The organism is Martelella alba, from assembly GCF_006516955.1.
GTDB classification, from domain to species: domain Bacteria; phylum Pseudomonadota; class Alphaproteobacteria; order Rhizobiales; family Rhizobiaceae; genus Martelella; species Martelella alba.
Window position 1 is genome coordinate 113899 of the sequence record NZ_VHLG01000010.1, and the last position, 57671, is coordinate 171569.

Annotated in this window: 55 protein-coding genes (2 of these 55 only partly in view); 26 read left to right on the forward strand and 29 right to left on the reverse strand. The window is 59.5% G+C overall.

Annotated elements, in window-relative coordinates; genetic code table 11:
- From FJU08_RS14915 to FJU08_RS14940, 6 genes are all read left to right on the forward strand, one after another.
- On the forward strand, window positions 1–381 hold the 3' portion of the coding sequence (locus FJU08_RS14915) for a fumarylacetoacetate hydrolase family protein (RefSeq protein ID WP_141149815.1). Its footprint begins 321 nt before the window's first position; the window shows 381 of its 702 coding nt (coding positions 322–702); its start codon lies off the left edge, out of view; it ends in the stop codon at window positions 379–381.
- The gene (gene maiA / locus FJU08_RS14920) at window positions 378–1028 is read left to right on the forward strand and encodes a maleylacetoacetate isomerase (protein WP_407943713.1); all 651 of its coding nucleotides are present in this window, start codon (window positions 378–380) and stop codon (window positions 1026–1028) included. The genes FJU08_RS14915 and maiA overlap by 4 nt, the downstream gene beginning before the upstream one ends.
- A gap of 70 nt (window positions 1029–1098) precedes the next feature.
- Window positions 1099–2085 (forward strand): TRAP transporter substrate-binding protein, encoded by a 987-nt coding sequence (locus tag FJU08_RS14925; protein WP_141149816.1) that lies wholly within the window; start codon window positions 1099–1101, stop codon window positions 2083–2085.
- Window positions 2082–2576: a TRAP transporter small permease gene (locus tag FJU08_RS14930; protein ID WP_141149817.1), complete on the forward strand. Its 495-nt coding sequence runs from the start codon at window positions 2082–2084 to the stop codon at window positions 2574–2576. Before FJU08_RS14925 ends, FJU08_RS14930 begins: the two co-directional genes overlap by 4 nt.
- Complete coding sequence (locus FJU08_RS14935; RefSeq protein WP_141149818.1) at window positions 2573–3835, forward strand: TRAP transporter large permease; 1263 nt, start codon at window positions 2573–2575, stop codon at window positions 3833–3835. The genes FJU08_RS14930 and FJU08_RS14935 overlap by 4 nt, the downstream gene beginning before the upstream one ends.
- A gap of 158 nt (window positions 3836–3993) precedes the next feature.
- Window positions 3994–5205 (forward strand): 3-hydroxybenzoate 6-monooxygenase, encoded by a 1212-nt coding sequence (locus FJU08_RS14940; protein WP_141149819.1) that lies wholly within the window; start codon window positions 3994–3996, stop codon window positions 5203–5205.
- Between the two features lie 51 nt (window positions 5206–5256).
- Here FJU08_RS14940 and FJU08_RS14945 read toward each other — a convergent pair whose 3' ends face one another.
- From FJU08_RS14945 to FJU08_RS22785, 5 genes are all read right to left on the reverse strand, one after another.
- Window positions 5257–6621 (reverse strand): hypothetical protein, encoded by a 1365-nt coding sequence (locus FJU08_RS14945; protein ID WP_141149820.1) that lies wholly within the window; start codon window positions 6619–6621, stop codon window positions 5257–5259.
- A complete protein-coding gene (locus FJU08_RS14950) occupies window positions 6611–7822 on the reverse strand; it encodes an efflux RND transporter periplasmic adaptor subunit (RefSeq protein ID WP_181409859.1) in 1212 nt (403 codons plus the stop codon). The genes FJU08_RS14945 and FJU08_RS14950 overlap by 11 nt, the downstream gene beginning before the upstream one ends.
- 10 nt (window positions 7823–7832) lie before the next feature.
- Window positions 7833–9029, reverse strand: a complete 1197-nt coding sequence (locus FJU08_RS14955; protein ID WP_141149822.1) for an ABC transporter permease — start codon at window positions 9027–9029, stop codon at window positions 7833–7835.
- Window positions 9013–9696: an ABC transporter ATP-binding protein gene (locus tag FJU08_RS14960; protein WP_141149823.1), complete on the reverse strand. Its 684-nt coding sequence runs from the start codon at window positions 9694–9696 to the stop codon at window positions 9013–9015. Before FJU08_RS14960 ends, FJU08_RS14955 begins: the two co-directional genes overlap by 17 nt.
- A gap of 62 nt (window positions 9697–9758) precedes the next feature.
- Window positions 9759–9932: a hypothetical protein gene (locus FJU08_RS22785; RefSeq protein WP_181409860.1), complete on the reverse strand. Its 174-nt coding sequence runs from the start codon at window positions 9930–9932 to the stop codon at window positions 9759–9761.
- Between the two features lie 13 nt (window positions 9933–9945).
- Here FJU08_RS22785 and FJU08_RS14965 point away from each other — a divergent pair, with 13 nt between their 5' ends.
- Window positions 9946–10290 carry a hypothetical protein gene (locus FJU08_RS14965; RefSeq protein ID WP_141149824.1) on the forward strand — a complete coding sequence of 115 codons (345 nt, stop codon included), beginning with the start codon at window positions 9946–9948 and terminating at the stop codon, window positions 10288–10290.
- Window positions 10291–10360: 70 nt separating this feature from the next.
- Here the strand turns inward: FJU08_RS14965 and FJU08_RS14970 are convergent, their stop codons facing one another.
- The 7 genes from FJU08_RS14970 to FJU08_RS15000 all read right to left on the reverse strand — a co-directional run bounded on the left by FJU08_RS14970 (window position 10361) and on the right by FJU08_RS15000 (window position 18767).
- Window positions 10361–11569 carry an MFS transporter gene (locus FJU08_RS14970; protein WP_141149825.1) on the reverse strand — a complete coding sequence of 403 codons (1209 nt, stop codon included), beginning with the start codon at window positions 11567–11569 and terminating at the stop codon, window positions 10361–10363.
- 117 nt (window positions 11570–11686) lie between these two features.
- Window positions 11687–12493, reverse strand: coding sequence for a nucleotidyltransferase domain-containing protein (locus tag FJU08_RS14975; protein WP_141149826.1), 807 nt, complete (start codon window positions 12491–12493; stop codon window positions 11687–11689).
- Between the two features lie 61 nt (window positions 12494–12554).
- Window positions 12555–14492 (reverse strand): beta-galactosidase, encoded by a 1938-nt coding sequence (locus FJU08_RS14980; RefSeq protein ID WP_141149827.1) that lies wholly within the window; start codon window positions 14490–14492, stop codon window positions 12555–12557.
- 37 nt (window positions 14493–14529) lie between these two features.
- Window positions 14530–15636: an ABC transporter ATP-binding protein gene (locus tag FJU08_RS14985; RefSeq protein WP_141149828.1), complete on the reverse strand. Its 1107-nt coding sequence runs from the start codon at window positions 15634–15636 to the stop codon at window positions 14530–14532.
- Window positions 15637–15654: 18 nt separating this feature from the next.
- Window positions 15655–16509, reverse strand: a complete 855-nt coding sequence (locus FJU08_RS14990; RefSeq protein ID WP_141149829.1) for a carbohydrate ABC transporter permease — start codon at window positions 16507–16509, stop codon at window positions 15655–15657.
- A gap of 1 nt (window position 16510) precedes the next feature.
- Entirely contained in the window at window positions 16511–17431 is a 921-nt protein-coding gene (locus tag FJU08_RS14995; protein ID WP_328592419.1) for a carbohydrate ABC transporter permease, read from the reverse strand.
- A gap of 100 nt (window positions 17432–17531) precedes the next feature.
- Complete coding sequence (locus FJU08_RS15000; protein ID WP_181409861.1) at window positions 17532–18767, reverse strand: ABC transporter substrate-binding protein; 1236 nt, start codon at window positions 18765–18767, stop codon at window positions 17532–17534.
- Window positions 18768–18881: 114 nt separating this feature from the next.
- Here FJU08_RS15000 and FJU08_RS15005 point away from each other — a divergent pair, with 114 nt between their 5' ends.
- The 7 genes from FJU08_RS15005 (at window position 18882) to FJU08_RS15035 (ending at window position 26349) form a co-directional block, all read left to right on the forward strand.
- The gene (locus tag FJU08_RS15005) at window positions 18882–19757 is read left to right on the forward strand and encodes a helix-turn-helix domain-containing protein (RefSeq protein WP_141149831.1); all 876 of its coding nucleotides are present in this window, start codon (window positions 18882–18884) and stop codon (window positions 19755–19757) included.
- Between the two features lie 259 nt (window positions 19758–20016).
- Window positions 20017–21081 carry a dipeptidase gene (locus tag FJU08_RS15010; RefSeq protein WP_141149832.1) on the forward strand — a complete coding sequence of 355 codons (1065 nt, stop codon included), beginning with the start codon at window positions 20017–20019 and terminating at the stop codon, window positions 21079–21081.
- A 76-nt stretch (window positions 21082–21157) separates the two neighbouring features.
- Window positions 21158–22759 (forward strand): ABC transporter substrate-binding protein, encoded by a 1602-nt coding sequence (locus tag FJU08_RS15015; protein ID WP_141149833.1) that lies wholly within the window; start codon window positions 21158–21160, stop codon window positions 22757–22759.
- A gap of 44 nt (window positions 22760–22803) precedes the next feature.
- Window positions 22804–23820 (forward strand): ABC transporter permease, encoded by a 1017-nt coding sequence (locus tag FJU08_RS15020; RefSeq protein WP_407943715.1) that lies wholly within the window; start codon window positions 22804–22806, stop codon window positions 23818–23820.
- Window positions 23817–24743: an ABC transporter permease gene (locus FJU08_RS15025; protein ID WP_141149835.1), complete on the forward strand. Its 927-nt coding sequence runs from the start codon at window positions 23817–23819 to the stop codon at window positions 24741–24743. The genes FJU08_RS15020 and FJU08_RS15025 overlap by 4 nt, the downstream gene beginning before the upstream one ends.
- Window positions 24740–25597, forward strand: coding sequence for an ABC transporter ATP-binding protein (locus tag FJU08_RS15030; RefSeq protein ID WP_141149836.1), 858 nt, complete (start codon window positions 24740–24742; stop codon window positions 25595–25597). The genes FJU08_RS15025 and FJU08_RS15030 overlap by 4 nt, the downstream gene beginning before the upstream one ends.
- On the forward strand, window positions 25594–26349 hold the full coding sequence (locus FJU08_RS15035; protein WP_141149837.1) for an ABC transporter ATP-binding protein: 756 nt from the start codon (window positions 25594–25596) through the stop codon (window positions 26347–26349). The genes FJU08_RS15030 and FJU08_RS15035 overlap by 4 nt, the downstream gene beginning before the upstream one ends.
- 44 nt (window positions 26350–26393) lie before the next feature.
- Here the strand turns inward: FJU08_RS15035 and FJU08_RS15040 are convergent, their stop codons facing one another.
- Both FJU08_RS15040 and FJU08_RS15045 read right to left on the reverse strand, forming a co-directional pair.
- Window positions 26394–27593, reverse strand: coding sequence for a M20/M25/M40 family metallo-hydrolase (locus FJU08_RS15040; RefSeq protein WP_210245243.1), 1200 nt, complete (start codon window positions 27591–27593; stop codon window positions 26394–26396).
- Window positions 27594–27669: 76 nt separating this feature from the next.
- Window positions 27670–28587: a MurR/RpiR family transcriptional regulator gene (locus FJU08_RS15045; RefSeq protein WP_141149839.1), complete on the reverse strand. Its 918-nt coding sequence runs from the start codon at window positions 28585–28587 to the stop codon at window positions 27670–27672.
- 117 nt (window positions 28588–28704) lie between these two features.
- Between FJU08_RS15045 and FJU08_RS15050 the strand changes: the two genes are divergently transcribed.
- The 6 genes from FJU08_RS15050 (at window position 28705) to FJU08_RS15075 (ending at window position 33294) form a co-directional block, all read left to right on the forward strand.
- Window positions 28705–29730 carry an ABC transporter substrate-binding protein gene (locus tag FJU08_RS15050; RefSeq protein WP_141149840.1) on the forward strand — a complete coding sequence of 342 codons (1026 nt, stop codon included), beginning with the start codon at window positions 28705–28707 and terminating at the stop codon, window positions 29728–29730.
- A gap of 96 nt (window positions 29731–29826) precedes the next feature.
- The gene (locus tag FJU08_RS15055) at window positions 29827–30606 is read left to right on the forward strand and encodes an ABC transporter ATP-binding protein (protein WP_141149841.1); all 780 of its coding nucleotides are present in this window, start codon (window positions 29827–29829) and stop codon (window positions 30604–30606) included.
- Entirely contained in the window at window positions 30603–31358 is a 756-nt protein-coding gene (locus tag FJU08_RS15060) for an ABC transporter permease (protein ID WP_141149842.1), read from the forward strand. The genes FJU08_RS15055 and FJU08_RS15060 overlap by 4 nt, the downstream gene beginning before the upstream one ends.
- Window positions 31355–32101 carry an ABC transporter permease gene (locus FJU08_RS15065; protein ID WP_141149843.1) on the forward strand — a complete coding sequence of 249 codons (747 nt, stop codon included), beginning with the start codon at window positions 31355–31357 and terminating at the stop codon, window positions 32099–32101. Before FJU08_RS15060 ends, FJU08_RS15065 begins: the two co-directional genes overlap by 4 nt.
- A gap of 24 nt (window positions 32102–32125) precedes the next feature.
- Window positions 32126–32707, forward strand: a complete 582-nt coding sequence (locus FJU08_RS15070) for an AAA family ATPase (protein ID WP_235890739.1) — start codon at window positions 32126–32128, stop codon at window positions 32705–32707.
- Entirely contained in the window at window positions 32704–33294 is a 591-nt protein-coding gene (locus FJU08_RS15075; protein WP_141149844.1) for a nucleoside 2-deoxyribosyltransferase, read from the forward strand. Before FJU08_RS15070 ends, FJU08_RS15075 begins: the two co-directional genes overlap by 4 nt.
- Before the next feature lie 39 nt (window positions 33295–33333).
- Here the strand turns inward: FJU08_RS15075 and FJU08_RS15080 are convergent, their stop codons facing one another.
- From FJU08_RS15080 to FJU08_RS15110, 7 genes are all read right to left on the reverse strand, one after another.
- The gene (locus FJU08_RS15080; protein ID WP_141149845.1) at window positions 33334–34431 is read right to left on the reverse strand and encodes a diguanylate cyclase; all 1098 of its coding nucleotides are present in this window, start codon (window positions 34429–34431) and stop codon (window positions 33334–33336) included.
- Between the two features lie 197 nt (window positions 34432–34628).
- Entirely contained in the window at window positions 34629–35354 is a 726-nt protein-coding gene (locus FJU08_RS15085) for a GntR family transcriptional regulator (protein WP_141149846.1), read from the reverse strand.
- Entirely contained in the window at window positions 35351–36640 is a 1290-nt protein-coding gene (locus FJU08_RS15090; RefSeq protein WP_407943714.1) for a TRAP transporter large permease, read from the reverse strand. Before FJU08_RS15090 ends, FJU08_RS15085 begins: the two co-directional genes overlap by 4 nt.
- Entirely contained in the window at window positions 36633–37157 is a 525-nt protein-coding gene (locus FJU08_RS15095) for a TRAP transporter small permease subunit (RefSeq protein WP_181409862.1), read from the reverse strand. The genes FJU08_RS15090 and FJU08_RS15095 overlap by 8 nt, the downstream gene beginning before the upstream one ends.
- A gap of 148 nt (window positions 37158–37305) precedes the next feature.
- A complete protein-coding gene (locus FJU08_RS15100; RefSeq protein WP_181409863.1) occupies window positions 37306–38286 on the reverse strand; it encodes a TRAP transporter substrate-binding protein in 981 nt (326 codons plus the stop codon).
- Between the two features lie 13 nt (window positions 38287–38299).
- Complete coding sequence (locus tag FJU08_RS15105; RefSeq protein ID WP_141149850.1) at window positions 38300–39994, reverse strand: hydantoinase B/oxoprolinase family protein; 1695 nt, start codon at window positions 39992–39994, stop codon at window positions 38300–38302.
- The gene (locus FJU08_RS15110; RefSeq protein WP_210245244.1) at window positions 39991–42063 is read right to left on the reverse strand and encodes a hydantoinase/oxoprolinase family protein; all 2073 of its coding nucleotides are present in this window, start codon (window positions 42061–42063) and stop codon (window positions 39991–39993) included. Before FJU08_RS15110 ends, FJU08_RS15105 begins: the two co-directional genes overlap by 4 nt.
- 387 nt (window positions 42064–42450) lie before the next feature.
- Here FJU08_RS15110 and FJU08_RS15115 point away from each other — a divergent pair, with 387 nt between their 5' ends.
- The 3 genes from FJU08_RS15115 to FJU08_RS15125 all read left to right on the forward strand — a co-directional run bounded on the left by FJU08_RS15115 (window position 42451) and on the right by FJU08_RS15125 (window position 44903).
- Window positions 42451–43689, forward strand: a complete 1239-nt coding sequence (locus FJU08_RS15115) for an OmpP1/FadL family transporter (RefSeq protein ID WP_141149940.1) — start codon at window positions 42451–42453, stop codon at window positions 43687–43689.
- 92 nt (window positions 43690–43781) lie between these two features.
- Window positions 43782–44195, forward strand: coding sequence for a DUF2147 domain-containing protein (locus FJU08_RS15120; RefSeq protein WP_141149852.1), 414 nt, complete (start codon window positions 43782–43784; stop codon window positions 44193–44195).
- Between the two features lie 69 nt (window positions 44196–44264).
- A complete protein-coding gene (locus FJU08_RS15125) occupies window positions 44265–44903 on the forward strand; it encodes a DUF1176 domain-containing protein (RefSeq protein ID WP_141149853.1) in 639 nt (212 codons plus the stop codon).
- A gap of 29 nt (window positions 44904–44932) precedes the next feature.
- Here FJU08_RS15125 and FJU08_RS15130 read toward each other — a convergent pair whose 3' ends face one another.
- From FJU08_RS15130 to FJU08_RS15160, 7 genes are all read right to left on the reverse strand, one after another.
- Window positions 44933–46111, reverse strand: coding sequence for a hypothetical protein (locus FJU08_RS15130; protein ID WP_141149854.1), 1179 nt, complete (start codon window positions 46109–46111; stop codon window positions 44933–44935).
- A 322-nt stretch (window positions 46112–46433) separates the two neighbouring features.
- On the reverse strand, window positions 46434–47855 hold the full coding sequence (locus tag FJU08_RS15135; protein WP_141149855.1) for an FGGY-family carbohydrate kinase: 1422 nt from the start codon (window positions 47853–47855) through the stop codon (window positions 46434–46436).
- Window positions 47852–48859 (reverse strand): ABC transporter permease, encoded by a 1008-nt coding sequence (locus FJU08_RS15140; protein WP_141149856.1) that lies wholly within the window; start codon window positions 48857–48859, stop codon window positions 47852–47854. Before FJU08_RS15140 ends, FJU08_RS15135 begins: the two co-directional genes overlap by 4 nt.
- Window positions 48856–49839 carry an ABC transporter permease gene (locus FJU08_RS15145; RefSeq protein ID WP_141149857.1) on the reverse strand — a complete coding sequence of 328 codons (984 nt, stop codon included), beginning with the start codon at window positions 49837–49839 and terminating at the stop codon, window positions 48856–48858. Before FJU08_RS15145 ends, FJU08_RS15140 begins: the two co-directional genes overlap by 4 nt.
- Window positions 49839–51374 (reverse strand): sugar ABC transporter ATP-binding protein, encoded by a 1536-nt coding sequence (locus tag FJU08_RS15150; RefSeq protein WP_141149858.1) that lies wholly within the window; start codon window positions 51372–51374, stop codon window positions 49839–49841. The genes FJU08_RS15145 and FJU08_RS15150 overlap by 1 nt, the downstream gene beginning before the upstream one ends.
- A 90-nt stretch (window positions 51375–51464) precedes the next feature.
- Window positions 51465–52460, reverse strand: coding sequence for a rhamnose ABC transporter substrate-binding protein (rhaS, locus tag FJU08_RS15155; protein WP_141149859.1), 996 nt, complete (start codon window positions 52458–52460; stop codon window positions 51465–51467).
- A gap of 164 nt (window positions 52461–52624) precedes the next feature.
- Complete coding sequence (locus FJU08_RS15160; protein WP_141149860.1) at window positions 52625–53428, reverse strand: DeoR/GlpR family DNA-binding transcription regulator; 804 nt, start codon at window positions 53426–53428, stop codon at window positions 52625–52627.
- A 201-nt stretch (window positions 53429–53629) separates the two neighbouring features.
- On the opposite strand from FJU08_RS15160, the gene FJU08_RS15165 reads away from it, so the two are divergent.
- Genes FJU08_RS15165 through rhaM form a run of 3 tightly spaced genes read left to right on the forward strand, consistent with a single transcriptional unit; the run spans window position 53630 to window position 57357 of the window.
- A complete protein-coding gene (locus FJU08_RS15165; protein ID WP_141149861.1) occupies window positions 53630–55729 on the forward strand; it encodes a bifunctional rhamnulose-1-phosphate aldolase/short-chain dehydrogenase in 2100 nt (699 codons plus the stop codon).
- A 12-nt stretch (window positions 55730–55741) separates the two neighbouring features.
- On the forward strand, window positions 55742–57034 hold the full coding sequence (rhaI, locus tag FJU08_RS15170; RefSeq protein WP_141149862.1) for an L-rhamnose catabolism isomerase: 1293 nt from the start codon (window positions 55742–55744) through the stop codon (window positions 57032–57034).
- A gap of 8 nt (window positions 57035–57042) precedes the next feature.
- Window positions 57043–57357: an L-rhamnose mutarotase gene (gene rhaM, locus FJU08_RS15175; protein ID WP_141149863.1), complete on the forward strand. Its 315-nt coding sequence runs from the start codon at window positions 57043–57045 to the stop codon at window positions 57355–57357.
- Between the two features lie 296 nt (window positions 57358–57653).
- On the opposite strand, the gene FJU08_RS15180 is transcribed toward rhaM, so the two are convergent.
- On the reverse strand, window positions 57654–57671 hold the 3' portion of the coding sequence (locus tag FJU08_RS15180) for a glutathione S-transferase family protein (protein WP_141149864.1). It continues 948 nt past the right edge of the window; the window shows 18 of its 966 coding nt (coding positions 949–966); the start codon falls outside the window, past its right edge; the stop codon is at window positions 57654–57656.

Here is a 57671-nt window from a genome sequence, read left to right on the forward strand (position 1 = left end):
GCCTGCGGCCTCGACATGACCCGGCGCGACCTGCAGCTTGCCGCACGCGCCAAGCAGCGTCCCTGGGATCTTGGCAAGGATGTCGAACAGTCCGCCGTCTTCGCCGCGATTACGAAAGCTGATGCCTTCGGCGCAATCGGCCCACAGCGGATCCACCTCGAAGTCAATGGCGCGGTCAAGCAGGATGCCCACCTTTCCGATCTCATCTGGAAGGTTGACGAGATCGTATCCGACCTTTCGAAATTCTATCACCTCGCCCCCGGCGACGTGATCATGACCGGCACGCCGGCCGGTGTCGGCGCGGTTGTTCCCGGGGACGTGATTACCGGCGGTATTGACGGTCTTCAGCCGGTTAAGCTGACGATCGGGGCAGCGGAATGATCCGCTTCTACGGCTATTTCCGCTCGTCATCGGCCTATCGTTGCCGGATCGCCTTCAATCTCAAGGGGATCGACTACGACTTCGTCTCGGTGCATCTGCGCAAGGATGGCGGCCAGCAGAAGACGGCCGATTACCGCGCGAAAAACCCGCAGGCGCTGGTGCCGGCGCTTGAGGATGGCGACCTGACCCTGACTCAGTCGCTCGCCATCATCGAATGGCTGGACGAAACATTCCCGGAAAAGGCGCGTCTGATCCCTGGAGACAAGGATCTGCGCGCGAAGGTCCGCGCCTTCTCGCAGGCGATTGCCTGCGACATCCACCCACTTCAGAACCTGCGCGTGCTTGACTATCTCAAAGCAGAATTTGGTGCCGATCAGGCCGGTCTTGACCGTTGGTGCGGTCGCTGGATCGGCGATGGTCTCGCCGCCTGCGAGGCGCTGCTGGAGAAGGAGCCGTCATCAACATTCTGTTTCGGAGAAAATCCGACCCTTGCCGATATTTGCCTCATTCCGCAGGTCTTTTCGGCTCACCGATTCGGTGTGGATCTTTCCGCCATGCCCCGCTTGACGAGAATTGCCGCGGCAGCTGATGCGCTGCCCGCCTTTGCCAATGCCCATCCGCGAAACCAGCCAGACGCGGAAGGATAAATAGACGGCAGATGCAGGGCCGAGGAGGGCCCTGTTTCTGCCGGTGTCATGAACATCAGGAGGAGAAACCATGACCATTTCGAATTTCGGCCTGAAGGCCCTTCTTGCCACCGCCACCATTCTTGCCCTTCCCTTCTCGGTAGAAGCGCGCGAATTGCGTATGGGGCTGATCACGCCGCCCAGCCATGTCTGGACCAAGGTCGCAGAGCGTATGGCCGAGAAGCTGCCCGAGGCCACCAATGGCGATCTGACGCTGGCCATCTTCCCCGCCGGTCAGCTCGGCACGGAACAGGAAATGTTCCAGCAGATGTCGACCGGCCTGCTTGATGCAGGCCTGATGACGGCGGCGATCACATCACTGCGCGCGCCCTCGCTTCAGGGCTGGTTCACGCCCTATCTGTTCCCCGATGTCTCCGCAGCGATCAAGGCCGCCGATACGCCCGCCGCCCAGCAGATGCTCGGTGAGCTTGACAATGCCGGGCTTCACGGCATGGGCTACACCTTTGCCGGCATGCGCCACATCCTCATGCGCGACGAACCGGCAACCGATGTTGCAGCGCTTCAGAACAAGAAGATCCGCATCGTTCCCTTCCCGGCGATGAAAGTCTGGTGGCAGGCCGTCGGCGCCGTGCCGACACCGGTGAACCTGACCGAGGTTTATCAGGCGCTCCAGACCGGTCTTCTTGATGGCGTTGATATCGACCTTGATGCGCTGGTGGGCCTCAAGTTTCAGGAAGTCGCGCATGATCTGACGCTGACCAGCCACATGACCTTCCCGGCGGTGATGATGGTCTCCGACATGACCTGGTCCGGCCTGACCCAGGACGAACAGGACGCCTTCCAGAAAGTGGCTTCCGAAGCGCTGGCCTGGGGATCCGAGCAGCAGATCGCCGCTGAGGCGGCCAATCTGGCAACGCTGGAACAGGAAATGAGCGTCACGAAGCTTTCCGATGGCAAGCAGGCCTTCGCCAAGGCCAATGAAGCGGTTGACGCAAGCTTTGCCGCCTATCCGCTGATCGGCGAATTCCAGACCCAGGTCGCGGAGCAGGCCAAGTGAACCCTCTGGGCAAAATCTCGGCCGGCCTGGCCCAGCTTGAACGCTGGGCCAGCAGGATCCTGGTGGTGGGGTTTGTCGGATTGATCGTCGCCAATGTCGGCATGCGCTATATTGTCGGCCGGCCGATTATCTATGCCGAGGAGCTGGCAGCCATCCTGCTCGTCTGGCTCGCCTTCATCGCCACTTCGATCTCGATCCATACGAGCGCGCAGATCGGTGTGACGCTGCTGGTTGACAGCTTCTCCGCCCCCTATCGCAAGCTTGTCGATCTTGTGGTCTGGGTCCTGATCGCAGCCATGCTGGCCATCCTGCTGAAGGCGGGTATTGCCTGGGTCCGCTCACCCGTTGTCGCCTTTGAACAGGTCATCACCACCGGCTGGCCCAAGGCACCGTTTTTCACCATCTTCCCGATCTTCTGTGCCTCTGCGCTGATCCATGCGAGTGCTCATGTGGTCCGTGCGGCTGGCGCATTGAGGGAGAAAACCGCATGACCGGCCTTTCCTTTCTCGTTCTGCTTCTGACCGGAATGCCGGTGGCCTTCGTGCTGATCGGTGCGACGCTGGTCTTCATCTTCATGTCCGGCCGCGAGCAGCTGATCGCCGCGATCCCGCAGATTTCCTTCGGCTCGGTCGAAAATTTCGATCTTCTCGCCATCCCGCTCTTCATCCTGCTCGGCGAGATCATGAATGAGAGCGGGCTGACGCGGCGCATCATCACCTCGGTCAGAGTGTGGATCGCGCGGCTGCCGCATAATCTCGTCATCGTCAATCTGATCTCCAATCTGGCGCTGGCAGCCATCATGGGGTCTGCCACGGCGCAGATGGCGGTGATGAGCCGGGTCGTCGTGCCGGAAATGGAACGCGACGGCTATGATCGCGGCTATGCCGCCAGTCTCACGGCATCGGCCGGCCTGCTCGGTCCGATCATTCCGCCCTCCATGCTGTTCATCATTTTCGGCGTGATCGCCCAGGTCTCGATCGCTGACATGTTCATGGCCGGTATCGTGCCGGGCATGACATTGTTCGTGCTGATCCTGTTGCTCGCCTTCTGGCAGGCGATGCGCAATCACAAACAGCAGGGCGCGACCGATCGTCTGAACCTTAAACAGAAGGTCGCCGCAACCATTCCGGGCCTCGCCGCCATGTCGATCCCGGTCGTCATCGTCGGCGGTATTTCCTTTGGTGTTTTCACACCGACGGAATCGGCTGCGGCGGCTATCGTCGTGGCGCTTTTCTTCGCCGTACTGGAATTTCGCGGCCAGACCTTCAAACGGCTGATGGCGATTATCGACCGTACCGTTGCCAATTCGGCGATCGTATTGTTTCTCGTCGTTGCCGCGAAAATTTTCGGCTGGGTCCTGACCTTCAATCAGGTGCCGCAGCATGTCGCTGATTTCATCGTCTCGCTGACGGATAATCCGACCGTCTTCCTGCTGCTGATTGTCGTCTTCCTGTTCATCGTCGGCATGTTTCTTGACGGCATCGCCGCGCTGATCATCCTGACGCCGATCCTTCTGCCAGTGGCGATCAGCCAGTATGGCATTGATCCGATCCAGTTCGGCGTAATCCTCGCCATGACACTGGTGCTGGGCCTTCTGACCCCCCCGGTGGGAACCGGTCTCTATATTGCCGCGGCCCTTTCAAAAGTGCCTGTGATGCGGCTGTCCAAACTTGTACTGCCCTATGTATTGGCGACGCTCGCCGTCATTCTCGCAGTGGTATTCATACCCTGGATGGTCCACCCGTTCTGAACGGACGGGTGAACCGGCACTCTGTCTGTTGAGCGCCAGACTTTTAAAACCGCCGGAAAACGGAAACGACCCGATCGGGATCGCCAGCCCCGGCAACCAAAACAAAAACATCTTGAATGTCTAAAGCCATTGCTTTGGGCAAACGGAGGAGATTTGCCATGTCGAAACTTGCAAATGAAGCACATCCTATTCTGATCGCCGGTGGCGGGATCGGCGGTCTGGCCGCAGCCATCGGCCTCGCCAATAAGGGGCTGAAATCGCTGGTGCTGGAACGCGCGCCGAAGCTCGGCGAAATCGGCGCCGGCATCCAGCTCGGCCCCAACGCCTTCCACGCCTTCGATTATCTGGGCGTTGGTGATGCAGCACGGGCAATCGCCGTCTATATCGACAATCTCAGGCTGATGGATGCCATCGATGGCACCGAGATTACCCGCATTCCGCTGGATGACGCCTTTCGCACCCGGTTCAAAAACCCCTATGCGGTGATCCATCGCGGCGACCTGCATGGCGTGTTCCTGAGGGCCTGCGAGGACCATCCGCTGGTCACATTGCGCACCAATGCCGAAGTGGTCGACTACGAACAGGATGGCACCTCAGTCACCGCGGTCCTCAAGGATGGTGAGCGCCTGACCGGCTCACTGCTGATCGGTGCGGACGGGTTGTGGTCGAACGTCCGCAAGAAAGTCGTCGGTGATGGAAGTCCGCGTGTTTCCGGCCATACGACCTATCGCTCGGTGATCCCGACCGAGGACATGCCGGAAGATCTGCGCTGGAATGCCGCCACGCTCTGGGCCGGGCCGAAATGTCATATCGTCCACTATCCACTCCGCGGCTGGAAGCTGTTCAACCTGGTGGTCACCTATCACAATCACGCGCCCTCACCCGAGGCCGGCGTGCCGGTCAGTCATGAAGAGGTGCGCAAGGGTTTTGAACATGTGGCGCCGGTGGCCCGCCAGATCATCGAGCGCGGCCAGGACTGGAAACGTTGGGTCCTGTGCGACCGCGATCCGGTTGACAACTGGATCGATGGCCGCGTCGTCCTGCTCGGTGACGCCGCCCATCCGATGATGCAGTATTTCGCCCAAGGCGCCTGCATGGCCATGGAAGACGCCGTTGCCATGGCGCATGTGCTGGGCGAGGAAGGCGGAGAACTGGATCAGGCGCTGGCGCGCTATCAGGCGCTGCGCGCTCTGCGCACCGCCCGGGTTCAGCTGCAATCGCGCGAGATCGGCCAGCATGTCTACCATCCGGCGGGCGCCCATGCGAGCTTGCGCAATGCCGTCATGCGATCGAAATCCCCCACCGACTGGTACGATATTATTGCCTGGCTCTATGGCTCCACCGGGCTCGAAGGCACCGTTTCCTCCTGACGGCGTCCCCGATGCCGGTCGCGCACCTCCGAGAAAAGCGCGGCCGGCACGTCAGGACTGATCCGACGTGAGCGGTGCGCATAAAAGCTTGGCCGCCGCTCTGGCCATGCTCATTTCAAACACCGCCTTCGCACGCTCAAGCCTGGCTTCGGCCAGCGCCACATCGCCACTGCATCGTTCAGCCGCCGGAAGGCTCTCAAGCGCGAGAGCAGCGGCGCGCACCTTTGGTTCAGCCGCAGCGATATCGCGTTGAAGTGCCGCGATCTTGAGGCTGATATCCTGGTAATCACCGAGAAATGTCTGACGGTTTTCCTTGGCGGTCAGGATGGTGCTCAAGAGATCCAGCCGGGCCTGTTCCGTCAGCCTGATGCTGTCACCCTGATCGATAATGGGCAGGACATAGCCGACCAGAAACTGGAAACTCAACCCGCCCGTCTGGCTCATAAAGCTTGGCAGCGCCGCTGTCAGCTTGGTGTAACGCGATTTCTTGGCGAGATCGAGCTGCGCACCGGCGGCTTCCACCAGCAGGTCCTCCAACTGGCTGTTGCCCGATGCCGCAAAACACATCTTGCCATCATCGGCAGCAGGATCAGGCAGAAAGTCGAGCGCCGGATAGACCGGTTTTCCGGCATAGACTTTGTCGCCACGCCCTTCGAGACCGGCAAGCGCCAGAACCTTGTCCTGCTGGATCGCCATCGCTGCCTTGATGGCGGTCACTTCGCTTCTGGCCGCTGACAGCTGGAGGCCGAGACTGTTCTGTTCAGCAACCGAGACATTGCCCAAAGCGCTTTCCGCCTTCAGCCCGTCGGCCTTGCAGGCAAGCGCGTCAGCCTCAAGACCGGCCTTTTGCCGGGAAAACTCCATCTCGCTCAGCGCGGCATAAGCCTGTAACAGCGCGAGCAGCGCCTTACGCCGGGTCAATTCATATTGCACCGGAATCAGCTCTTCGGCGATCTCGACCGCATGCTTGTCGAGCCCGAGCAATGTATAGGCAATATCCCAGTCGATCCCGAGGATCACATTGTTGCTTGCCGTCAGTCCACCGCTGCGATCATAGGTCACAAAACTGCGCGCATCGGCCGAGATACGCGGATAGCGACGGGATTTGCGCTCATCCAGCGCCAGTTCCGCCCCAGCTCTGGCGATACGCGCCTTGAGGATGTCCTGTCCGCGCACCCGCGCTGTTTCGACCAGCTGAACCGGATCGAGCTCTGTACCCGGTTCAGCCGACGGTGCTTCAGAGATCGTCTGCTGCAGCACCTGAATATCCGCACGCGTGCTTTTCAGCGCCGGAGAGGCACAGGCGACAAGCGATGCTGTGGCAAATAATGCTGCCCAGGACCCAACCCGTCGCCGCCCCCGGCCTTGCTGCCGGTTGCCGGAGCCCCCCCATTGATGGTCGCGATTATTGTTCAAGAACGCGCTCACCCGGTTTCAGGCCAGACATGATGCGAACCAACCGGCCGTCAACCTCGCCGGGCACGACCTGAACAAGGGTCTGACCGCCCGCATCCTGCCGCTTGACATAGGCTTTGCCCGCCTGGAACAGAATAGCGTCCACCGGTATGGCCGGTGCAGGTCCGCCCAATGGTTTGGAGAAACGGCAGACAGCCTGACTGTGGAGAAAATCCGCCCCATTTTCAGCAGAAAACACGATATCAACATCATAGGCGTAACGGCCGCGTGCCTGCTCCAGCGCGTCCTTGACAAGGCGCGTGGCCGCAATCCGGGCCTTGAGCGCCGGCTGGCCTGCGGGAAACAGCACTTCAACGCTGGAATTTTCAACAACGGCCATGTCCGCATCATCAATCCGCAGGGTTGCACCAAGCTGATCGGGCTGCACGAGATCGGCAAGTTTCGCACCAGTGCGTACCGACGATGCCTCGCTCACGGCAAAATTCGGGTCGGCAAACACCACCCGGCCAGCTTCAGGCGCGCGCAGCACCATCGCCTCCAGTTGCGTTTCGAGATCGGCGAGTGCCTGTTCGGAACGGGTAATATTGTCTTTCAGCGCATCGATATCGAGCTTTTCCTGCGCCCGATCGAGACTGAATTGATGACTGAGCCGCGTCAGAGTCTTCGCAGCGGCATCGCGCTTCAGCTGCGCCTCTTCGACCCTGCTGGGTGCTATCTTGCCCTTTTTTTCAAGTTCTGCCGTTTCCGAAAGCAGGGCTTCCTGCCGCGCGAGCGTGTCTTTTGCATCTTTTTCATCAAGCTGCCGGATGGCTTCATTCTCCAACCGGGCCGGACCCGTCTTGAACGCCAGTTGTGCCTTCAGACCGGTCAGATCGAGCCGCGCAAGTTTCTCATCGCTTTGAAGCTTGGCGCGGTCATAGCTGGCAATCACCGCGCCTGCCGCAACGATTGCACCATCTGCAACCTCAGCCGAAAGCCTGCCATCGGTGGGCGCAACAACCGCAAGCGGGGCGCCATAATCGATATGACAGCGCCTAACGATCGCCTCGGAAAACAGATGCGTGGTCACATTGAAAACCTGTTGCGGCGGGGTGCTCGCCGCTGCCTTTTCGCGCAACAGCGGCGCAGACCCGGCAAACGCAAACCAGGCACCGCCCCCCAGGACAATCAGGCAAGCCACGAAAAGAAAAGTCCTGCGCAAGGGGGCCTCCTCAGCTTTCACGCAATACGGTTGCCGGGTCCGTGCGCGCCGCATTCAGCGCCGGGACGATGCCTGCAGCAAGCGAGACCAGCAAAAAGCCCAATACGGCCTTGGCAATGACGATGACATTCTGCACCGGTTCGCCGTCACCGGCGACCAGAAAGAACCGGCTGAGCGGCTGTTCCAGCACATGCGCCAGCATGACCCCGCCGGCAATGCCGACGACAAGCGCAAGCGAGGCGATCAGCAGGGTTTCCTCGACGATTTCAATGACGATGCGCAGACGCGTGGCGCCGAGTGTACGCCGGATTGCGATCTCGCGCCGTCGCTCGGTCACGGAAAAGGACATCAATGAAGCAATCGATACGGCACCAATCATCAGGATGATGGCGCTCAGGCCAACAGAAATGGAGGACGCCACGAATTTCAGCTCGCGCGCCTGATCAACAATCGGTTTCGCCGACCATATCGTCAAGCGCGAAACATCGAAGACCAGCGACAGCAACGCTTTCAGCCTCGTCTCTTCATGGCTTGCTGCCGGACCCGATATGAGGAAGCTGAAGCCGTTGGTATAGGCCTGTTCATAGGAGGTTTCCTGAAACGGAACCACCACCGAATCGGCGATGTCGGCAAAGGGTGGCCGGACCGGCGCGTCAAACTCGCCGACGATCCGGCAATAGCGGCCGTCAATCCAGAGGCCGGTCATGGTCTGGTCAAGGCCAATCCGCTGCGCCAGCCGCACGCCGACAAGGCAATGATCCTGCAATATCCGCCAGCCCCCGGTCTGCGCCACGCCCTTCAGCGTCAGTCCCGCCCGTGCGGCAAAGCCCTGACCAACGGCATAGACCTTGGCAAGCTGAGCTGCCCCGCCATCCCCAATGGAAACTGCAAAGGCGCGAAAGGGAATGACAGTGAAACCCGGCCGCAACAGCGGCTGGACGAGCGCCGGGCCGAGGGCAGCCAGAGCCGGAGCATCAAAGCGGCCGCCTGTCAGAGCAACAACATCGTCGGCGGCACCATTGATGACAAAGGTTTCGGCATCATTGAGTTCAAGCAGCAGATCGAAATGCCGCAATGCGTTACCGGACAGCGTGTAATTGGCAATTGTACCGCTCAGCGCCATAGACAGCGTGACAACGGCAAAGGCCAGCCGCGGCAGGCCAAAGGCGCGCAGGCGCCCGATAATCGCATCAAAGCGAGACAGCATGGCACTGCCCCCGCGCAAGCTTCACGACACTATCGAAGTGCCGGGCATGATCGAGATTATGGGTGACCATGACAAGGCCGCAGCCCTCTCCGACGTTTTCCATCAGGAGATCAAGGATCTGGCGCCCCGTCACTTCATCAAGATTGCCGGTCGGCTCGTCCGACAGGATAAGGCGTGGCTTCGTCACCAGCGCCCTGGCGATGGCAACACGCTGTTTTTCACCGCCTGAAAGCCGGCTGGCCTGCAGCCGAAGGCGATCCGCCAGACCGACCTGTTCAAGCGCATCACCAGCTCTGAGAAGCGCGTCTTTCCGGCTGACCCCGATATAGCGTAACGGCAATGCGACATTCTCGGCAGCGCTGATATGGTCGATGAGGTTGAAACCCTGAAACACAAAGCCGATGGTTTCGCGGCGCAACCGCGTGCGCGCCCGGTCATCAATGGCATTCACGTCCTGTCCGCGCAGCAGGACCTGGCCCGCATCAGGCGTGGACAATGTGCCGAGGATTTCAAGCAGGGACGACTTGCCCGATCCAGACGCACCAATGACACAAAGGCGCTCGCCCGGTCTCAATGACAGGTTCACGCCCTTCAGAATTTCTATGGTCTGTGAAGACGATCGGACCGTTTTGGCAACAGCCCGCACGTCCAGCAGCATTTGAGACATATGCACCCCGCCCGGAATGCATGCGGGGCCCTGGATCAGACCCGCATGCACCGTCTAACCGGTCAATAGTCGGCAGCGCAGCCGTATTCGGCATACATCTCGTTGGCGAGATCCGCCGTCTGCGAGAAATAACTCCAATAGGCCGATGCCGAGGAGGAGCCCTCCGAAACGGCTGCCTTGTATTTTTTGTAATAGTCACGTGCTGCATCGCATTCGGCAGCAACCTGGATATTCACATTCGAATTCGAGGTGGCGCAGGAGCTGGGGCATTTCAGCGTCGAAGACTTCACGGTTCCCGATGAGGAGCTCGAAGAGGACGAACTGGAAGAGGAAGACCCGGAAGAAGAACCTGACGAACTGGCTACATCGGAGCCGCTGCCGGAACAGCCAGCCAGAAAAAGAAGCGCCACAAGCGGCGACAGATACTTGGATTTCGACATCAATATCCCCTCGAAAATCAATCTGAACAGAATGCGCTCAGTCAAACCCCTTCAGGCTGGCATTCCGGAATTGATTTTAGAGAAATTTCAGACGTTCCAAGCCCCCCATTTGGGGGGGCACCATCCAAAAAAAGCGCGGAAAATGCCTTTCTAAAAGGCCTTGGCGCCTCACAAAATATGCCAGCCGCGTCCAAGCCGGAACAATTCAGACCCCAGTGACCGCGTCAACCGACCCTGCTTTGGTCGGTTTTTGCAATACGCCCGAGCATCATGGCAATCATGGAGCCGCCTGCAAGAATAACGGAGGCAGACAGGAAAACCATCGGTGGCGGCCCATGATCGGCAACAAATCCGCCAAACGCCATGCCTGCGGCGCTCCCCGCTGTCAGCACGGCGGCGAGCCAGGACTGCCCCTCGGCCGTGCGGCCGCGCGGCAGCGCGTGGTCAATCATCTGCTGCATCAGGATGAGGCTCGGCGAAACGAACAGGCCGGCCACGTAGAGCAGTGGCAGCAGGATGAGAACAGGCAGACCGGCAAAAAGTGCTGTTGCTGCACCGGCGAGACCGAGGCCGAAGCCACCCAGAAAAAGTGGCAGCAGAATGCGCGGCGCCGTTTTCCATTCGCGCGCCCCGAAGGCAAGCCCGCCCGAAATCGACCCCGAAGCGGCGACGGCGAAAAGCAGACCAAGAAGATAGCCCTGAGAGGATCGCGCCTGCGCAGTCGCCGTCATCGCGACATCCATCTGCCCGAAGCCAAGCGAAAGAGCCATCGCGATCAGAAGCACCGGAAGAATGATGATGACCGTCCTTCCGCCTTTAGTCAGCTGATCATTCTCATGTTCGCCGCCAATCTTTCCAGCCGGTGTCGTTGCATAGAAAAGCCCACCGGCAAGCAGGAAAACGGCAGATGCGACCACCGGCAGCGCCGGTCCGCCGCTATAAAGCAGGCCAACCAGCATCGGTCCGATGACAAACAGCGCCTCCACAGCGACAGCATCCAGCGCATAGGCTGAAGCGAGCAGTCCCGGCCGATCCGCCGTCAGATGCCGCCAGGCCAGCCGCATGGCAGGTGTGACCGGCGGAAAGAACAGGCCGACCATGAGTGCTGATCCAGCGATCGGCAGGAGGCCGAAACCAAGCCTCGCCGCTGCCAGTGCGATCAGCAGAAAGAAGGCAGAGACCGTACCCGTCAACATCATGATACGGCCGTGCGACCGGGCATCAAGCGCGCGGCCCCAGCCGGGGGCGGCAATTGCCGTTCCAACGGCAAAAGCGCCAGAAACCAGCCCGCCAGATGCATAGGAGCCGGTGGCGGCCTCGACCAGGATGAGAAGGCCCAGCGGTGTCATCGCCATCGGCAGCCGGGCGATGAAGGCTGCCAGACAGCACGAACGGATCGAGGCTAAGCTCAAAAGCGTGAGATAAGTCCTCACCCGGCAGCGCTCCGCCGATCACACATCAGATTGAAAAACATTGCGATTCCCCCCCCTCGTCCTGGGCGTGAGATTATCCGGCTTTCATGAACGCAACAAGAACGAAAAGAGGCATGGTCAGCCACAGGCCTCCGGTCTCTGAATGCCGAGTTCGCGCGCCAGATGCGCCCAGGTCGCGGCTTCCAGCGCCTCAGGCCAGGCAACGCCGGATCGCGCGGCAAGCGCCCGCGCGCGCGGAAGAAAGGCACAGGCAAAAGCCAGATGCGCGTCAATGACGGCATCATGTTCCGGAGCAGGGATGGCAAGGGATGAAAGCAGGGCCTGCTGCTCCGCTGTTATCAGCCGGTTCAGATGCAAGGCTCCGCCACGATGGGGGGCCGCCGTTTCAGCGATCAGTAACCCAACCAGCAGATTGCGCAGATGAAAGACGCCGGCCGGAGCGTTGCAATAGTCCTTGCGACCGAGAACGACAGGCATCAGACCAAGAATACGGATGAATTCCTCGATCTGCCACAAAAGGCGGGCCGGATCGGGCGATGGCGGCGAACTCTTCTCGGGCAATCGCGCAAACAACCCGTCATGGTCGAACAGAACTTTCAGCCCGTCCTGCGTCCGGCCGGAAAGGCCATCTGCCTGCACTGTCTGGACATCGATACGCAGCCATTCGACGCTCACTGCATTGATCAGCAGGTTTCTGCCGGGTCTTTCCCGCCAAAGCACGAGATCGCCAACGGTGCGGAGCGCCTCGCGCCAGAGCGGCGCGAAGGCTGAATTGTCCTCATCATCAAACACGGCAAGAAAATCGATATCGCTCAGGCGATCCTCAAGCCCGGCGCCATAGCTGCCAGCAAGAAACAGTGCGCGAACGGACCCCGTTTCGCAAAGCTTCGACGCAATGGCCTTGATCCGTTCAGCATGCTCCATGCCATTTTCCCCTTCTCAGAAGGGTGAGATTAGGCCGTTTTACGTCATTGGCAACCGACGGTTACACCGCCTCGAAAATTGCCAGATCGCAGGCCGCGACGGTTTTGCCGCCGAGCAGGAAACGTTTGGCCGGTGTCTCGATCTCATAGGCGCCGGGGCCGTAATTGAAGACGATGGTCACCGGCCCGCGCGTCATCATGCGCACATGCTCGGGAAGTTCGCGACGCGGAATGTCATGCTCATCGAGAAGGCGGGCGAAGATCGCATGGAGGAGTTCAGGTTCAGCCCAGGCACCGAGATAATGCGCCCTGTCATTGCCGACCATCACCGGCAACCCGTCCTCTGTCGCAAGCAGAACCGCCATATCGGTTTCGATCCGTTCCAGCCAGCGCGTCACGTTGCCCGAAAGACCTTCACCTGCGACCGGAATTTTCAGTCCCGGCCGAAGCGAGGACACTTCCGCGACCTTCAACGGCAGAACATCCTGCAACGGCCCCGGCGGCAGGGTTGCGGGGATTTCGAAATTGGCCAGTTTTGAACCGGAGCGCGGCCCGAAAACCAGATGGGCGTCCGTTTGACGGAACGCGTCCATCGCCGCTTCAGACACGACCGGCATCGACGGAATGAAGACAAGATCATAGCCTTTAAGCGAGCGGCCGGGGGTTAGAACATCGACATTGATGCCGTGACGGCGCAGCGCCTCATACCAGCGATGCAGCAGGAGCTTGTAATTGAAGTCGTCGCCCTGCAGCTCGATCGTGGTGATCCAGGCTGCCTCATAGTCGAGCAGGATCGCGACCCGCGCCCGCTTAATCGGCGGCAGATCGCCGACGGCTTCGATTTCGCGCCCCAACTGCGTGACCTCGTGACCGCCGGGGGACAATTGCCTGTCCGGGCGCTGCAGGCCGGCATGCATCTGTTCCTGGGCGAAGGGAACCTGCCGCCAGCGGAAATAACTCACCACTTCCGCACCATGCGCCAGCGCCTCCCAGCCCCAGAGCCGCACCATGCCGGCTTTCGGCGCCGGGTTCCAGTGGGCCCAGTTCACCGGGCCTGGCTGCTGCTCCATGATCCAGAAACGATCATTCCTCAGACGGCGATAGAGTTCATGATGGAAGGCGGAGAAATCGGGATGCGAAGTATTGTACCAGCGTGCCCGCTCGTCGTCGGCCATCGGAAAATGCTCGACCTTGCCAAGCGGGTAGGAATCCCAGGAACAGAAATCGAGACTTTCCGATAGCCGTGCATGATCGAACTGATGGAAAAAGCCCATGAAATTATGGGTGATGAAACGGCCCGGCGAATATTTGCGCAAGATCCCCGCCTGAAGCGCGCAATAGTCGGCAAGACTGTCGGAGGAGTAGCGCCAGAAATCGAGCAATGCTGCCGGATTGGCGTCGGAAACCTGCCCCGCCGGTGGGATGACCTCGTCGATCGTGCGAAATTCCATCGACCAGAAGGCATTGCCCCAGGCGCGGTTCAGCGCCTCGACGGACTGGTAGCGTTTTGTAAGCCAGCCGCGAAAGCCGGCTGCATCTTCCGGCCCGTAGAGCAAAACCGTATCGTCGCCACCGAACTCATTATCGATCTGCCAGCCGACAACCGCGTCGTGGTGGCCATAGCGTTTCGCCATTGCCGTGACGATCCGGTCGGTTTCGGCGCGGAAAGTTGATGATGCAGCGGTATAGTGGCGGCGCGAGCCGAAACCGCGCGCTCTGCCATCGGCAAAGACCGGCAGCACATCGGGATGGGCGTCGACCAGCCATTTTGGCGCAGCGGCCGTCGGCGTGCCGAGTACGATCTTCAGCCCCTCAGCCGCCAGCACGTCGATGGCGCGATCGAGCCAGGCCCAGTCATAGCGGCCGGGTTCCGGTTCCATTCGGCTCCAGGCAAATTCGGCGATGCGGACATAGCGAATGCCCATTTCACGCATCTTGCGGGCATCATCGGCCCACCAATCTTCGTCCCAGTGTTCGGGATAGTAGCAAACGCCGAGCATCAGGCTTTATCCTTGTCTGTTCTTTTCGACTGACGGCTCATTCGGCCGCGGCGATGGTGCTGAACACCAGGGTTTCGCCGGAGGCGCTGAAAAGCTGGCAGGCCTGCGGCGTCAGCCCGAGCCTGATCTGATCGCCCGAGCGCACCCGGCTGACGCCATCGACCTTGACCGTCATCACCGTACCGGCATCGACGCGCACCGTCAGCAGGGTTTCGGATCCCAGATGCTCGACCAGTTCCACCGTGCCGGAAAGCCGGGCCGTCGCCCCTTCATCAAGGACAAAATGTTCCGGCCGGATCGCCAGCGTTACTGCATCACCGGTTTTTATCTCCGTATCGCCGACGGGAAAGGCCATGACGGCGTCGCCAGGCAGAAGCAGGCTGGCAATGCCATCGGCCAGCGCATGCACCGTGGTTTCGATACAGTTGATCTTGGGCGAGCCGAGAAATTCGGCAACAAAACGATTGGCGGGCCTGAGATAGAGATCAAGCGGCGCGCCAACCTGCTCGATCCGGCCGCCCGACAGAACCACAATCTTGTCGGCCATGGTCATGGCTTCAACCTGATCATGGGTCACATAGATCATGGTCGCGCCGAGATCGCGATGCAGCTTCAGGATTTCCACCCGCATTTCGTGGCGCAGTGCGGCATCGAGGTTTGACAGCGGTTCATCGAAGAGAAACACGCTTGGATCGCGCACGATGGCGCGGCCGATGGCGACGCGCTGGCGCTGACCGCCGGAAAGCTGGGCGGGCTTGCGTTCCTGAAGCGGTTCGAGGTGGAGCATGGCCGCAGCGCGCGCCAGCCGCTCGGCGATCAGCGCCTTGTCGACCTTGTTCATGCGCATGCCGAAGGTGATATTCTCCGCCACCGTCATATGCGGATAAAGCGCATAGGACTGGAACACCATGGCAATGCCGCGATTGGCTGAATCGACATGGGTGATGTCGGTCCCATCAATCAGCAGGCTGCCGCCGGAAACCTGTTCCAGCCCGGCAATCAGCCGCAGCAGCGTGGATTTGCCACAGCCCGACGGGCCGACGAAAACAACGAATTCGCCCTTCTCGATCGACAGTGAAAGATCGTCAATCACGCGGGTCGGGCCGAAATCCTTGGCAATATGGTCGAGGGTTACATAGGACATGTTTGAATTTCCGTTGGTTCAGCCCTTGGTGGCACCGAATGTGAGACCGGCGATGAATTGCCGTTGCATCAGGAAGAAGACGGCAACCGGCGGCACGGCGGCAAGCAGCGATCCCGCCGAAATCAGGTGCCAGGTGTTGGTCCAGGTCTCCTTCAGCGCCTGAATACCGGCGGTAACGGGGCGGGCGCTGTCGGATTGCACGAGCACCAGCGACCAGAAATAATCGTTCCAGACAAAGGTGAAGATCAGCACGAAAAGCGCCGCCATGGCGGGCCGCACCAGCGGCAGGATCACATGGAGAAAGATCTTGATCTCGCTGACACCTTCCACCCGTGCAGCCTCAATCAGTTCATTGGGCAGCTCGGCGATGAAATTGCGCATGAACAGCGTGCAGAACCCGGTCTGGAAGGCAATGTGGAAGATCACCAGTGCCCAGATCGTGTCATAGACCGGGATCACGTGAAGCGCGATATCGCGCACCGGGATCATCAGCATCTGGAACGGTACGAAATTGCCGGCAATGAACAGGGCCAGAAGCAGGGTCGCGCCGCGAAACCGGTATCGGCTGAGGGCAAAACCGGCCATGGCCGACAATGCGATGGAACCGACACAGGCCAAAAGCGTGATCACCGTCGAATTGAACAGGAAACGCAGCATCGGCGAGGAGGTGAAGACCCGGGTGTAATTGGCCACGGCGCTGATCTCGGTCGGCCAGCCCCAGTAATTGCCGGCATTCAGATCCTGAACCGAACGGATCGAGGTGACGGCAATGCCGACGATCGGCAACAGCCAGACAATCATCGCAACCCAGACGGTGGCGTAATAGAAGCGGCGGCGCGCTGGCGTGGCATTTTCAATCGGTGCAGGAAACATGTCAGCGGCCTCTCGCACGCGGCAGCGACCGGATCAGATAGATCACGATGCAGATATCCATCAGGAAGAACAGGCAGGAGGCAATCGCCGCACCATAGCCGATGCGGAAAGCGCCGAAGGTCTGTTCATACATATAATAGGCAAGCACGGTCGAGGACTGATAGGGTCCGCCATCGGTCATCACCGAAACCAGATCGAAAGATCTGAGGGCGCCGACCACCGAAACAATCAACGCGATCGAGGTTGCGGGTTTGAGCTGCGGCAAAACGATATGCCAGAGCAGTTTGAACCCCTTCACGCCCTCCATGCGGGCCGCCTCCAGAAGCTCGGGATTGATGGCGGTCAGCCCGGTCAGATAGAGGATCATGCAATAGGCAACTTGCGGCCACAGGCCCGCGGCGATGATGACGAAAGTAGCGGTGCTTTCATTTTCCAGCAGAGCGACCGGCGGCAGGCCGAGGCCTTCGAGAATATGATTCAGCAGGCCGAAATCGGCATTGAAGAACCAGCTGAACATCAACCCCACCACGACCTGGGAGATGACGAAGGGCATGAAATAGAGCGACTTGACGAAGCGCATGCCGAAACCGCTCTGATTGAGAAACAGCGCCAGCGCCAGACCGAGAGCGGGTGAAACCAGAAAGGCCACCAGCCAGTAGATATTGTTCCTCAGCGCCGTCCAGAACACCGGATCGTCGCGGAACAGCTCGACATAATTGCCAAGTCCGATAAAGCGCGGCGTTGACAGGCCATCCCAGTCATAAAGGCTGAGACGCAGGCTCTCGATCACCGGAATGATCACGAAAACAAGGAACATGATCACTGCGGGGGCAAGAAACAGCGCCGGTGCCAGCCGGCGCTGATGGCGTCGCCAGAAACCCGGCGATGCGGGCATTGAGCTGTTCATAGTCTGCTCGGACAAGAGGCGAACTCCCTGGCGGGCCTGTCAGCCGGCCTATTTCCGTTGTGAAACGCCCCGCCGCCAGAAACAGGCGGCAGGGCATATTTGTCCGACAGCCGGATCAGTTCGGATAAGCGCGCTTTTCGGCCCGTTCAATATTGGCGAGGATCCGGTCAAGCCGTTCCGGGTGAACCAGAAACTCCTGGAAGCCATCCATGGCGACGGTGGCAACCTGGCTGTCCGTATCCCGATCGATAAACTGCGCATAATATTCCGCACCAGCCGCAAGCTTGGCACTTTCTTCCAGCAGGCGGACATTCGGCGGCGTTGCATCCGGGTTGGCCGGCAGGTTCGGATAGATTTCCGTCATCAGCGACTGGGTATCGGGCTGCATCAGGAAGGCCAGGAACATCTTGGCTTCCGGAATGTTCTTCGCCTTGGCCGGGATGTGATAGGTCTCGATCGGCGCATCCTCGGCGCGCGGAATATCGGGATTGATCACGGGGAAATTCATGACCCCGGTCACCGGCTCTGCTTCCGGCGTCAGGCTGGCGATCAGATAGTTGCCCATCAGCATCATTGCCGCCTCGCCCTGGTTCATCTTGGCAAGGCCTTCGCGCCAGGCAAGGCTGGTGTGGTTTTCGGCAAAGCAGTCGGCATCAACTAGCTTTTTCCATTCGCCAAACACCGCCTTGACCCTGTCATCGGTCCAGTCGACCTTGCCGTTCATCAGATCCATATGGAACTGATAGCCGTTGAGCCTGAGATCGATATAGTCGAACCACCCGGCAAGCGGCCAGGCACCCTTGGAACCGAGCGCAATCGGAATGATGTCACTGGCGCGGAAGGTCTTGCAGGCGGCGACAAGATCGTCAAAGGTTTCGATCGGGGCGGCAACACCGGCCTTTTCGAAAAGATCGGTGCGATAATAGACCGCCCATGTCGAATAGGATGTCGGCACGCCATATTGCTTGCCGTCGACGCTGACGGCGTCAACCATGCCAGGTCCGAACTCGGCCTTCATGTCGTCGGTCCAGATATCGGAGATATCGGCGAGCAGCCCCGGCTCGACCAGCTGGACCATCTTGTTACCGGCATACCATTTGACGATATCCGGCGGGCTGGTGGTCAGCCAGTTGCGGATAGCCGTCTTGTTGCTTTCCTCGTCGTAGAAGTTGACCTCGACATCAATGTCCGGGTGGATCTTTTCGAATGCAGCAACAGCGGCGTTGACCGATTCACGGTCAGGATCGCTGGCGACGGAGGCGTTGAAGACCACCGTGCCCGCCTGGGCCTGGGCGGCGGCAAAAAGGCCGGCGCCGATGAGAGCAGTCGCAATATGCTTGGAAATCGTCATGATACGGCCTCTGGAGTGCTTGTTATTGAATTTTACCACTTGATTGTATGCAGATTGCGCACAAGAATTCGTCTTGTTTAAATCCGTTTTTTTCCCGGAAAGTAAGATTCCCACATGACGAAAACCCGCAAGGCACCTTTTGGCATCGCCGAAAACCGGTTCTCCGCCGACAAGCGCGACCGCGTATTGCCGATGCGCGGTCCGCATGTTCATAACCAGATCGAGCTGAACCTGATCCTGTCCGGCGCAGTGCGCTATATCTTCAACGGCAAGATTGTTGAGCTTTCGGCCGGTGACTTCGTATTCTTCTGGGGTGCCATTCCGCATCAGGTCGTCGACAGCGTTGATGATGCGTACTTCTCCTGCATCTATGTGCCGATTGAAACCTTCATGTTTTCCCCCCTCAGCCGGGCGCTGAAGCTTGCCGTCCTCAATGGCGGCTTTATCCGCATTGATGAGAAACTGCCACTCGATGCCGATCTCATGGCGATGATCCAGAAGGATCTGCGCGCCAGTGAAGACGTGCTGTCGAGCCTGAATTACGGCCATCTCGAACTGCGTCTGCGCCGGGCTGACCTAACCGGCTGGAGCAATCTTCTGGCGACGGCGCCGAAGGTTGCCAATGCGCTCAAAGGCAATCACCGCAAGGTGGTGGAGATGACGCGCTATATCAGCGATCATGCCGATACCGATATCCGCATTGATGACGTGGCGCGGGCCGCTGATCTTCATCCCAAATATGCCATGGGGCTCTTCCGCCGCTCGACCGGCATGACGATCGCACAATATCTGTTGCGCTGCCGGCTGGTGACGGCGCAGCGCATGCTTTTGGGCTCGGAGAAAAGTGCTGCTGCCGTTGCCTATGAGGCGGGTTTCGGTTCGATCAGCCGATTCTATCAAGTGTTTCGCGAACAGACCGGCATGTCACCGAAACGCTTCCGCAATATCTACCGGCTCGATACCCCCGATCCGGGCCCCCCGCGTCATTAGAGCGCGATCCGCCCTTTATCGCAGCCATTTAGCCGCATTTCCCCGACCATAAATATTGCAGATCATATGTAAGCTATTGACAGATAGTAGGCGGCGATATTCATTTGCAAAAGATTGTTCAACCGGTCAAAATTGACATTTGACGATTGGATTTCCACCGGCAGCGAGAGTGTTAGTTTAATTTTTTGAATTCAGTCATGCACACGGAAAAAATACCTAACCCATGCCGGACGCCTTATCCATTTTTGAAAGCACAGAAATGACCACAGACAGTGCGCCGAAGATCTTCGACGGTCACAATGATTTCATGCTGCGTATCTTGAGCGGCTCGGCTTCGATCGAGGGAGCACTCCAGGGACTGGATAGCGGCCAGATCGACCTTCCGCGTGCGCTTGAAGGCGGCTTTGGCGGCGGTTTCTTTGCCATGTGGGTACCGAGCCGTCATGAGAGCGGCCGTTCGAGCGACGAGGAAATGCGGCGCGATCACTATGATGTGCCGCTGCCGCCAATGGTCGACCAGCGCGAGGCGCTCAAGGTGGTGGACGCTGAAGTCGCGATCTTCCGCGATCTGGAAAGCGCGGGCTTTCTGACCGGCTGCACCAGCGTCGCCCAACTTGAAGCAGCCCTCAAGACCGACAAGCTGGCGGCAATCCTCCACCTCGAAGGTGCCGAAGCCATTGATCCTGAGTTCGAAATACTGGAGACGCTTTACGCCCAGGGGCTGCGTTCACTCGGCCCCGTCTGGAGCCGGCCGACGATCTTTGCCCATGGCGTGCCGTTCCGTTTCCCTTCCACCGGCGATATCGGCCCAGGCCTTACCGATCTTGGCAGGGAACTGGTGCGCGCCTGCAACCGGCTGAAGATCATGCTGGATGTGTCGCATCTGAATGAGAAGGGCTTCAATGATCTCGCCGCCATCACCGATGCGCCGATCGTCGCCACCCATTCCAACGCCTATGCGGTCTCGCCGCATGCCCGCAATCTGACCGATCGCCAGCTTGATATCATTGCCGAAAGCGATGGCATGGTCGGGCTGAACTTCGCCACCGCCTTCCTGCGTCCGGATGGCCGCATGGATGCAGACATGTCACTCGACATCATGCTGCGCCACCTCGATCACCTGATTTCGCGTCTTGGCGAAGACAGGGTCGGTTTCGGGTCCGACTTCGACGGCGCGACAATACCGGAAGGCATCCGCGATGTTGCGGGCCTGCCGGCTTTGAGACAGCTCATGCACCGTCATGATTTCGGCGAGGCGCTGATTGCGAAACTTTGCCACGGCAACTGGTTCCGCGTTTTGAGAAAAATCTGGGGCGAGGCCTGAAGGCCGCGCCCCGATTGCGGTGAAAATCCGCAGAAAATATATGGATTCAAAAGCTAACAACAAAGGGGAATAGCTTATGAAGATGATCTCGAAGGCCGCTCTGGCGGCCGGTGTAGCACTGCTTATCTCGACTTCGGCTCTGCCGGCACTGGCCAAGACGCCGGACAACATGCTGGTCATGGCGCTTCGGATTGATGACCTGATCACCATGGATCCGGCCCAGTCTTTCGAATTTTCCGCCGGTGAAATCAGCAACAATATCTATCAGTTTCTGGTCGCTTTCGACCCGCTCGATCTGAAGAAGGGTTTTCAGCCGTCGATCGCTGACAGCTGGGATGTTTCCGAAGACGGCAAGACCATCACGTTCAAGATCAAGGATGGGCTGAAATTTGCCTCCGGCAATCCGCTGACCGCCAAGGATGTTGAATTCTCGCTGCGCCGCGCCGTGCTGCTCGACAAGACGCCAAGCTTCATCCTGACCCAGTTCGGCTTTACCGCGGACAATGTCGATGAAACGCTGGTCGCCACCGACGACACGACCTTCAAGATGACGACTGACAAGCCCTATGCCGTGTCCTTCGTCCTGAACTGCCTGACCGCAAATATCGCCTCGATCCTCGATTCCAAGGAAGTCATGAGCCACGAGGTTGATGGCGACATGGGCAATGGCTGGCTGCGCGACCACTCCGCCGGTTCCGGCCCCTATGAGCTGACCTCGTGGAAGCCGAATGAAAGCGTCACGCTCAGCTTCAACAAGAATTACACCGGCGACAAGCCCGCCATGGAACGCGTCATCATCCGCAATGTGATGGAAAGCGCCAGCCAGCGCCTGATGCTGGAAAAGGGCGATATCGACATTGCCCGCAACCTGACGCCTGAAGATATCGCCGCCGTCAAGGATGAGGATGGCCTGAAGGTTGATTCCGAACTGCGCGGCCGTCTGATGTACTGGTCGGCCAACCAGAAGGGCGACGTGCTGTCGAACCCGAAGGTCGTTGAGGCGATGAAGTATCTCACCGACTATAAGGGCATGCAGGACAGCTTCCTTCAGGGTCAGTACACCACCCACCAGACCTATCTGCCCGCAACCTATCTCGGTGCCATCGACGACGCGCCCTATTCGCTCGACGTTGCCAAGGGCAAGGAATTGCTCGCCGAGGCCGGCTATCCGGACGGCTTCCCGCTGACGATCATCGTGCGCGACGCGCAGGAACGTATCGATATTGCCCAGTCGCTGCAGAACACCTGGGGCCAGGCGGGTATCAAGGTCGACCTTCTGGTTGGCACAGGCGCCCAGACCCTCGACAAATATCGTTCGCGCGATTTTGACGTCTATGTTGGTGCCTGGGGCCCGGATTATGCCGACCCGAACACCAATGCCAGCACCTTTGCCGCCAATCCTGACAATTCGCAGGAAGCCGGCAATACCGGTTATCTGGCATGGCGCAATTCGTGGGATATCCCGGAATATACCAAGCTGACGGAAGCTGCGACGATCGAAAACGACACGGCCAAGCGCGCCGCCATGTATGAGGACGAACAGCGCCAGTTCCTCAAGGACAGTCCGTTCGGCATCATGTTCCAGCAGATCGAGCAGGCTGCCATGTCTGACAAGGTCAAGGACTTCAGCATGGGCGCCGCCGTCAGCTCGGCAGCCTTCTGGCCGGTCACGAAGTAAGGATCGGCATCATGGCAAATCGGGGTGGGCAGCGTGAGCTGTCCATGCCGCCCATTGTCAGCAAGACCGTCTCCTTTCTGGTGACGGTCGTTGCGACGATGGTCGGTCTGTTATTCATCACCTTCGTCATCGGGCGGCTCATGCCGGTCGATCCGGTTCTGGCCATTATCGGCGAACGTGCCACCCAGGCCCAATATGATGCGGCCTACAAGGCACTGGGTCTCGACCAGTCGATCCTGACGCAGTTCTGGATCTACCTCAAGGACGTTGCCCACGGCGATCTCGGCCAATCCGTCCGCACGGGCCAGCCGGTGCTGCATGACATTGCCCGCTTCTTTCCCGCGACGCTGGAACTGGCGACAATCGGCACGATTATCGGTGTCATCATCGGCGTTCCGCTTGGCGTTCTGGCGGCTGTCAAACGCGGCAGCTTTGCCGATCAGATTGCCCGCTTCGTCGCACTTTTCGGCTATTCCATGCCGATCTTCTGGCTCGGCCTTGTCGGTCTTCTGATCTTTTACGGCATTCTCGGCTGGGTCGGCGGGCCAGGCCGGATCGACATCTTCTATGAGGATATGGTGCCGCCGGTGACCGGCATGATCCTGGTGGACAGCCTGCTCGCCGGCGAGACCGACATTTTCTGGAACGCGGTTTCCCACATCATCCTGCCAGCCTCCCTGCTCGGCTACTATTCGCTGGCCTATATCAGCCGCATGACGCGTTCCTTCATGCTGGAACAGCTCAATGCCGAATATATCACCACGGCGCGGGTCAAGGGTCTGTCGGAACGGCAGGTGATCTGGCGGCATGCCTTTGGCAATATCCAGGTTCAACTCATCACCGTGATCGCGCTTTCCTATGCCAGCCTGCTTGAAGGCTCGGTTCTGACCGAGATCATCTTCTCCTGGCCCGGCATTGGCAGCTACATCACCACCTCGCTGCTTTCGGCCGATATGGCCGCAGTTCTCGGCGGAACGATCGTGATCGGTCTGGTCTTCATCGGCCTGAACATCTTTTCCGATCTGCTTTACAGATTTCTCGATCCGAGGGCTTCGCGATGACAAATCAGGAAGTAGAAGCAAAAGGCTGGCGCGCCTGGCTGCTGACGGATGTTCCAACATCGCGCAACCACGCCCGCATGGTCTCCTGGTATCAGGGCTGGCTTTCGCTGAAACGCAACACACTCGCCATGATCGGCCTTGGCATTCTCATGGCGCTGCTTCTGGTCGCAGCCCTTGCACCGCTGATCGCCCCGCATGATCCCTTCTTTCAGGACCTGTCCAACCGGCTGGCCGCGCCCTTTTCTGCCGGGCATATTCTGGGGACGGATTCACTCGGCCGCGATATTCTGAGCAGGCTGATCTACGGTTCAAGGATCACGCTATATATCGTCGTTCTCGTTGCCCTGATTGCCCCCGCAGCCGGCCTGATCATCGGCACGGTCGCCGGCTATACCGGCGGCATCGTCGACACGGTGCTGATGCGTCTTACCGATATTTTCCTCGCCTTCCCGCGTCTGGTGCTGGCATTGGCCTTTGCCGCGGCACTGGGCGCCGGTATCGAAAATGCGGTGCTTGCCATCTCGCTGACTGCCTGGCCACCCTATGCACGCATTGCCCGCGCCGAAACGCTCACGATCCGCAATTCCGATTTCATCTCGGCAATCCGGCTTCAGGGCGCCGGTCCGATCCGCATCGTCACCCGGCATATCTGGCCGCTCTGCATTTCCTCGCTGGTCGTGCGGGTGACGCTGGATATGGCCGGCATCATCCTGACGGCTGCAGGCCTCGGCTTTCTCGGCCTCGGCGCCCAGCCGCCATCGCCGGAATGGGGCGCGATGATTTCGGACGGACGGAAATTCATTCTCGATCACTGGTGGGTTGCCACCATGCCCGGCCTTGCGATCTTCACCATCAGCCTGGCCTTCAACCTTCTGGGCGACGGTTTGCGCGATGTGCTGGACCCGAAGGAGAGCAGCCAATGAGCAATCTTGTCGAGGTTGAAAATCTCTGGGTCCGCTTTCCGACCCGCACCGGGATTTTTGATGCCGTGCGCGGCATCAGTTTCTCGCTCGGAAAGGAGCGGCTCGGCATTGTCGGGGAAAGCGGCTCGGGCAAATCCATGACCGGTCGCGCGCTTCTGCGTCTCATCCGCAAGCCCGGCATGGTCACGGCCGACCGGATGCAGGTGCTTGACCAGGACCTCCTCACCATGTCGGAAAAGGAGATGCGTGCCTTGCGCGGGCGCGATATTTCCATGGTGATGCAGGACCCGAAATTCTCGCTCAACCCGGTCATGACGGTGGGGCAGCAGATCGCCGAAGCCCTGCTGACGCACACCAAGCTGAACCGCAGCAAGACCCGCGAGCGGGTGCTGGAAATGCTCGAAGCCGTCGCCATCCGTGATCCGGAACGCGTCCATGATGCCTATCCGCACGAACTTTCCGGCGGCATGGGCCAGCGCGTCATGATCGCCATGATGCTGATCGCCGATCCGAAAATCCTGATCGCCGACGAACCGACCTCCGCACTTGACGTCTCGGTACAGATCCAGGTGCTAGAGATCATGGACAAGTTGGTGCGTGAGCGCGGCATGGGCCTGATCTTCATCAGCCATGATCTCCGTCTGGTGTCGAATTTCTGCGACCGGATCCTGATCATGTATGGTGGCCGGATTGTCGAAACCTGCGCTGCCGGTGCGCTGGAAGAGGCAAAACACCCTTATACCCGCGGCCTGCTCAATTCGATGCCACGGCTGGACATGCCGGAACGCCGGCTGGAAACGCTGAACCGCGACCCGGAATGGCGCAACGCCCCAAGTGTGAGTGGAATGCTATGAACGCGCTCGAAATCGACGATCTCTATGTCTGGTTCGGGCATGGACCGAACCGTGTCGAAGCCGTCAAAGATGTGTCTTTCGTCGTCAAGAAGGGCGCCAGTTTCGGGCTGGTCGGCGAAAGCGGCTCCGGCAAGTCAACCGTATTGCGTGCCATTACCGGCCTGATCGATACGGTGGACGGAACCATGACGGTTGCGGGCAAACAGCTTTTGCACAAGCGCAGCCGCCAGTTCTACAAGACCGTGCAGATGGTGTTTCAGGACCCCTATGCCTCGCTGCACCCGCGCCAGACCATCGATCAGGTTCTTTCCGAAACGCTCGGCCTGCACGGGTTTCGCGATAATGTCGACAAGCGGATCTCAAAGCTTCTCGATGATGTCGGTCTGGGATCAGGCTTTCGCTTCCGCTATCCGCACCAGCTTTCCGGCGGTCAGCGCCAGCGCGTGGCGATTGCCCGCGCTCTGGCGCCGGAGCCGGAAATCCTGCTTCTCGACGAGCCGACCTCAGCGCTTGATGTTTCGGTGCAGGCAGAGATCTTAAACCTGCTGGCCGATCAGCGCGCGGAACGCAACCTCACCTATGTGATGGTGTCGCACGATCTTTCAGTCGTCGGCCATATGTGCGAAACCGTCGCCGTCATGCAGCATGGACAACTGGTCGAACTGCTGGATGTCGACGCCATGCGCCGGCAGGATGCCAAGGAAAGCTATACCCAGCACCTGCTCGAAAGCAGCATGCATTATCGCAGCTGACGCACAACAGGCATCGCCGCATGGCGATGCCTCCCGCACTTGCTTCACCCTTCAAAAAGCCCGGCCGTGCCGAGAATGGCCGCAAGCCCCGCCTGAAGCCCCTTCGCAGATGCTTCTGGTTCGACGTCGATCCATTCATCCAGCGAATGGGCGCGTCCGCCGTCACCACCGGTGCCAAGGCTGATCGCCGGAATGCCGAGGCTCATCGGAATATTGGCATCGGTGGAGGAAAATTCCGGTCCGGCTGCAAAGCCGAAAGCCTGAAGCGCCGCCGTCGTCGCCGTCACAATCCGCGCATCCATGGCCGTGCGGCCCGCCGGCCGGTCGCCGATCCGCTCCGCCTTTGCGACAATCTCGCCAGCTTCCGTATCACCGCGCGCATTTTCGCGCGCAACTGCTTCGCCGATCAGCTGGTGCAGGCGCGCATCAAGCGCGTTCAGCGCCGCAGCATCCTCGGACCTAAGATCAATTTCAAGCCAGACCTGTTCGGGAATGGCATTGATCGAGGTTCCCCCGCCCAAAACAGAAGCGCAATAGGTGGTGCGCGGATCTGAGGGAACCTCCGTCTCCGACAGGCCCGTGATCACATGGGCCAGCGCATGGGCCGGATTGACCGTGCCGAAGGCCATCAGCGAATGGCCACCCGGCCCGGTGAAACTGACATGATAGCGATAGGAGCCAACCGCACCGGTGACGATCCGGTCGAGACTGATGCCATCCATGGTGAAAAAGGCGGAGATCTTCTCACGGTAAATGCTCTCGCTGAAGAGATGGCGGATGCCGCGCAGATCGCCCTTGCCCTCCTCGCCGACATCGCCGACGAAAAGCAGATCGCTCTCCGTCTCGATCTTCGCCGCGTCAAGGCTGCGGATGAAGGTCAAAAGCGTGGCAAGGCCGCGCGTGTCATCACCGACGCCGGGAGCGAAGAGCTTTGTGCCTTCGCGCCGGACGGTGCAATCGGTCCCCTCGGGAAAGACCGTGTCGAGATGAGCGGCGATGGCGATGAGGCCGCCATTACCGCGCCCGCGTCTCACCCCCGTGACATTGCCGATCGCATCGCGCCCGACCTCTTCCAGGCCAAGTGCGCTAAACATCGCCTCATAGGCCTCGCCGCGCTTGTCTTCCTTGAAAGGCGGCGCCGGGATCTCCGTCAGCGTGATGATGTCTTCGATGAAGCGGTCATGATCCGATTTCAGAAAATCCGCCGCCGCCCTGAACGCGTCGGATGCGAGAATGCTATCCATTTCAAACATAAGCCCCAAACCTTCATGCTCTCATTCTTGAAAATATTGCTACCGCTGCTGTTGGACAAAAGCCCTGTCAGTCATGCTTGCCCCAGTGACCGCCCTTGGCTGCCATATAGGCATAGCTTTCTTCGACAAACTGGCGGTTCTTCTCGGCAATGGCCGGTTTCAGGCTGTTGACGGCGGCAACAAGACCTTCAACGACACCGGCAATCGCGGTCGACGATGGTGGGTTGAAATCGTGATGCGCGGAGACGAACAGGCTTTCGGCGGCAAGGGCTGCCAGCGGCGAACCAAGCCCGTCGGTAATACCGAGCACCGGTGTGCCGCGATCATGGGCATATTCGACCAGCTGCAGCGTCTCGCGGAAATAATGCGGGAAGGCAATACCGATTACGAGATCCTTCGGGCCGTAGTCAACCAAATGCCGCAAGGCGCCGATGGTACCCCCGCCACTTTCGACCGTTCTGACCGGCGTGCCGAGATTGGAAAGTCCAATCGCCAGAAGGCCGCCGAGATGGGCGGAAAGATCGAAACCGGCGATGAATATCCGCTCCGCCCCGAGGATCAGCCGCGCCGCCCGCATGATCGTTTCTTCCGGAATCATGCCGAGCGTTTCTTCCAGATTGGCGATATCCTCCTTCAGCGAAGCCTGAAACACCGTGGCCGGTGTCGGCTTTGCCGCAAGCTTGCGCTCCATCCGGGTGAAGGGCTCCAGCAGCGCCTCGAAACCGGCAATCAGCTCGGAGCGGAATTCGGGATAGCCCTCATAGCCAAGTGTCGTGGCAAAGCGGTTGGCCGTCGCCACCGAGACATCGATCAGCGCCACGGCATCATGCACGCTCAGCCGTGCCACATGCAGCGGCTCGGAAAGCACCAGATCTGCGAATTTTCGCAGCGCCGCCGGCATGGCCGGATAGGCCTCGGCGATCTTGCGCGCCACCGGCGTATCGGCAGGCAGGCGTGCACGTCTTTGGTCTCGCGGTTGTTTCATCTTGCCTCCGTTACCGGATCATGTAACTATTGTAACAGAGACGCAAAAGAAATATAACAAAACATACATCGTCTCACCCGCTTCTCTCCCTTTCCTCCTACAGGGTTCCGATTGCCAATGACACAATTTCCTTCGTTTTCCCGCCGCTCCTTCATCGCCCTTGGCGGTGCGGCCATTGCCGGTCTTGCAGCGCCGCGCCTTTCCTTTGCCCAGGGCCTGACGCCGGTTACGACTGCGCTCGGCTGGATCCCGAATGCCGAATATGCTGGCCTCTGGGTCGGGATTGAAAACGGCTATTTCGCGGATGAAGGCATCGACATCAAATATACACCCGGCGGTCCGAATGCGCCGGGCGTGCTCGTACAGCTGGCCGCCGGTCAGGCCGATTATGCCGGCGGCGACTGGGTTCCGCTGTTTGAAGCCATCAATCGCGGCAATGATTTCGTTGTTCTGGGCGCGGCCTTCCCGCAGAGTCCGGCAGCTTTGATGTCGATGGCCAAGGATCCGATCAAGACCCCGCAGGACCTGGTCGGCAAGAAGATCCTCAGCCAAATGCCAGCCGACAAGAACACCATTGATTTCGTGCTGAAGCAGTCTGGCCTGCCGCAGGAATTCGAACTGGTGCCGACCGGCTTTTCGCCCGAACCGCTGCTTGCAGGCGACGGCGATGCCTATATGGCCTTTGCCACCAACCAGCCGATCACCTTCGAGCAGATGGGTCTGGTTGAGGGCAAGGACTTCTTCGTCACCATGTTCTCCGATCTCGGCTATAACGTCCCGGCCGGCCCGATCGTCGCCTCGCGCGCCTATGTCAAGGAAAACCGCGATCTCGTCGTCGCCTATCTGAAGGCGCTTGCCCGCGGCTGGATTGAAAACGGCAAAGATCCGAGCGTCGGCGCCAAGCTGGCGGTTGAAAAGTTCGGCGCTGATTTCGGCCTCAATATCGATCAGACCACCCGCCAGAGCGAGCTTGAAATGCCGCTCATCACCGCACCGGGTGCACCCGGCCCGTTCTGGTTCGACGCAACGCTGGTCGACACCAATTGCGCGCCCGTTGCCGCAGCCGCCGGTATCGAAAATATCCCGGCCGCTGCCGATATCGTTGATCTCGGCCCGCTGGAAGAAGCGCTGAAACAGCTCTGACGCTGAGACAGGATCCGGCAGCTCCGCCCGTCGCAGCTGCCGGTATCCTTCCTTTTGAACCCGCATCCTGCGGAACGCCATAATCCGGAGCTGGCCTTGACCAAGACCGCCGCCATTCGCCTGGCCGATGTCGCCAAACGCTTCCGTCTCGATGACGGGCGCGAACTGACCGCGCTTGAATCCATCAATGTCGACGTGAAAGAGGGCGAATTCGTCGCCATTCTCGGTCCCTCCGGCTGCGGCAAAAGCACGATCCTGCGCCTGGTCGCAGGGCTTGAGGCCGCCAGTGAGGGCACCGTCGAAATCGAGCAGTCAACGCCGAAGGCGCTGTCCGCCGATCACCGGCTTGGCGTCGCCTTTCAGGACCATGCGCTGCTCCCCTGGCTTTCAATTGAAAAGAATGTCGAACTGCCGTTCCGCGTTGCCGGCAAGCCGGTCGACAATGCCCGTATCACCGAACTCCTGGACCTTGTCGGCCTTACCGGCTTTGAAAAGGCTCGTCCGAGCCAGCTTTCCGGCGGCATGCGCCAGCGCGCGTCCATCGCCCGCGCACTGGCTCTCGAACCCGATGTTCTGCTGCTTGATGAACCTTTCGGCGCCCTTGATGCCGTGACCCGCCGGCATATGAATGTCGAATTGCAGCGGATCTGGAGCGCACGCACGCTGACGACGCTTTTGGTCACCCATTCCGTCGATGAAGCGCTGTTTCTCGCGGACCGCATTCTGGTAATGAGCGGCCGTCCGGGCCGGGTGATCCGCGACCTCGCCGTGCCCTTTGCCCGCCCGCGTGATCCTTCAGTGATGCGCTCGGCCGAATTCCACCATCTGGTCGATGAACTGACGCTGGCGCTGGAACCCGAAGGGCATCGGCCATGAGACCTGCGCTCGCCATAAGGCGTTTCCTGCCGGGCGTTCTTGGCGTCGCCGTTTTTCTCGGTGGCTGGCAGTTGATCGGCGTCTACCGGCTGGCCGGTTTCACCTGGCCGACGCTGACCGCCGTGCTTGCCTATCTCTTCGATCCGGCCCATCACACGCTGATCGGTCGGGCGGCAGCGGCAAGTTTCTCCTCCGTCCTGATCGGCTATGGCCTCGGCATCGTCATCGGTCTTGGCATCGCCATGATCGTCCGGCTTTTCCGCCCGGCGCGCGCCGGGATCGATCAGCTGGTGGCGGTAATCCATGCAACCCCGGCCATCGCGCTCGCCCCCGTCTTCATGGTGCTGCTGCCGCGCGACAGCATTCCACCCGCAATTGCCTCACTCGCGGTTTTCTATCTCGTCTATGTCGCCACCACGTCGGGGCTGGAAAGCGCCCATCGCGCGCATCAGGATCTTTTTTCCGTGCTCGGCGCAAAGCCCTTCACCCGCTTTGCCCGGCTGGAATTTCCGGCCGCCCTTCCGGCCATCGTCTCAGGGCTGAAACTTGCGGTTCCGGTCGCCTTCATGGGCGCGATTGTCGGGGAGTGGTTCGGTGCCTCGCGCGGCCTCGGCCTCCTGATGATTTCCGGCATGCAGAATTTCCAGATCCCGCTGCTCTGGTCCGCCGTGCTGGTCGCAACCGTCACCTCACTGGTCGCCTACGGGCTGATGGGGCTTGCCGAACGCGCGGTGCAAAGGAGGTTCGGATGAGGGTGCTACGCCGTTTCCTCGCCCGCAACTGGTCCATCCTTGCCGTGCTTGCCGCGTGGGAAGCCTGGGTGGCGCTGGCCGAACTCAATTCCATTGTTCTGCCCGGCCCCATGCCTGTCGCCCGTGATATTGTCAGCAATCCGGGGCTTTATCTCGCCAATGCCGGACAGACACTGTTCACGGCCGCGGCTGGCCTTCTCATCGGTTTCGTGCTTGGCATTCTGGTGGCCGTTCTTGCCTGGTCGTCGCGGCTGCTATCCGGCATGCTGACACCGATCGGTCTGATCTTCTCCTCGATCCCGATCGTGGCGCTGATCCCGATCATGGCGCGGGTTCTCGGCTACGACATTTCCACCGTCGTCGCCATTGTCGCCGTCTCGGCCTTCTTCCCGACCTTCGTCTTCACCGGCGCAGGGCTTGCCGAACTGCCAAAGGGTGCACCCGATCTCTTTGCCGTATTTGGCGCCAGCCGCTTCCAGCACTTCGCCCGTCTTGTCCTGCCGTCGGCTGTGCCGAACATGATGATCGCTTTCCGGCTGATCGTCCCGGAGGCGGTGCTGGCCGCCATTCTCGCCGAATTCCTGATGGGGCGTTCAGGGCTCGGCTATCTCTTTCGCGAGGCGACCGGTCGCTTTGCCATGGAGCGTGCCCTTGGCACATCGCTCGTGGCCGCCGTCGCCGCGATCATCTGCTTCTTCCTTGCGCAGCGGGCCGAACGTGCCATCAGAGCACGCTGGTCGTAAGCGCCGCAACCAATGGAGACTATCATGATCAAGGTTCAACAACCGCCGGATCCCTGGCAGCGCACGACCACGCATAGCGGCTTTCCGGCCGATGAGGTGATCTCGGCACTGCAGAAATGCCTGCGACGCGGCATGCTGGAAAATGCCATTCTGCTGGGCTGGGAAATGTTTCTCACCAGCCCGGAAATGGAAGAAATGCTGTGGTCACGCCTCTGCGTGATCGCCGTGGAAGACGTTGGAACCGGCAATGTCAATCTGCCGGTGATCGCCGAAACGCTCTATCAGCAGCACAAGCGCTATCCGCGCCCGATCGGCGACCGCTTTCTGTTTGCCGCCCATCTGATCCGCCTGATTGCCGGGTCCGAAAAAGAGCGTACCTCGGATGATCTCGTCAACTGGGCCCGCCGCTCGATGGAACTTGGCGAGTGCCTTCCGGAAATCCCTGATGTCGCCCTCGACATGCATACGAAACGCGGCCAGGAAATGGGCCGGGACTACCGTTTCTTCATGGAGGAGGCCTCAAAGGTCATCCCGGAAAAGAACGGACGTGACACGACCTGGCGCAAGTGGATCCTTGGCGCCCTGGATGCGGGCAAGCTTGAATGAGTGCGCGCAAGAAAGTCTATATCGCCGGACCTGACGTCTTCTTCCGCAACGCCTCTGACGTCATGCGGATCAAGGGCGAAATGGCGCTGGAATATGGTTTTGATCCCTCCACGCTGGCGGAAGACGACCTGAACCCGGAAGGCCTTTCGGCCTTCCGCTTCGGCGTCGCCATCGGCCTTGCCAACGAGGCAAAGATGGATGAGGCCGATTTCATCATCGCCAACCTTACGCCTTTTCGCGGCATCTCAGCCGATATCGGAACGGCTTACGAGGTTGGCTATATGCGCGCGCAGAAAAAGCCGGTCTTTGCCTATTCCAACAGTGGCCGGGATTATTTCACCCGCCTGACCGGCGATTTCTACAGCGGCAAGCCGCTGGAAAAGATCGATGGCGTGACCCGCGGCCCCGACGGACTGATGGTCGAAGATCATGGTATGGCCGACAATCTGATGCTGGATACGGCTGCCGTTGAAAGCGGCGGTGCCTTTATCTGCGAAAATGTCGCAAGTGACGATATCCTCGGCGACCTGTCGGTCTATCGCAAATGCCTCGAACAGGCCCGGGCATATTTCGACAAGATCGCCTGACGGCTCCACGATGACCCTGCCCGGCACAACCGGGCAGGGTCATGCCTCTTCCAGCAGGAAAGACCGGTTCCGGCCTTCGGCCTTTGCCCGATAAAGCGCACGATCCGCTGTGTCGATCAATCGGCTGAGCCCTGCCGGTGTTGCCGGATGCGCAGCGACACCGATGCTTACAGTCACCGAGAACAGCTCGCCTTCCGCATTGAACGCGGTCTGCGCCACCTTTTCGCGAATGCCTTCGGCAACCGCAAGGCCCCGCCGCGAAGGACAATCGGGCATGATAATGACAATCTCGTCGCCCCCGAAACGGACAGCCAGATCACTGCGCCGCACCCGCCGCGAAACGATACCGGCAATTTCTCTCAGCACATCATCGCCAAGCGGATGGCCATAGCTGTCATTGACCGCTTTGAAATGGTCGACATCTATCAGCATCACGGCAAAGACCGTATCAGTTTCAAAGGAACCGGCGTGCCATGAATTAACGAGCCTATCGAGCTGCCGCCGGTTCTTCAGCCCCGTCAGCGGATCGGTCATCGCCGCCATGCGCAGTTCGCCATAGCTGTCTTCAATGCGATCTTCCGCCGCTAAAACCCCACCCATGATCACCGCACCGGCGACATTGCTGACCGTGATTGCCAGCCATGTCGACTGCAAAAGCGGTAAAACGGTCGCGGCCGGCAGAAACGGAAAGGGTGTTACGAAGGTGACAGACAAAGACAGGCCCAGAAGACCCAGCCCGATCAGATTATGCTGCGGGCCCTTCAGCAAGCGGTAAACCAGTCCGGCCGCCAGAGAGATCATGATCGAAAGGACTGCGGTCTCGACCCCCGCTCCGCCGATCAGAATACGGGCGATCGTGACGATGACCGCCGAAAGCAATCCCGCCCAGAAGCCGCCAAACACCGTCGCCAGCGCCACCATGACATTGCGGGCATCAATGATGATGCCCGGCGAAATCTCCAGCGGATTGATCATGCTCGCAACCGCGCCAACCGCAAAGGCAAGCCCCGTCGCGAGACCTGACCAGCCCGGGCGGAGCGTGGAATGGCGGATCATCCGGTAAATCAGCACCACCACAGCGGCAATGCCGAGCTTGCCGAACAGGGCGGCAATCAGGGAAGGGTCTGCCACGATCATGATTGAGGGTATCGATTGCTCTTGAGGGTTACATTCGGGACAGTGCGACACGCGTGCACATGGCAAGCGCGTTCAAATACCGTAAGCTGATGTGAACTCATAACACCGCTTTAGACCGGTTCGCGCGCGAAGAACAGTCAAATCCTGACGATCGTCATCATTTTTCGACAAAAGCATCGCGACCGGCTTCTCCGCTCCTACTTGTCAAGCCAGACATCGGAGCGCACACGAAAGCGCGTCGGGTCATAGATCGCCTGGCTGATCTCCACCAGCTGGCCCTTGGCATCAAACAATTCGGCATCAATGCTCAGCGCCGGTGTACCGGGCGTGAGGCCGATGGCATCGGCAGCAATGGTCGGGCAGGCAATGGCATCGACCGATTGCGTCAGCCGCGCTATCGGGCAGGAAAAAATCTCCTCGATCAGCGCATAGACCGACCCGAGATTTTGCCGCGACAGTGCCGGCTCAATGCCTGCATAGGCGCCGGTGACATACATCTTGCTCCAGCTGAAGGGGCGGATCCGGCCGGGCATGCGACGCACGCCGACAATCTCCAGCCAGTAGCCTGTGGTGCTTTCATGATTGCCGAGCATGGCGATCGAACCATTCTCGACATGCCGGGTGGACCAGATATCGAGCACCGTTTCCCGGGTCACCTGCAAAAGTTCCGACATGCCATTGGTCATCATCCGGAAATGCTGTTGCGGCGTCTGCGATGCGATCACGGTTCCCACGCGCTTCCGGCGCTCTACCAGGCCTTCCGATTCCAGCTCGCTGAGCGCGCGCCGCAAGGTTGTGCGGCTGACGCCGCATTCCGTGGCGAAATCGACCTCTGGTGGCAGTCGCTCGCCGACTTTCCATTTGCCGCCGACAATGCTGTCACGCAGCGAACGGGTCAGGGTCTTGTGTCTTGGAGCGCTCATGTCATCTGTCCAGGTAGAAAGAGTACGATCTGAGGAAAGGCCGCAAGAAGCAGTGCAAATCCAACCAATATCATGAAAAACGGAAAGACGGCACGCACAAGGTTGCCGACAGTCTCACTAGTCTGTGCCTGAATCACAAAGAGATTAAAACCTATCGGCGGTGTTATCTGCGATATTTCCACTGCAATTACAATAAAAATACCGAACCAGATAGGATCAAAACCTGCGGCTGTAACCAATGGCAGCGTCACCGGCAATGTCATGACGATAATGGATGTCCCGTCAAGAAACATGCCGATCACAACGTAAAAGAGGAGCAGTGCGGCAATAAGCGTGAAGGGAGACAGGCCAAGGCCAGCAATCCAGTCAGCCGCCGCGCGCGGCAATCCGAGAAAGCCGAATGCGGCGTTGAGAAGTGCGGCACCTAAGAGAATCAATCCCATCATCGCCGTTGTGCGCACGGCGCGCCGACCGGCCAGCGCCAGATTGGTGAGGTTCAGTTCGCCCCGCACGGCGGAAAGGATGATGGCGCCGAGAACGCCGACCGAAGCCAGTTCCGTCGGGCTTGCCAGCCCGAAATAGAGCGACCCCATAATACCCGCGATCAGTGCCGCCATCGGCCCGATCTCGGCAAGGCCTTTCCAGCGCTCGGCCCAGCTGTAGCGTCGCGCATCACGGTGACCGCCAATAACGGTATGGTGCACGGCAATGTAGAGACTGTAGAAACAGGCAAGCAGCAGGCCGGGAATGATCCCGGCGATGAACAGCCGCAGGATGCTCTGCTCCGACACGACGCCATAGATGATCATGATGATTGATGGCGGGATCAGAAAGCCGAGCGTTCCTGCGCCTGCAAGAGATCCCATGGAAAGACGCCGGTCATAGCCATGCGCCTGCAGCTCCGGCAGGGTGACCCGGCCGACAATGGCGGTCGTCGCCGCAGACGAACCCGAGACGGCGGCAAACAGGGTGGAACCGACGACATTGACATGGACAAGCCCGCCGGGAAGCCGGCTGACCCAGGGCGCGAGCCCTGAAAAGAGCGAGCGTCCGAGTTTGGCGGTGACGAGAATATCACTCATCAGAATGAAAAGCGGCAGCGCCAGGAGTTCCTGCGATGTGGCGGCTGTCCAGAGTAGCTTGCCGGAAAATGTTTCCAGCGGAATATTGGGCTTGTAGATGGTCAGAAGAATATAGCCGCCGCCAAACAGCGAGAGGCCGATCCAGACGGACCCGACCAGAAGGGCAGCAAACAGCAAAACGGCGACGAGCGCGATCTCAATCAAGCGCATCCTCCTCATTCTCGATCAGGTCCGGTGCAAGGCCGCTCATAAGCCGCACCAGCCGGGCGAGAAGTGCCAACACGAATTCGCCAGCGCCAACCACGGCAAAGAATTGCGGGATGGCCAGCGGCGTATTGACATAGCTTGCCTGCCTGATGCCGCGAACCAGCGAGGTGTGAAACACGCTCCAGAAAGCGTTCAGCATGAGGATCGCCAGAGCGATACCGATAAGGGTCGAGAAAATCTCAACACCGGTGCGCAAACGCGGGGCACCACGCGACAAGAGCAGCGATACGCGCACCTGCTTGCCATGGCGGAGCGACGGTCCGAGGCCAAGCAGGATGACGGCCGCCATGGCAAAGGCGCTATATTCCCAGGAGACGGCGAGACTGGTATGCACCACCGCACGGCTGATCACTTCGGCCAGCATCAACGTGCAGAAACCGTAGAGCAGGATCATTGCCACGGTCTCGGCAATGCGCGCCGTCCAGTCGGTGAAGATCAGAAATCTGTTTCGCAAAAGATATGTCCTGAAACGGGCTGCCGCCCCAAAAGCACCGTGTATCCATTCAAACGCCGAAGGACACTCCAGCTTCGTGAAACGGTGCATCGCCCTGCAAATCATCTCCGATTTTCAGGGCAATGCGCTGGCGGCAGCCCGGTTTTCGTTATTTTGCTGCCGAGGCCTTGTAGGTGTCGATGATCGGCCCGGCTTCCGGAACCTTGGCGATGAACTCGTCCCACATGGCATGGCCGCTGTCGGACATGGCCTGGCGCATGCTGGGATCGGCCTCGGTGACGGTAATGCCGTTTTCGACCAGAATTTCAGTCTTGCCCTGATCTTCGGCCGCACTCATGGCCCAGAATTCCGGCTCCAGCTTTGCCACCACATCTTCGATCGCCTGCTGCTCGTCAGCACTGAGACTGTTCCAGGCATCAAGGCTGACGGTCACGACATCGGTGGAAGTCGACCATTGCAGCGGGTTGAAGAAGGACGTCGTATCCCACAGCTTGCCGTCAACGCCCGACGATGTCGATGTTGCGACGCCGTCAATCGTGCCGGCGGCAAGTGCGGGGACTACGTCGCCCCAGGGCATTTCAAGCGGTGCGGCGCCAAGCTTGGTCAGAAAGGTGAAGCTGGCCGGATTGAAAGCGCGGATACGCTGGCCCTTGAGTTCCTCATCCGTGGTGATCTTGGTGCGGGAATAAAGCCCAGGTGATGGCCACGGCACATAATAGAGGATCTTCTGGTTATGCTTTTCGGCAATCTGATCGAAGGCCGGACCGGCCACCTTGAGGAAGGCCGCCATCTCGTCCTGCCCCTGAATCAGATAGGGCAGCGTGTCAATGGCGAGCAGGGGTTCTTCGCCCGCCTGAAGAAACAGCAGATAATCCGCCATCTGAACGATGCCGCTTTCCACCGCCGCCATGCTTTCGCTGCCGGATACACCGATCGAGCCAGCCGAAAGAACCGAAATATCCACTTCCCCGTCAGTCGCCTCGCGTACGGCATCAGCAAACTGCTTTGCCGCCTTGGCCTGAAAATTGGTGTCCGGCCAGGGGGTCGAAAAATCCCAGGTCGCGGCCGATGCAGCCTGTGCAAATGTAAGGGTGAGAGCCCCGGCAGCCAGTGCGTATCTAAAATTCATCTGCTGTCTCCTCTTATGATTGGCCAGAGCCACCGCCATCCTCTTGGTGGTCCTGAAATGCTTGGTAATAGGTACTCGCCGCCTCTCGGCTGACGAGCCCACGCACAACATCCCGGTTCAGGAGTTCGGCCGGCCTCTCCGCCGGATTACCGAAACCGCCCCCGCCGGGCGTTCTCAGGATCAGCTCCTCATCGGGGCCGATCGCGTAAAGTCCTTTGTCGTCAATCACCCGGCCGCCGGAAATTTCGGCATGTCCGGGAAGGCCAGGCAGGCCGCCTGCCCGGCCCGCTGCACCCTTTTTGAGACGTTCAAAGGCTGCCGCCGACAACTTCAGCGTCTGACCCCGTGAAGAGCGGAGCCTGATTTCCTGGCCAAGTCCGCCGCGATAGCGACCGGGACCGCCGCTATCGGTGGCAAATTCCTTGGCGGTATAGATCAGCGGCGCCACGGTCTCGGCAATCTCCACAGGAACCGTACCAACCCCGGAGGGGAAGGCCGTTGTCGAAAGACCATCGGAACCCGGCCGCGCACCCATGCCGCCGAGAGCAACATTGAGCGATGAGAACGCGTCGTCGCCATCCGCCGAAATCGCCAGCACCCAGAGCGCACCGGCACTTTCGGCAAGGATACGTCCCGGCATGGCGTCCGCCAGGCAGCCGAGCATCAGATCCGGCAAGGCCTGACCGACAACATGACGCGCCGTCACCGGCCAGGGTCGCTCGGCGCTGACGATCAACCCCTTGGGCGCGGTGATCCGGATCGGCTCCAGCGAGGCGTGGTTATTGGGCACATGCGGCGCTACAGCAACCTTGATACCGAAGGAAGCATAGGCCTGGCTGTAGCTCAGCGGGCAGTTAATCCCCTTGGCAATAGCAGGCGCCGAGCCCGCGAGATCGGCCGTAATCGTGCCATCGGCAATCGTCATCTTGGCCTTGAGCCGGATTGGCGCATCATAGCCATCAAGCTCGACCTCGGCTGAATAGACGCCCTCGGGCAATTTCTCGATTGCCGCTCTGGTCGCCGCGGCTGAGCGCTCGAAAATGAATGCGGCCAGATGCTCAAGCGAGGAAAGCCGGTATTCACGCATCAGGTCGATCAGCCGCTTGGCGCCTTCGTCATTACAGCTCATCAGCGACAGGATGTCACCGCGCGCCTCACGCGGGACGCGCGAATTGGTGGCAATGAGATCGAGCAGTTCCTCGTTGAGAGCGCCGCCGCGGCGCAGCCGGGTCACCGGAACCAGCACGCCCTCCTCAAAGACAGAGCGGGCTTCTGCCGACCAGCCAAGCCCGCCGACATCAACCACATGGCAGGTCGAGGCGATATAGGCGACAATCGCGCCATCCAGAAAGATCGGCGTGACGACGACAAAGTCGAACACATGGCCGGCGCCGAGCCAGGGATCATTGGTCACCAGCACATCGCCGTCGACCAGAGAACCCGGCGCGACCTTTTCCAGCATCGCATTGACCGACTTCGCCATCGTGTTCACATGGCCCGGCGTTCCGGTCACGGCCTGGGCCATCATCCGTCCCTCGGCATCAAAAATACCAGCCGACAGATCCCCTGCCTCGCGGACGATGGCACCGAAGGCGACGCGCAGCAGGGCATTGGCCTGTTCCTCGCAGACCGAGATCAGCCGGTTCCACATGACATTCATGGCGATGATTTCGGCATCGCCTAGTCCGGTTTTCACAACGTCGCTCATGCCGCACCTCCGCGTGTCATGACGATATGTCCCACGGGATGGACTATCGCCGTCCATCCGGCAGGACCATAGGTCGTGGTCTGCTCTTCGGTAATGAGAAAGGGACCATCAAACTTTTTGCCTGCGGCAGCGGCCTGACGCGCGAAGCGGCTGGCGACAACGCGCTCACCGGAAGACGGGTCAAATACCGATGCCGGTTCCAGAGCCGCAGCGTTTCCGCCCTCCCCCGGCGGAGCAGGCGTCAAAGCCTGTTCGGGACCAGTCAGGGAAAGGATCAGGGCGACCAGCTCCACCGCATTGTCCCGCATCTTCGTGCCGTAAATATCGTGGTAGCTGGCAATGAAGCGCGCCTTCATCGCGTCAATATCGTCCTTGGAGGAAACCAGGCCATCCAGCGCGATCTTCAGCGCATGGCCCTGGCCTTCATAACGCAGCTCCGCCGAAAGCATCGTATGAGCCGCCTGCCCCGCACCCAGCGCCGGGCGCACAACGGCTGACGCCTCATCTGCCATGGCCTGCTGCAAGGTCTGGATGGCATCAAGATCGATGCGGTCTGTCAGCGTCAGCACCGAGCGGGCCACCTCATAGGCTACCGGCGCACTCAAAAAACCGACCGCCGACCCGACACCGGCCAGCGCAGGGATGACGATGCGGCTGATGCCGAGCTTCTCGGCAAGGCGGGCAGCATGCAGCGGCCCTGCTCCCCCGGAGGCCATCAGCGTGTAGCGCGTGACATCCTTGCCCTGTTCGATGGCGTGAACACGGGCAGCATTTGCCATGGCTTCCTCGCCCATTTCGGCAATGCCAGCCGCCGCCCATTCCGGCGAGGAAAGGCCAAGCGGCTCTGCGACATTGCGGGTGATTGCCTCAAGCGCGAGATCAGGGCGCAGCGTCATCGTGCCCCCGGCAAAGCCGTCCGGAGACAGTTTGCCAAGCACGACATTGGCATCCGTGATCGTCGGCATGGTGCCGCCGAGCCCATAGCTGGCCGGTCCGGGAACCGAGCCTGCACTTTGCGGGCCGACGGCAAGCCGGCCGAGCGCATCGCGCCTGGCGATAGAACCGCCGCCCGCACCGATCTCGACCAGTTCGGTCGTCGGAATGCGCACCGGCAGACCGCTGCCCTTGATATCGCGCCAGGCCCGCGCGATCTCGAAACGTCGCGCCGTTGCCGGTGTTGCATCCTCAAGAAAGCAGATCTTGGCAGTGGTACCGCCCATGTCAAAGGCCAGCATCCGGTCAATCCCGACCTCGCGCGAGACCCGGACGCCCAGCGCGACACCGCCTGCGGGGCCACTTTCCACCAGCCGGATCGGCACTTTTTTCGCCTGCTCCAGACTGGTGAGCCCGCCGCCGGAAAGCATCAGCATGAACTCACCGGCGAAGCCGCGTGCCCGCAATTCATCGTCGAAACGCTGCAGATAGCGGGACATGAGCGGGCGCACATATGCATTGGCAACCACGGTGGAAAAGCGCTCATATTCGCGGATTTCCGGCGAAACCTCGGCGCTGAGGCAGAACGTGACCGAAGGATCAAGCCGGGCCCGCAGCCATTCGGCGACCTGATGTTCATGGCTGGAATTAACAGTCGAATGCAGGAAGCCGATGGCAACCGCCTCGACCTTTTCCTTGCGCAGGACCTCAGCAATGGCGTCAATTTCCGCCTCGTCAGGCGCGCTCAGCACATTCCCATGCGCATCGATGCGTTCTGAGACGGTCAGCCGCAATTCGCGCGGCACAAGCGGCTCCGGCAGCTGAATATCGGTATCATACTGATCGAAACGGCGTTCATAGGCCATTTCCAATATGTCGCGAAAACCGCGGGTGGTCACCAAGGCTGTCTTTGCGCCTCGCCGCTCGATCAGCGCATTGGTGGCAAGTGTGGTTCCGTGGATCACGGTGCCAATGGCATCGAAATCAAGTTCATTGCGGGCAAGCAGAGCCGCACCGCCGTCAATCGCAGCCCGTTCGGGCGCATCAGGGGTCGTCAGAACCTTGAGCGAGGTCAGCGCATCGGCTTCAAGCACGACGTCGGTGAAGGTTCCGCCAATATCTATCGCAAGTCTCAACATACTTTTAATAGTTCGTACTTTTGGAAAAAGGTCAACATATATTCGTAGGTAACCACAACCGATGCGCGTTAATATTCGACTTTATAGCGCGCTGTAATACCAAGGAAAAGCATTTTCCCGGCACGGTCCGGCGATCCCAAGTGACGGGCTGACCCTCAGATGAGGTTAGCCCGCAACGCTCCAGACAAGCATGTCAGCGAAAAATTGATGATCGTCAGCCCTCTTGCATCTTTGTTACGTATAGGTAATGTTAAAGCTCTATAGGTTTTCTTTTGGACTCTTGTAGATACTACATAACGTATCGTGATCAGGGAGGAGTGAGCGATGCAGATTTTGGCGCGGGGGGCGACGTCCCTCGCATTCTCAGCTTTACTAACTGCAATGATGGCAGGAACGGCTTTTGCCGGCGCCTTTGCCTTGCGTGAGCAGGGTGCTGCCGGCCAGGGACAGGCTTTTGCCGGCGCTGCCGCAGGAAGTGCCTTTGTCGGTTCCATGTACTGGAACCCGGCAACCATGACGGATCTTGACGGGCTGCAATTCCAGCTCGACCTGACTGCAATTCTGCCCTATGCCGACATCACCCCGGAAAAGGGAACCAGCCCGACGCTGCTCGGGCTTGGTGGCACCGGCTCGACCGGCGACATTGCCATTGATGCCGTTCTGCCCACCGGCTATGTCAGCTATCAGCTGAATGACCGGGTCTGGCTCGGCCTGGCACTCAACTCACCTTTCGGGCTGACGACCAAGAACCCGTTCAACTATGCCGGGCAGATCTATGCCCGCACCTCGGAAGTGCGCAGCTATGACATCAACCCGACCATCGCCATCAAGGTCAATGACTGGCTGTCGCTCGGCGCAGGGATTGAAGCGCTTTATTTCAAAACCCGGCTGACCCAGGCGATGAGCCCCTATCCAGATGCAGCAACAGCCTCGCTTGAGGGTGATGACTGGGGCATCGGCTATACGCTCGGCTTTACCTTGAAGCCCAGCGACAGCACCGAGATCGGCGTCGGCTACCGCTCTTCTGTCAATCTCGGCCTTTCCGGCGATCTGGCGCTTGGCGCCGCCAAGACGCCGCTTCCCGCCGGGACGTATGGCATTGATGCAACCTTGCACACGCCGGACCAGATCACCGTCGGGCTGAAGCAGAAAGTCACGGACAAGCTGACCGTGAATGCCGGGTTCGAATGGACCAACTGGAGCCGGTTCGGCACCATTCCGGTCTATGGCAATACCGGCATGACCAATGGCATGAAGCTGACCGAGCTCGCCTTCGAATATCAGGACGGCTATTACGTGGCGCTCGGTGCTGAATATCAGTGGACCGATCAGTTCACCATTCGCGGCGGGCTCGGTTATGAATGGTCGCCAATCACCACCACCAATCGCGACCTCAGGCTTCCCGATAGCGACCGTATCCATGCAGCGCTTGGCGGCACCTATCAGATCAACAACAGCCTGGCACTCGACATGGCCTATGAGCACATCTTTCCGGTCGGCAATGGTGACATCTCGATCACCAGCGGCAATCCGCATTATGTGACGGGCCTGCCCTTCACCGGCAGCGTCACATCGGATGTGAACATCGTCTCGATTGGCCTGCGCTATCGCTTCGGCGGCTAAAAGCCGGGCGAAAGCTGCAATCTGGCCAGATAGATGACCTGCCCGGTCCGCAACCCAATGCGGGCCGGTTTCAAGCCAATCGGGAGGATGGAATGAAACGGAATAGCAGACGGACACTCATCGCGGCGCTTGTCGTCGCCTGTATGGCGGCCCCGGCACTGGCCGCTTCGCCGGAAGGCACGTGGCTCACCCAGAGCGGCAAGACAAAGGTGACGATTGCGCCCTGCGAGGCCGCGCTTTGCGGCACGATTGTCTGGCTCGCAATGCCGGGCAAGGACGCGAAAAACCCGAAGGCCGGTGCCAGAGATCGTGATCTTGTCGGATCCCAGATGATCTACGCCATGCAGCCGGACGGTGAAGGCTGGAAGGGCAAGCTCTACGACTACGAGAACGGCAAGACCTATACCGGAAAGATATCCTTGACGGGCGATGGCGGACTGAAACTCTCCGGCTGCATTCTCGGCGGTGCGCTTTGCCGAAGCCAGATCTGGACCCGCGCGCAATAGCAAACTGCCGCTTGCCCACTTGCATCACGCTGCCTATCCTGTCGAAAAAACGGTCAGGGAGACAAAATCATGCGCGCTGAATTTTACGCCGCGGCGATGCTGCTGGTTGCGGCTAGCCCGGCCCTGGCCGCCGAGGCAGATCTTGATCAGGCGCGCGCCATGGTCATGGCCGCCCTGCCGGAAGACTGCGACGCCACCCTTGCCGACCGGCTCGACGGCATTGCCAATGAAACCTACGCCGTGACCTGGCCGGAAACGGAATATGACGGCACGCCCGTTAAACGGCATGGCACATTATTCGAGATCCCCTGCTCACTCGGCGCCTATAATCTTGGCTACGCCTATGTCTTCGCTCCCGAAGACGATTTCTTGCCGATGGCGATCGTCAGCTTCGCCACCCCCGATTTCGTTCTCGATTATGCCGACGACACGGACACGACGCTTCTCCAAGACCCCGTCGTAACCGGCCTTGCCAGCGAAATGCTGCTGATCAACCCGCGCTTCGACCCCGAGACCAATACGATCACGAGCTTTTCGAAATGGCGTGGTCTGGGCGACGCCTGGGATTCTGGCGAATGGACCATCGACAGGGGGCGGTTCGTGCTGAAGCGCTATGTGATCGATCCCATCTACGAGGCCAATCTCGAAGCGCCTAAGACAATCGAAGGCCAGCAGGAATTCGTACTGTATCAGGCTGAGACCCGTTAGGGCGCCTTTCTCCAAAAAAGAAAAGCGGACTAAACTGCGGTTTCCAGTTTCACATGGTTCGGCACGTTCTTCTTATGACTGCTCGGCGGACGATAAGCATTCTCCGCAACCTGGTTATATTGCCGTGCAATATCCGCCCTGTTTTGCGCCTCCAAACCCGCCTGCCGTTCGGCAGCAAGCTTCGACTGATCTTCGAGAAAGCCATCACCTTCTCGGGCAGATGACGCCATTCTAAAGTCCCAGTGACTTCCACCCAGACCTTTCTTGACCATCAGGATAGACAGGTCCGGGTTCACAGACCGCAGCTTCTCCGCCGTGAGCCAGCAATCCGAAAGATAAACCCTGGTTGCAATATCCTTGTTCCACTCCTCAGTCCCGAAGCGTTGCTTCCTATCCTCTTTTGATTGGCCAGCAAATCCGCGATATATCCTGTCTCGCTGCCACTCGTTCGGGTTGATAACGATAGCATTGACTTTAATGGGGCGACTGACCCCCATACCCTTATAGACGTTTACATCGGGTCGTCCTATCGCGATCAACTCGTTATATCTCATCGTTTTCTCGAGGACCTGTTTCGGCGAGGCAACATCGGTCAGCGTCGTCACGCCTTTATTTTGTTTCTCCACTGGACCCTTGAGGGAAATGTCATTGAGCGTTGCTTTTGCCAGAAGCCCCGCCCGTTTCGCGCGAATTTTTGCGGGCTCCCTGGACTTGCCGTGAGAATCCACATATTTCTGCTGCGGCTGCGCGCCAGCATGGTTCGCAAACCAGACATCTGCGTGGTGGGCGCCCAGGATATTCTGGGCTGGAACAGACAATGAGAACCCGACCTCGGCAAGCGTTCCCGGATTCTCCTTGGTTTTCTTGTGCGGATCAAGCAAAGAGCAACTGACGGCATCCCAGCTGCTGATCAGCTTTTGGAAGTTCTTATGATACACCGCGCTGCCCTCCTCGGGACTATGGCGGATCATATGAACAATATTGATATTGTCATATTCCTTGAAATGTCTGTTGCCTGCGGGATCTTTTTTGGCTGCGGCAAGCGCCGTGTACCGGCTATTGGCACGCAGCTTGTCCCATTCGGAGAGGTTATGCGCCTTGTTTCTGGTCAAGGAGAAATCATTCGGGCAACCGCCATTCTGCTTCTCACGATCAGCAATACACTTCGCTATTCCTGCGTCATTCAACGTTTTAATTGCTAATGGCATTTTCGGTTCCTTTCGTTTGAGGGAGAGCGAAAAGGACGACGGCAGTTCATAGGCAAAGCACGCCCGTACCCAGGAGAGCCATTTGCCTCCCAAGATATTGATCGAATATATGTCTCGCTCTATACCGAAAACTATTCAAAACTATTGTTAAGCAAAAAGCGCATATATCTATATCTATACTTTTTCTCATTAATATTTGGAAACATTTCACGTCAGGATGAGATGGCCATCGGCTGAGGGCAGGCGTGAAGGCGCCGTGCAAGCCGGATTACCGAACGCACAGAAAAGACAGGGAATAGATGGCGATGTTGCAGCTTTTAAATTACCAGCGCGGCAGACGGTATTCGACCGGGCTGAAGCCGATTTCGCCGTCATTGACGCGTCTTTTCCACTCAGCCGCATAGGTATAAAGCGCTGGCGCAAGCTCGGTGAGTGGATCATCTTCGAAACGGGCAGACTGGGCGACCTTACTGACGAGACCGGCCGCACCGACGCTGGTGCCGCTGCCCCTGCTTTTCTCAACCGGCCGGCCCGTGGCGGCAGCGAGCATTTCGAGATAATCGCGATTTTCCGCAAAGGGACCTTCAACGATAACCGGGCCTTCGGCGCCGGTCAGTGCCAGGCATTCCGCCGTCATCAGCGCCAGATACCAGGAAAGCGTCAGCAGTCTGACACCGGGCGTCATATCTTCTTCCGGCACAGTCCAGCCCCCGATACGGCCCTGATAGGGACCGGTATCGCCGATAACCGAAGGCAACAGCATAATGTCCTGCTCAAGTGCGTCCCTGCGATCAGCCGGTTCGATCACCGCACCTTTCGGCGCCGCGACCTCGAAAACCCGCCCGCCCATGAAACGCGCTGACGGTACGGGATCGCCAAGCGCGTTGACATTGATCAGCGTATCGCGAGTCTCATCAAGGGGCGGCACGGCGGAACCAACCGCCATGGCAATCACCCAGGTGCCGGTCGAAACAACGGAAAAGGGCGCAGCAAGACTTTTCAGATGCGGCAGCAGGGACGCATTGGAATCGTGAAGACCGCAATAGACCGGACAATCGGGCGACAGCCCGGTCTGTGCGGCGATTTCGCCTCCGACCGGCCCCAGAATATCCCCCGCAGCCTTCAGCGGGGCCATTCTGCCCGTCAGGCCGAGGGCTGCCACCAATGGCGAGAATGTGCCGCGCTGCGGTGCCCAGAGATCGGTGTGACAGCCCCAGCTTGTCACTTCGCTCGCAACCACGCCGGTCAGGCGAAAACCCCAATATTGCGGATAGGTGATGACATGTTCGGTCCGGGCGAAAGCGGTCGGGAAACTTGCCCGCTGCCAGAACAGCTGCGCACCGATATTCAGCCCGGCCACCAGCCGCGGCGAACCGGTGACAGAGAAGGGTGGACGGATCGCGTTATAGCGGTCCTTCATCTCGTCCGGTCCGTCATGTTCATAGTCAAGCACCGGAAGCGCCAGTCCGCCCTCGCTATCGACGAGCGCAACAGTCGCGCCATGGGTGGTGATCGAAATGGCGTCGATACCGCATTCGCCATTCAGCTGTTCCAGGCTGTTGAGAATGAAAGCCCAGAGCCCGTCGACATCATGATGCGGATAGGGTGCGCGGCGGATCACGGCATTGGCCCGGGCGCGGCTGCCGGTCTCCGCCCGGGCCTCAAGATCATAGATGATCACCTTGGCATTGGTCTTGCCGATATCGATCACCGCAACGTTGCGAACGGGACGGGCGGGCGTCATGCAGGCTTCCTTTTCAGACGCCGGCCTGCCCGCCGCCACAGGATCGGGATGGCAATCACGCCGATCAGCAACAGGCCGACAAAGATCGACATGACGATGCCCGGCACATTCATCAGACCGAAGCCGAAGGTGACGAGACCAAGCACGAAGGCGGCGATGACAACACCGAAGATCGTGCCGGAACCACCGAGAATGCTGACGCCACCCAGCACCACCATGGTCACCACTTCCAGTTCAAAACCGAGTGCGATCGAGGGACGGGTGGAGCCGAGACGCGAGGTCAGACACACAGCCGCGATGCCCGACATCAGCCCTGTCAGCAGGAACAGGATGAACTTCACCCGTCCGACGCGAATGCCGGAAAAGCGCGCGGCAGTCGCATTATTGCCAACGGCATAGACCATGCGGCCAAAGCTTGTCTTGTGCAGCAGGATGGCAAACAGCACCGCCAGCACCGCAAACAGCGCCAGTTCAAAAGATATCACCCAGAACACATAGCCCTGGCCGAAATAGGCAAAAGCCGGCGGATAGCCGGTAAAGGCCTTGTCGCCCAGAACAACATAGGCAAGGCCGCGATAAAGGCTCATCGTCCCGATGGTGACGACAATGGAGGGCAGGCCAAGCCCGGTGATCAGAAAGCCGTTGAACGCACCGCAGATCAGCCCGGTAACAAGACCGATGGCAACAAGCTCGCCTGTACCGGCGCCGAATTGCAGGGCATAGCCCATGGCGGTGGAGGCAAGGGCGATGATAGCCGCAACGGAGAGGTCAATCTCGCCGGAGATGATCACCAGCGCCATGGCAAAGGCGATGATCGCCTTTTCGGTAAAATTATAGGTCGCGTCCGACAGGTTCCACGGATCCAGGAAATAGGGCGAGGCGAAACTGTTGATGATGAAAACCGCGACGGTCACCGCAATCAGCAGCGCCTCCCAGCTTCGTGTGATCCGGAAAAATCTGCCATGCAGCCGGTCGGGAACGAAGCGCGTCTGAATGTCACTCATATGGCATGCTCCGCTTTTTTCAGAATGACACGGCCCTTCGGCCGGGCGGCGCGCGCATTGACCGCAACGGCAATGATGATCACCGTTCCGGAAATCGCCATCTGCCAGAAGGGTGAGATATCGATCACCGGCAGCGCATTCTTGATAATGCCGAGAAACAGTGCGCCCAGCACCGCGCCGATGGCCGTACCAACGCCACCGGCAATGGAGATGCCGCCGATAACGCAGGCGGCAACGACATCAAGCTCGAAACCATTGGCGATATCGACATAGGCCACCGCATAGCGCGCAACCCAGAGATAACCCGCAAGCCCCGCCAGCGTTCCGGCGACGACATAGGCGAAGAAATGGGTGCGACCAACCGAGATGCCGGTATAGACGGCCGCATTCGGATTGCCGCCGACCGCATAGAAGGCCCGGCCGATCCGGGTAAAGGAAAACACCAGGATCATCACCGCAATCACGCAAAGCGCGATCCAGGAGAGCAGCGGCAGGCCGAAAATCACCGCGCGTGGCACGGCCTTGAAGGCATCGCTCATCTCATGGGCATTGATCCAGGCGCCATCGGTCAGCAGGAAAATCATCCCGCGATACACCGTCATGGTGCCGAGCGTGACGACGATCGGCGGAATGTCGAGCTTCCAGACCAGAAGCCCGTTGATGGCGCCGAGCAATGCGCCGACCAACACCGACAGAACCAGCAAAAATTCCACCGGCACACCGGGAAAACTGGCATTGACCAGCGCCGCCACCGTGCCGGAAAGCGCCAGATTGGCGGCAATCGACAGATCAATGCCGCGCGCCAGAATGACGGCGGCCTGACCCAGCGCCAGGATGATCAGGATCGCAGTATCATTGAATATCGAAACGATGTTTTTCGCCGACAGGAAACCCGAAAAGCGCAGCTCGATCAGCGTTGCCAGGATCACCATCGCCAGAACCAGCAAAGCTTCGCGGCTTTTGAGCAGACGCGTGGCCATCAATGCACCTCCCCGATACCGGCGGCGGCGCGAACCAGCTTTCCCGCACTCATTTCCTGTCGCGTGAACTCCGCCGCGATCCGCCCCTCGCGCATGACGATCACGCGGTCGGACATGCCCAGGATCTCGGGAATTTCGGAAGAGACCATGATCACCGAAAGCCCGCCTGCCGCAAGCTCTGACATAAAGGCGTGAACCGCCGATTTCGAGCCGATATCGATACCCTTTGTCGGCTCATCAAGAATGATGACCTTGGGATTGGTGGCGAGCCATTTGGCAATCACGACTTTCTGCTGATTGCCGCCGGAAAGCTGCCCGACGTTCTGATCCAGGCTCGCGGCCCTGAGATCGAGCCGCTCGATATAGGCGCGCGCCAGTGCAAACTCCTCCGCCATTTTCAGGAAACCCCGCCGTGAAACGGCGGCAAGCGATGGCAGGGTGACATTTTCGAAGATCGGCATGGCGCCGATCGCGCCTTGCGCGCCGCGCTCTTCCGGAACATAGACGATGCCGGCCCTGACTGCCTCGTTCGGCGTGCGGATCACAGCGATCTCATCATCGATGCGGATGGCACCGGCAGACGGCTTCGTCACGCCGAAAAGCGCCTGCATGAATTCCGACCGGCCCGCGCCCACCAGACCGTAAAAGCCCAGAATCTCGCCGCGTCTGAGCGTGAAATTGATATCCTCGAACTCGGTCGGATGACGATAACCGGCAACCGTCAGCACCGGCGGACCGATTTCGACCTCTTGCTTGGGGAAGACCTGGCCAACCGGACGGCCGACCATCATTTCCACCAGCGCATTTTCATCCGTTTCGGCAATCAGCCCCTCGCCGACCATCTCGCCATCACGAAACACCGTGTAGCGGTCAGCGATGCGGAAAATCTCATCGAATTTGTGGCTGATGAACAGGATCGCCTTGCCCTCGGCCTTCAGCTGTTCGGTCAGCTCGTAAAGCTCCTCGATCTCCTTGTGGGAGAGTGCGGCCGTCGGCTCGTCCATGATGACGACACGCGCATCGACGGAAAGCGCCCGCGCCAGCGCCACCATATGACGGTTGGCGATACCGAGATCGGCGAGCCTGTGGGTCGGGTCGATCTTCGCGCCGATGCCATCGAGAATAGCCTTGGCCTCGCGGTTGATCCGCTTCCAGTCGATCAGGCCGAAGCGGTTTTTCGGCGCGTGGCCTATAAAGATGTTTTCCGCAACGCTCAGCGCCTCGAACAGCACCGTTTCCTGATGGATCGCGGTGACGCCGTGATGCGCCGCATCATCGGCGCTTTGAAAGGCAACCGGCGTACCATCCAGCATGATCGCGCCGCCATCCGGCCGGTAGATACCGGTCAGGATCTTCACCAGTGTCGATTTCCCCGCCCCGTTTTCGCCGACCAGCGCCGTGACCTGACCCGGATAGAGCGACAGCGAGACATCCGAAAGCGCGGTGACGCCGGGGAAGGTTTTGGTCACACCTGCAAGGGTGATCGCAGCGGGCGGCGAACCGATCCGGGGTGTCTGAACCTCTTTATGCAGCATATCCTTCAAACCATCAGCCTGGATCGTCTCAGCGATCCGTTGAAGAAAAGAGCCGGGCCCGAAGGCCCGGCACACCACGCCCCCCCGGGCTCAGAAAATGTCCTTGAACTTGTCGATATTCGACTTGTCGTAGACGAAGGGATCGGCCATGGCGCCGGCATTATCGTCGTCCAGCGTCAGCGTGCCGAGACGGCCCATCGAAAGTTCGGCACCCGGCTTGGCTTCTGCCCCGTCGATCAGATCATTGGCGAGCATCACCGCCGCATAGCCGAGATCAATCGGGTTCCAGATGGCAAAAGAGAGCGATGCGCCATTGTCGACATAGGCCGCCATTTCGGACGGCAGGCCGAGACCGGTGACATTGATCTCACCGATCTTTCCGGCATCGGTGACAGCCTGCGCTGCGGCGACGATGCCGACCGAGGTCGGCGCGATGATCGCCTTCAGATCGGGATAGGACTGAATAAGGCCCTGCGCCTCGCGGTAGGACTTGTCGAACAGGTCGTCACCATAGACGGTCGTCACCACATGGACGTTTGGATACTGGTCCATGACCTTGTTCATTTCCTCGATCCAGATGTTCTGGTTCGTGGCCGTCGCCGAGGCCGACAGCACGGCGACATCGCCGCCATCCGGCATGTGATCAGCGGCGAGCTTGATGATCATGTTACCGATCAGCGGGTTCGAAGACGGGTTCAGATGAACCTCACGACCCTCCGGGGCAACGCCCGAATCCCAGGAAACGACCTTGATGCCGCGCTGCATCGCCTTTTTCAGCGCCGGCACCAGTGCATCGGTATCGTTGGCGGAGATCGCAATCGCATCGACCTTCTGGGCAATCAGCGCGTTGATCACCTCGATCTGGCCTTCGGCGGTCGTATCGGTCGGGCCGGTATAGATGATTTCCGTATCACCAATCTCGGTGGCGGCCTCCTTGGCGCCTTCGGCGGCAGCTTCGAAGAAGCCGATCCCGAGCGCCTTGACCACAAGCGCGATCTTCTTTTCCGCCGCACTGGCTGTCAGCGGAACGGCAATGGCGGCAACAAGAACTGCACCGGCCGTCAGCATGCGTGTCAGATGTTTCATGATATCCTCCCTCGAAACATCATTTTGCAGAATGAAACCGGCCACCCCTCCTCCGGGCGGACCGCTTCCGGCAAATCTCCTCAGCCCGCCGCGCGATCGCGATCGCGCTTGCGGTCATTGCCGCTGCCTGACATCCTGGCAACGGTATGGGCAACAGGCCACCCTCAGCGGGCAGCCGATATCTCTTTCTCACCGGCGCTGTCTGCTACGATCAGTGTAACGCCCGCTTCTTCCAGCATGGCGGCATCCTTGTCCGAGATCCGGTCATCGGTAATCACTGTCGCAATCCGCTTCAGCGGGCACAGGATCAGACTGGAGCGGCGGCCGAATTTTGATGAATCGGCCAGCACCACCAGTTCGTCAGCCTGATCGATCAGCTTCTGCTCGGCCTGGATCAGCAGCGGATCCGTCTCCATCAGCCCGAGCGGGCCAAGCCCCTGCGCGCCCATGAACATGCGCCGCGCCCAGAAATTCCGGGTCACGTCATTGTCGAACGGGCTCAGGATAATATTCTGCTCGCGATAGATCGTGCCGCCCGACACCATCACCGTGTTCTTTGTGTGTTTCAGAAGATGCTCGGCAATCGGGAATGAATTGGTGAAGACCTGCAGCCGACGGCTGGCGAGATAATTCACCATCTGAAATGTTGTCGTGCCGCCATTGATGATGACTGAGTCGCCATCGGCGCACAGCTGAACGGCAGCTTTCGCAATCGCCTGTTTCTGCCGCTGATGCATGGTCTCGTTGACGCGGAAAGGCCGCCCGGCAAGGCCGACAAATTGCGGCGGGCTGAGCGCTTCGGCGCCGCCGCGCACCCGGCGCAACCGCTTTTGCACATGCAGCGCCGCAATGTCGCGACGGATCGTCGCCTCCGAACTTTCGGTCAGTTCGACCAGTTCGGAAACGGTGACGACGGGCTTTTCCTGCACCGCCGACAAGATGATCCGGTGACGTTCTTTCTCGTGCATGGCTCCTCCAATATTGACATTCTTCATTTAATTCTCGCATTGTCAATCAACTTCAATCATTTTGCAGCGCAATAACGATTTAAATGATCGTTTTTGATTGTTATTGATTGACAAAAATCATGAAGCGGATGATTTTACCGCCAACTGATGACAGCTGCCGTTGATTGCCGTCAATCGCGCGCCCTTGGGAGGATGAAAGAAATGCTGGAGAAAACCCCGTCTGGAAGCTTGAAAAACCTCTGGGATGACGAAAAGGCTGCGGCGATGAGCGAGCCGGAACGGTTGCTCTACCGCTCCAATCTGCTCGGTTCCGACAAGCGGATCACCAATTATGGCGGCGGCAATACGTCGGCCAAGGTCATGGAAAAGGATCCACTGACCGGGCAGATGGTCGAGGTCTTGTGGGTCAAGGGGTCGGGCGGCGACGTCGGGACGATCAAGCTCGACGGCTTCTCCACCCTCTACATGGACAAGCTCAACGCGCTGAAGGGACTGTATCGCGGCCTTGAGCACGAAGACGAAATGGTCGGCTATCTGCCGCACTGCACCTTTAATCTGAACCCGCGCGCCGCTTCCATTGACACCCCTCTTCATGCCTATGTGCCGAAAAAGCATGTCGACCACATGCACCCTGACGCCATCATCGCCATTGCCGCCTCGGCCGATTCCAGGGCGCTGACCGAAAAGATCTTCGGCGGTGCGATCGGCTGGCTGCCCTGGAAGCGGCCGGGCTACGAACTTGGCCTCTGGCTGGAGAATTTCTGCGCCGAAAACCCGGATGCGCGCGGGGTGATCCTGGAGAGCCACGGGCTGTTCACCTGGGGCGACACGGCCAGGGAAAGCTACGAAACCACACTTGAGATCATCAACACGGCCATGGCCTGGTTTGCCGCCGGGATCACCGGTGACGTCTTTGGCGGTCAGAAGGTCAAGGTACTGGCGGAAGACGAACGCCGAAAGGTCGCAGAGAAACTGATGCCTGCCATTCGCGGCATGATCTCGGAAACGGAGGGCAAGCTCGGTCATTTCGATGACAGCGAAGCCGTGCTGGAATTCGTTTCTTCGAACCGGCTTGACGCGCTGGCAGCGCTCGGCACCTCCTGCCCCGACCATTTCCTGCGCACCAAGATCCGTCCGCTGGTGATCGGTTTCGATCCCGAAAATCCGGATATCGAGGCCGTACTTGATGGTCTCCCGGCGGCGATTGCCGCCTACCGTGAAGGCTATGCCGACTATTATGAGCGCTGCAAGCGCGACAACTCGCCGGCAATGCGTGACCCGAATGCCGTCATCTATCTGGTTCCCGGCGTCGGCATGATTTCCTTTGCCAAGGACAAGGCGACAGCCCGCATCTCGGCAGAATTCTACGTCAACGCCATTAATGTCATGCGCGGCGCTTCGTCGGTATCGACCTATTGCGGTCTGCCGGAACAGGAGGCCTTCGATATCGAATATTGGCTTCTGGAAGAAGCCAAGCTGCAGCGCATGCCGAAGCCGAAGCCGCTGGCCGGCAAGATCGCGCTTGTCACCGGCGGTGCGGGCGGCATTGGCAAGGCAACCGCCTTCCGCCTCGCCGGTGAAGGTGCCTGCGTCATGCTCGCCGATATCGATGACACGGCGCTCGAGACTGCAAGTACCGAACTGTCAAAAGCCTTCAGCAAGGACATCGTCAGGACCGCGCATCTGAACGTCACCGACGAAGACGATGTCGCCGCCGGTTTCTCAGAGACATCGATCGAATTCGGCGGGCTCGACATTCTCGTATCCAATGCCGGTCTTGCCTCTTCCGCGCCGATTGAAGACACCACGCTCGATCTGTGGAACCGCAATATCGACATTCTGGCGACCGGCTATTTCCTGGTCTCGCGGGAAGCATTCCGCCTGTTCCGCCACCAGAAAGCGGGCGGCAATGTCGTGTTCGTCTCATCCAAGAACGGGCTTGCCGCCTCCCCCGGCGCATCGGCCTATTGCACGGCAAAGGCTGCCGAAATCCATCTCGCCCGCTGCCTGGCGCTTGAAGGTGCAGCTGCCGGGATCCGCGTCAACACGGTCAATCCCGATGCCGTTCTGCGCGGCTCGAAGATCTGGACCGGCGAATGGAAGGAACAGCGCGCCGCAGCCTACAGCATGTCGACCGACGAGCTGGAAGCCCATTACCGCGACCGTTCGATGCTGAAGCGCTCGGTCTTCCCGGAAGACATTGCCGAGGCGATCTATTTCCTTGCCTCCGACATGTCTGCGAAATCGACAGGCAATATCATCAATGTCGATGCGGGCAATGCCCAGTCGTTTACGCGATAAGGGGAGGCCTTCATGGATCAGATGATCGACAGCAGCCTCGTCGCCGCCGAAAACGAACGGCGTATCCGCGATCTGGAGACGGATTTCACTGCACTCGGATCGAAACTCGCGCGCCATGGCATTGATATCAACCAGATCACCGAAAAGGTTGCCGCCTTTGGCGTGGCTGTACCCTCATGGGGCGTCGGCACGGGTGGCACCCGCTTCGCCCGCTTTCCGGGCCCCGGCGAACCGCGCGGCATTTTCGACAAGCTCGAAGACTGCGCGGTGATCCAGCAGTTGACGCGGGCAACGCCCACCGTCTCGCTGCATATCCCGTGGGACAAGGTCGATGACCTTTCGGCGTTGCGTCAGAAGGGCGAGGCGCTTGGCCTCGGCTTTGATGCGATGAACTCCAACACGTTTCAGGATCAGGACGGACAGGCGCATTCCTACAAGTTCGGCTCGCTCAGCCATGTGGAGGCGGCCACCCGCCAGCAGGCTATCGACCATAATGTCGAATGCATCGAAATTGGCCGTCAGCTTGGCTCCAAGGCGTTGACGGTGTGGATCGGCGATGGTTCCAACTTTCCCGGCCAGAGCCATTTCTCCCGCAGTTTCGAACGCTATCTCGAGGCGATGAAAGCCATCTATGCCGCCCTTCCCGATGACTGGCGGGTGTTCACCGAACACAAGATGTATGAGCCCGCCTTCTATTCGACCGTGGTTCAGGACTGGGGTACCAATTACCTGATCGCCAGGGAACTTGGTGACAAGGCCTTCTGCCTCGTCGATCTCGGCCACCATGCCCCCAACGTCAATATCGAGATGATCGTCGCCCGGCTGATCCAGTTTTCGAAGCTCGGCGGCTTCCATTTCAACGATTCCAAATATGGCGACGATGATCTCGACGCCGGTTCAATCGAACCCTACCGGCTGTTTCTGGTCTTCAACGAACTGGTAGATGCGGAAACCTCGGACCTTTCCGGTTTCCACCCCGCCCATATGCTCGACCAGTCGCATAATGTCACCGACCCGATCGAAAGCCTGATGAATTCAGCCATGGAAGTGACACGCGCCTATGCATCCGCACTTCTGGTTGACCGGGCAGCCCTTGCCGGCTTTCAGGCCGAGAATGACGCGCTGATGGCATCGGAAACGCTGAAACAGGCCTTCCGTACCGATGTATCGCCAATCCTCGCCATGGCCCGCTATCGTGCTGGCGGGGCAATCGACCCGGTCGCCGCCTACCGCTCGGCAGGTTATCGCGCGGCAGTGGCTGCGACGCGACCGGCCGTGACCGGTAGCGGCGGCGGCATCGTGTGAGGGGGACGATGGAAACAATCGCACTCAGAATGACCCTCAATCCGGGCCAGAAGGATGAATACAAGCGCCGCCATGATGCGATCTGGCCGGAGCTTGCAAAGGTTCTGAAGGACGCTGGCGTTTCAGATTACTCGATCTTCCTCGATGAGGAGACCAACCATCTCTTTGCCGTGCTGAAGCGGGCGGATGATCACCATATGACGGAGATTCCGAAAAACGAGATCGTCCGCCGCTGGTGGGACTATATGGCAGACATCATGGCGACCAACCCGGATAACAGTCCGGTCGAAGTCCCGCTCCTGCAGGTCTTCCACCTGCCCTGAAACGCCAGAAGGGCGGCGCTTCTGTGCTGCCCCAGACTGTTGACAGGCTTCGCCCCTTTTTCTGACGTCATGCCTGTGCTTGTCACAGGCATCCAGCCGACGCGCGTCCGCGCGGCGAAAGGACTTTTTTATTCAATGCCTTATGAATCTGGATCCCCGTGACAAGCACGGGGATGACGACGGAGGGAGGGGCTGCTCCACCTCAAACGTGCAATATGAATGGCTTTGTCAGAAGCCTGAGGGCGACGCTTCTGCACCGCCCTTTTTAGCTGCCTGTTTCGAACCCAAACCCTGGTTCAGGCGGCCTTGGCCAG

Excerpts from the sequence above, each read along its gene's own strand:
- FJU08_RS14990 (WP_141149829.1), bottom strand. The coding sequence starts at position 16,509 with ATGTTTCCTGCACCGATTGAAAATGCCACGCCAGCGCGCCGCCGCTTC.
- FJU08_RS15070 (WP_235890739.1), top strand. The coding sequence starts at position 32,126 with ATGATCAAGGTTCAACAACCGCCGGATCCCTGGCAGCGCACGACCACG.
- FJU08_RS15025 (WP_141149835.1), top strand. The coding sequence starts at position 23,817 with ATGACAAATCAGGAAGTAGAAGCAAAAGGCTGGCGCGCCTGGCTGCTG.
- FJU08_RS15075 (WP_141149844.1), top strand. The coding sequence starts at position 32,704 with ATGAGTGCGCGCAAGAAAGTCTATATCGCCGGACCTGACGTCTTCTTC.
- FJU08_RS15085 (WP_141149846.1), bottom strand. The coding sequence starts at position 35,354 with ATGAGCGCTCCAAGACACAAGACCCTGACCCGTTCGCTGCGTGACAGC.
- FJU08_RS15135 (WP_141149855.1), bottom strand. The coding sequence starts at position 47,855 with ATGACGCCCGCCCGTCCCGTTCGCAACGTTGCGGTGATCGATATCGGC.
- FJU08_RS14955 (WP_141149822.1), bottom strand. The coding sequence starts at position 9,029 with ATGCTGTCTCGCTTTGATGCGATTATCGGGCGCCTGCGCGCCTTTGGC.
- rhaI (WP_141149862.1), top strand. The coding sequence starts at position 55,742 with ATGGATCAGATGATCGACAGCAGCCTCGTCGCCGCCGAAAACGAACGG.
- FJU08_RS15035 (WP_141149837.1), top strand. The coding sequence starts at position 25,594 with ATGAACGCGCTCGAAATCGACGATCTCTATGTCTGGTTCGGGCATGGA.
- FJU08_RS15100 (WP_181409863.1), bottom strand. The coding sequence starts at position 38,286 with ATGAATTTTAGATACGCACTGGCTGCCGGGGCTCTCACCCTTACATTT.
- FJU08_RS15020 (WP_407943715.1), top strand. The coding sequence starts at position 22,804 with ATGCCGCCCATTGTCAGCAAGACCGTCTCCTTTCTGGTGACGGTCGTT.
- FJU08_RS15125 (WP_141149853.1), top strand. The coding sequence starts at position 44,265 with ATGCGCGCTGAATTTTACGCCGCGGCGATGCTGCTGGTTGCGGCTAGC.
- FJU08_RS15160 (WP_141149860.1), bottom strand. The coding sequence starts at position 53,428 with ATGCACGAGAAAGAACGTCACCGGATCATCTTGTCGGCGGTGCAGGAA.
- FJU08_RS15150 (WP_141149858.1), bottom strand. The coding sequence starts at position 51,374 with ATGCTGCATAAAGAGGTTCAGACACCCCGGATCGGTTCGCCGCCCGCT.
- FJU08_RS14980 (WP_141149827.1), bottom strand. The coding sequence starts at position 14,492 with ATGCTCGGCGTTTGCTACTATCCCGAACACTGGGACGAAGATTGGTGG.
- FJU08_RS15165 (WP_141149861.1), top strand. The coding sequence starts at position 53,630 with ATGCTGGAGAAAACCCCGTCTGGAAGCTTGAAAAACCTCTGGGATGAC.
- FJU08_RS14935 (WP_141149818.1), top strand. The coding sequence starts at position 2,573 with ATGACCGGCCTTTCCTTTCTCGTTCTGCTTCTGACCGGAATGCCGGTG.
- FJU08_RS15105 (WP_141149850.1), bottom strand. The coding sequence starts at position 39,994 with ATGAGCGACGTTGTGAAAACCGGACTAGGCGATGCCGAAATCATCGCC.
- FJU08_RS15120 (WP_141149852.1), top strand. The coding sequence starts at position 43,782 with ATGAAACGGAATAGCAGACGGACACTCATCGCGGCGCTTGTCGTCGCC.
- FJU08_RS14960 (WP_141149823.1), bottom strand. The coding sequence starts at position 9,696 with ATGTCTCAAATGCTGCTGGACGTGCGGGCTGTTGCCAAAACGGTCCGA.
- FJU08_RS15130 (WP_141149854.1), bottom strand. The coding sequence starts at position 46,111 with ATGCCATTAGCAATTAAAACGTTGAATGACGCAGGAATAGCGAAGTGT.
- FJU08_RS15010 (WP_141149832.1), top strand. The coding sequence starts at position 20,017 with ATGACCACAGACAGTGCGCCGAAGATCTTCGACGGTCACAATGATTTC.
- FJU08_RS15060 (WP_141149842.1), top strand. The coding sequence starts at position 30,603 with ATGAGACCTGCGCTCGCCATAAGGCGTTTCCTGCCGGGCGTTCTTGGC.
- FJU08_RS15050 (WP_141149840.1), top strand. The coding sequence starts at position 28,705 with ATGACACAATTTCCTTCGTTTTCCCGCCGCTCCTTCATCGCCCTTGGC.
- FJU08_RS15030 (WP_141149836.1), top strand. The coding sequence starts at position 24,740 with ATGAGCAATCTTGTCGAGGTTGAAAATCTCTGGGTCCGCTTTCCGACC.
- FJU08_RS14985 (WP_141149828.1), bottom strand. The coding sequence starts at position 15,636 with ATGTCCTATGTAACCCTCGACCATATTGCCAAGGATTTCGGCCCGACC.
- FJU08_RS15040 (WP_210245243.1), bottom strand. The coding sequence starts at position 27,593 with ATGGATAGCATTCTCGCATCCGACGCGTTCAGGGCGGCGGCGGATTTT.
- FJU08_RS15140 (WP_141149856.1), bottom strand. The coding sequence starts at position 48,859 with ATGAGTGACATTCAGACGCGCTTCGTTCCCGACCGGCTGCATGGCAGA.
- FJU08_RS14975 (WP_141149826.1), bottom strand. The coding sequence starts at position 12,493 with ATGGAGCATGCTGAACGGATCAAGGCCATTGCGTCGAAGCTTTGCGAA.
- FJU08_RS14940 (WP_141149819.1), top strand. The coding sequence starts at position 3,994 with ATGTCGAAACTTGCAAATGAAGCACATCCTATTCTGATCGCCGGTGGC.
- maiA (WP_407943713.1), top strand. The coding sequence starts at position 378 with ATGATCCGCTTCTACGGCTATTTCCGCTCGTCATCGGCCTATCGTTGC.
- FJU08_RS15045 (WP_141149839.1), bottom strand. The coding sequence starts at position 28,587 with ATGAAACAACCGCGAGACCAAAGACGTGCACGCCTGCCTGCCGATACG.
- FJU08_RS15080 (WP_141149845.1), bottom strand. The coding sequence starts at position 34,431 with ATGATCGTGGCAGACCCTTCCCTGATTGCCGCCCTGTTCGGCAAGCTC.
- FJU08_RS14925 (WP_141149816.1), top strand. The coding sequence starts at position 1,099 with ATGACCATTTCGAATTTCGGCCTGAAGGCCCTTCTTGCCACCGCCACC.
- FJU08_RS15065 (WP_141149843.1), top strand. The coding sequence starts at position 31,355 with ATGAGGGTGCTACGCCGTTTCCTCGCCCGCAACTGGTCCATCCTTGCC.
- rhaS (WP_141149859.1), bottom strand. The coding sequence starts at position 52,460 with ATGAAACATCTGACACGCATGCTGACGGCCGGTGCAGTTCTTGTTGCC.
- FJU08_RS15115 (WP_141149940.1), top strand. The coding sequence starts at position 42,451 with ATGGCAGGAACGGCTTTTGCCGGCGCCTTTGCCTTGCGTGAGCAGGGT.
- FJU08_RS15000 (WP_181409861.1), bottom strand. The coding sequence starts at position 18,767 with ATGACGATTTCCAAGCATATTGCGACTGCTCTCATCGGCGCCGGCCTT.
- FJU08_RS15145 (WP_141149857.1), bottom strand. The coding sequence starts at position 49,839 with ATGGCCACGCGTCTGCTCAAAAGCCGCGAAGCTTTGCTGGTTCTGGCG.
- FJU08_RS15005 (WP_141149831.1), top strand. The coding sequence starts at position 18,882 with ATGACGAAAACCCGCAAGGCACCTTTTGGCATCGCCGAAAACCGGTTC.
- FJU08_RS15015 (WP_141149833.1), top strand. The coding sequence starts at position 21,158 with ATGAAGATGATCTCGAAGGCCGCTCTGGCGGCCGGTGTAGCACTGCTT.
- rhaM (WP_141149863.1), top strand. The coding sequence starts at position 57,043 with ATGGAAACAATCGCACTCAGAATGACCCTCAATCCGGGCCAGAAGGAT.